At 63.7% G+C, this 56,845-nt stretch carries 53 protein-coding genes and 1 riboswitch (2 of these 54 cut by a window edge); of the genes, 32 read left to right on the forward strand and 21 right to left on the reverse strand.

Annotated elements, in window-relative coordinates; translation table 11 throughout:
• A protein-coding gene (locus FJ949_RS10155) for an isoprenylcysteine carboxylmethyltransferase family protein (protein ID WP_140495598.1) crosses the window boundary here: on the reverse strand, positions 1-131 show its 5' end (the start). It extends 346 nt beyond the left edge of the window; only the first 131 of its 477 coding nucleotides appear in the window; its start codon is at positions 129-131; its stop codon lies beyond the left edge, outside the window.
• Positions 128-1,132, reverse strand: coding sequence for a DUF1624 domain-containing protein (locus tag FJ949_RS10160; RefSeq protein ID WP_140495599.1), 1,005 nt, complete (start codon positions 1,130-1,132; stop codon positions 128-130). Before FJ949_RS10160 ends, FJ949_RS10155 begins: the two co-directional genes overlap by 4 nt.
• Before the next feature lie 231 nt (positions 1,133-1,363).
• Here FJ949_RS10160 and FJ949_RS10165 point away from each other — a divergent pair, with 231 nt between their 5' ends.
• On the forward strand, positions 1,364-2,563 hold the full coding sequence (locus FJ949_RS10165; protein ID WP_140495600.1) for an MFS transporter: 1,200 nt from the start codon (positions 1,364-1,366) through the stop codon (positions 2,561-2,563).
• 3 nt (positions 2,564-2,566) lie between these two features.
• On the opposite strand, the gene FJ949_RS10170 is transcribed toward FJ949_RS10165, so the two are convergent.
• The gene (locus FJ949_RS10170) at positions 2,567-3,736 is read right to left on the reverse strand and encodes an aromatic ring-hydroxylating dioxygenase subunit alpha (RefSeq protein WP_140495601.1); all 1,170 of its coding nucleotides are present in this window, start codon (positions 3,734-3,736) and stop codon (positions 2,567-2,569) included.
• A 134-nt stretch (positions 3,737-3,870) separates the two neighbouring features.
• A riboswitch (cobalamin riboswitch) is annotated at positions 3,871-4,067 on the forward strand.
• Positions 4,068-4,102: 35 nt separating this feature from the next.
• Between FJ949_RS10170 and FJ949_RS10175 the strand changes: the two genes are divergently transcribed.
• Genes FJ949_RS10175 through cobO form a run of 4 tightly spaced genes read left to right on the forward strand, consistent with a single transcriptional unit; the run spans position 4,103 to position 6,219 of the window.
• Positions 4,103-4,282, forward strand: coding sequence for a CbtB domain-containing protein (locus FJ949_RS10175; RefSeq protein ID WP_140495602.1), 180 nt, complete (start codon positions 4,103-4,105; stop codon positions 4,280-4,282).
• A 15-nt stretch (positions 4,283-4,297) separates the two neighbouring features.
• The gene (locus FJ949_RS10180) at positions 4,298-5,095 is read left to right on the forward strand and encodes a CbtA family protein (protein ID WP_140495603.1); all 798 of its coding nucleotides are present in this window, start codon (positions 4,298-4,300) and stop codon (positions 5,093-5,095) included.
• A complete protein-coding gene (gene cobU, locus FJ949_RS10185) occupies positions 5,088-5,603 on the forward strand; it encodes a bifunctional adenosylcobinamide kinase/adenosylcobinamide-phosphate guanylyltransferase (RefSeq protein ID WP_140495604.1) in 516 nt (171 codons plus the stop codon). The genes FJ949_RS10180 and cobU overlap by 8 nt, the downstream gene beginning before the upstream one ends.
• Before the next feature lies 1 nt (position 5,604).
• Positions 5,605-6,219 carry a cob(I)yrinic acid a,c-diamide adenosyltransferase gene (gene cobO / locus FJ949_RS10190; RefSeq protein ID WP_140495605.1) on the forward strand — a complete coding sequence of 205 codons (615 nt, stop codon included), beginning with the start codon at positions 5,605-5,607 and terminating at the stop codon, positions 6,217-6,219.
• A gap of 331 nt (positions 6,220-6,550) precedes the next feature.
• On the opposite strand, the gene cbiB is transcribed toward cobO, so the two are convergent.
• Complete coding sequence (cbiB, locus tag FJ949_RS10195; RefSeq protein ID WP_140495606.1) at positions 6,551-7,519, reverse strand: adenosylcobinamide-phosphate synthase CbiB; 969 nt, start codon at positions 7,517-7,519, stop codon at positions 6,551-6,553.
• On the opposite strand from cbiB, the gene cobD reads away from it, so the two are divergent.
• Together cobD and FJ949_RS10205 are read left to right on the forward strand one after the other, a co-directional pair.
• A complete protein-coding gene (gene cobD, locus FJ949_RS10200) occupies positions 7,518-8,564 on the forward strand; it encodes a threonine-phosphate decarboxylase CobD (protein ID WP_140495607.1) in 1,047 nt (348 codons plus the stop codon). The two genes, cbiB and cobD, sit on opposite strands and share 2 nt — an antisense overlap.
• Positions 8,561-9,070, forward strand: a complete 510-nt coding sequence (locus tag FJ949_RS10205; RefSeq protein ID WP_140495608.1) for a tyrosine phosphatase family protein — start codon at positions 8,561-8,563, stop codon at positions 9,068-9,070. The genes cobD and FJ949_RS10205 overlap by 4 nt, the downstream gene beginning before the upstream one ends.
• A gap of 3 nt (positions 9,071-9,073) precedes the next feature.
• On the opposite strand, the gene FJ949_RS10210 is transcribed toward FJ949_RS10205, so the two are convergent.
• A complete protein-coding gene (locus FJ949_RS10210) occupies positions 9,074-9,877 on the reverse strand; it encodes a creatininase family protein (protein WP_140495609.1) in 804 nt (267 codons plus the stop codon).
• Between the two features lie 54 nt (positions 9,878-9,931).
• Positions 9,932-10,315, reverse strand: a complete 384-nt coding sequence (locus FJ949_RS10215) for a RidA family protein (protein ID WP_140495610.1) — start codon at positions 10,313-10,315, stop codon at positions 9,932-9,934.
• A gap of 269 nt (positions 10,316-10,584) precedes the next feature.
• Between FJ949_RS10215 and FJ949_RS10220 the strand changes: the two genes are divergently transcribed.
• The 7 genes from FJ949_RS10220 to FJ949_RS10250 all read left to right on the forward strand — a co-directional run bounded on the left by FJ949_RS10220 (position 10,585) and on the right by FJ949_RS10250 (position 17,430).
• The gene (locus tag FJ949_RS10220; RefSeq protein WP_140495611.1) at positions 10,585-11,589 is read left to right on the forward strand and encodes an ABC transporter substrate-binding protein; all 1,005 of its coding nucleotides are present in this window, start codon (positions 10,585-10,587) and stop codon (positions 11,587-11,589) included.
• A gap of 11 nt (positions 11,590-11,600) precedes the next feature.
• Positions 11,601-12,431 (forward strand): ABC transporter ATP-binding protein, encoded by an 831-nt coding sequence (locus FJ949_RS10225; RefSeq protein WP_140495612.1) that lies wholly within the window; start codon positions 11,601-11,603, stop codon positions 12,429-12,431.
• Entirely contained in the window at positions 12,418-13,266 is an 849-nt protein-coding gene (locus tag FJ949_RS10230) for an ABC transporter permease (RefSeq protein ID WP_140495613.1), read from the forward strand. The genes FJ949_RS10225 and FJ949_RS10230 overlap by 14 nt, the downstream gene beginning before the upstream one ends.
• A 4-nt stretch (positions 13,267-13,270) precedes the next feature.
• Positions 13,271-14,572, forward strand: coding sequence for a cytosine deaminase (locus FJ949_RS10235; RefSeq protein WP_140495614.1), 1,302 nt, complete (start codon positions 13,271-13,273; stop codon positions 14,570-14,572).
• Positions 14,572-15,975: an FAD-binding oxidoreductase gene (locus FJ949_RS10240; protein ID WP_140495615.1), complete on the forward strand. Its 1,404-nt coding sequence runs from the start codon at positions 14,572-14,574 to the stop codon at positions 15,973-15,975. Before FJ949_RS10235 ends, FJ949_RS10240 begins: the two co-directional genes overlap by 1 nt.
• A gap of 286 nt (positions 15,976-16,261) precedes the next feature.
• Positions 16,262-16,843 (forward strand): NAD(P)H-dependent oxidoreductase, encoded by a 582-nt coding sequence (locus FJ949_RS10245; RefSeq protein WP_140495616.1) that lies wholly within the window; start codon positions 16,262-16,264, stop codon positions 16,841-16,843.
• Positions 16,843-17,430 carry an NAD(P)H-dependent oxidoreductase gene (locus FJ949_RS10250; protein WP_140495617.1) on the forward strand — a complete coding sequence of 196 codons (588 nt, stop codon included), beginning with the start codon at positions 16,843-16,845 and terminating at the stop codon, positions 17,428-17,430. The genes FJ949_RS10245 and FJ949_RS10250 overlap by 1 nt, the downstream gene beginning before the upstream one ends.
• 48 nt (positions 17,431-17,478) lie before the next feature.
• On the opposite strand, the gene FJ949_RS10255 is transcribed toward FJ949_RS10250, so the two are convergent.
• From FJ949_RS10255 to FJ949_RS10270, 4 genes are read right to left on the reverse strand one after another with little or no spacing between them, the layout of a single operon-like run.
• Positions 17,479-19,938, reverse strand: a complete 2,460-nt coding sequence (locus tag FJ949_RS10255) for an FAD-dependent oxidoreductase (protein WP_140495618.1) — start codon at positions 19,936-19,938, stop codon at positions 17,479-17,481.
• Positions 19,935-21,116, reverse strand: a complete 1,182-nt coding sequence (locus tag FJ949_RS10260) for a pyridoxal phosphate-dependent aminotransferase (protein ID WP_140495619.1) — start codon at positions 21,114-21,116, stop codon at positions 19,935-19,937. The genes FJ949_RS10255 and FJ949_RS10260 overlap by 4 nt, the downstream gene beginning before the upstream one ends.
• Positions 21,116-23,569, reverse strand: coding sequence for an FAD-dependent oxidoreductase (locus tag FJ949_RS10265; protein WP_140495620.1), 2,454 nt, complete (start codon positions 23,567-23,569; stop codon positions 21,116-21,118). Before FJ949_RS10265 ends, FJ949_RS10260 begins: the two co-directional genes overlap by 1 nt.
• A 30-nt stretch (positions 23,570-23,599) precedes the next feature.
• A complete protein-coding gene (locus tag FJ949_RS10270) occupies positions 23,600-24,142 on the reverse strand; it encodes an XRE family transcriptional regulator (protein WP_181168529.1) in 543 nt (180 codons plus the stop codon).
• A 223-nt stretch (positions 24,143-24,365) separates the two neighbouring features.
• Between FJ949_RS10270 and FJ949_RS10275 the strand changes: the two genes are divergently transcribed.
• Complete coding sequence (locus FJ949_RS10275) at positions 24,366-25,070, forward strand: nitroreductase (RefSeq protein WP_140495622.1); 705 nt, start codon at positions 24,366-24,368, stop codon at positions 25,068-25,070.
• 24 nt (positions 25,071-25,094) lie between these two features.
• Here FJ949_RS10275 and FJ949_RS10280 read toward each other — a convergent pair whose 3' ends face one another.
• The 5 genes from FJ949_RS10280 to FJ949_RS10300 form a co-directional block, all read right to left on the reverse strand.
• Positions 25,095-26,537, reverse strand: coding sequence for an MFS transporter (locus tag FJ949_RS10280; RefSeq protein ID WP_140495623.1), 1,443 nt, complete (start codon positions 26,535-26,537; stop codon positions 25,095-25,097).
• Positions 26,538-26,697: 160 nt separating this feature from the next.
• Positions 26,698-27,285 carry a sarcosine oxidase subunit gamma gene (locus FJ949_RS10285; RefSeq protein WP_140495624.1) on the reverse strand — a complete coding sequence of 196 codons (588 nt, stop codon included), beginning with the start codon at positions 27,283-27,285 and terminating at the stop codon, positions 26,698-26,700.
• A complete protein-coding gene (locus FJ949_RS10290) occupies positions 27,278-30,271 on the reverse strand; it encodes a sarcosine oxidase subunit alpha (RefSeq protein WP_140495625.1) in 2,994 nt (997 codons plus the stop codon). Before FJ949_RS10290 ends, FJ949_RS10285 begins: the two co-directional genes overlap by 8 nt.
• Complete coding sequence (locus tag FJ949_RS10295; protein ID WP_140495626.1) at positions 30,268-30,564, reverse strand: sarcosine oxidase subunit delta; 297 nt, start codon at positions 30,562-30,564, stop codon at positions 30,268-30,270. The genes FJ949_RS10290 and FJ949_RS10295 overlap by 4 nt, the downstream gene beginning before the upstream one ends.
• 54 nt (positions 30,565-30,618) lie before the next feature.
• Entirely contained in the window at positions 30,619-31,878 is a 1,260-nt protein-coding gene (locus tag FJ949_RS10300) for a sarcosine oxidase subunit beta (RefSeq protein ID WP_140495627.1), read from the reverse strand.
• 452 nt (positions 31,879-32,330) lie between these two features.
• Here FJ949_RS10300 and FJ949_RS10305 point away from each other — a divergent pair, with 452 nt between their 5' ends.
• The 15 genes from FJ949_RS10305 to FJ949_RS10375 all read left to right on the forward strand — a co-directional run bounded on the left by FJ949_RS10305 (position 32,331) and on the right by FJ949_RS10375 (position 50,259).
• Entirely contained in the window at positions 32,331-34,820 is a 2,490-nt protein-coding gene (locus tag FJ949_RS10305; protein WP_140495628.1) for a mechanosensitive ion channel family protein, read from the forward strand.
• Between the two features lie 152 nt (positions 34,821-34,972).
• Complete coding sequence (locus FJ949_RS10310; RefSeq protein ID WP_140495629.1) at positions 34,973-35,236, forward strand: hypothetical protein; 264 nt, start codon at positions 34,973-34,975, stop codon at positions 35,234-35,236.
• Positions 35,237-35,442: 206 nt separating this feature from the next.
• Complete coding sequence (locus FJ949_RS10315) at positions 35,443-36,876, forward strand: UbiA family prenyltransferase (RefSeq protein WP_140495630.1); 1,434 nt, start codon at positions 35,443-35,445, stop codon at positions 36,874-36,876.
• A 2-nt stretch (positions 36,877-36,878) separates the two neighbouring features.
• On the forward strand, positions 36,879-38,231 hold the full coding sequence (locus FJ949_RS10320; protein ID WP_140495631.1) for an FAD-binding oxidoreductase: 1,353 nt from the start codon (positions 36,879-36,881) through the stop codon (positions 38,229-38,231).
• A 123-nt stretch (positions 38,232-38,354) separates the two neighbouring features.
• The gene (locus FJ949_RS10325; protein ID WP_140495632.1) at positions 38,355-38,804 is read left to right on the forward strand and encodes an EamA family transporter; all 450 of its coding nucleotides are present in this window, start codon (positions 38,355-38,357) and stop codon (positions 38,802-38,804) included.
• On the forward strand, positions 38,801-39,808 hold the full coding sequence (locus FJ949_RS10330) for an NAD(P)-dependent oxidoreductase (RefSeq protein WP_140495633.1): 1,008 nt from the start codon (positions 38,801-38,803) through the stop codon (positions 39,806-39,808). The genes FJ949_RS10325 and FJ949_RS10330 overlap by 4 nt, the downstream gene beginning before the upstream one ends.
• A 104-nt stretch (positions 39,809-39,912) precedes the next feature.
• On the forward strand, positions 39,913-41,343 hold the full coding sequence (locus FJ949_RS10335) for an aspartate aminotransferase family protein (protein WP_181169601.1): 1,431 nt from the start codon (positions 39,913-39,915) through the stop codon (positions 41,341-41,343).
• A gap of 11 nt (positions 41,344-41,354) precedes the next feature.
• Complete coding sequence (locus tag FJ949_RS10340) at positions 41,355-42,587, forward strand: hypothetical protein (RefSeq protein WP_140495871.1); 1,233 nt, start codon at positions 41,355-41,357, stop codon at positions 42,585-42,587.
• The gene (locus FJ949_RS10345; protein ID WP_140495635.1) at positions 42,584-43,342 is read left to right on the forward strand and encodes an FkbM family methyltransferase; all 759 of its coding nucleotides are present in this window, start codon (positions 42,584-42,586) and stop codon (positions 43,340-43,342) included. Before FJ949_RS10340 ends, FJ949_RS10345 begins: the two co-directional genes overlap by 4 nt.
• 148 nt (positions 43,343-43,490) lie before the next feature.
• A complete protein-coding gene (locus FJ949_RS10350; protein WP_140495636.1) occupies positions 43,491-46,052 on the forward strand; it encodes an FAD-dependent oxidoreductase in 2,562 nt (853 codons plus the stop codon).
• 100 nt (positions 46,053-46,152) lie between these two features.
• On the forward strand, positions 46,153-46,998 hold the full coding sequence (locus FJ949_RS10355) for a DUF1194 domain-containing protein (protein WP_140495637.1): 846 nt from the start codon (positions 46,153-46,155) through the stop codon (positions 46,996-46,998).
• Positions 46,999-47,208: 210 nt separating this feature from the next.
• The gene (locus tag FJ949_RS10360) at positions 47,209-47,553 is read left to right on the forward strand and encodes a peptidase inhibitor family I36 protein (RefSeq protein WP_140495638.1); all 345 of its coding nucleotides are present in this window, start codon (positions 47,209-47,211) and stop codon (positions 47,551-47,553) included.
• Positions 47,554-47,693: 140 nt separating this feature from the next.
• Entirely contained in the window at positions 47,694-48,638 is a 945-nt protein-coding gene (locus FJ949_RS10365) for an ABC transporter substrate-binding protein (RefSeq protein WP_140495639.1), read from the forward strand.
• Between the two features lie 62 nt (positions 48,639-48,700).
• Positions 48,701-49,477 (forward strand): ABC transporter permease, encoded by a 777-nt coding sequence (locus FJ949_RS10370; RefSeq protein ID WP_140495640.1) that lies wholly within the window; start codon positions 48,701-48,703, stop codon positions 49,475-49,477.
• The gene (locus FJ949_RS10375; protein WP_140495641.1) at positions 49,474-50,259 is read left to right on the forward strand and encodes an ABC transporter ATP-binding protein; all 786 of its coding nucleotides are present in this window, start codon (positions 49,474-49,476) and stop codon (positions 50,257-50,259) included. The genes FJ949_RS10370 and FJ949_RS10375 overlap by 4 nt, the downstream gene beginning before the upstream one ends.
• A 9-nt stretch (positions 50,260-50,268) precedes the next feature.
• Here FJ949_RS10375 and FJ949_RS10380 read toward each other — a convergent pair whose 3' ends face one another.
• The 3 genes from FJ949_RS10380 to FJ949_RS10390 form a co-directional block, all read right to left on the reverse strand.
• A complete protein-coding gene (locus FJ949_RS10380; protein WP_140495642.1) occupies positions 50,269-51,270 on the reverse strand; it encodes a GlxA family transcriptional regulator in 1,002 nt (333 codons plus the stop codon).
• Between the two features lie 272 nt (positions 51,271-51,542).
• Entirely contained in the window at positions 51,543-51,677 is a 135-nt protein-coding gene (locus FJ949_RS30990; RefSeq protein WP_127853696.1) for a hypothetical protein, read from the reverse strand.
• 357 nt (positions 51,678-52,034) lie between these two features.
• On the reverse strand, positions 52,035-52,220 hold the full coding sequence (locus FJ949_RS10390; RefSeq protein ID WP_140495643.1) for a hypothetical protein: 186 nt from the start codon (positions 52,218-52,220) through the stop codon (positions 52,035-52,037).
• Positions 52,221-52,437: 217 nt separating this feature from the next.
• On the opposite strand from FJ949_RS10390, the gene FJ949_RS10395 reads away from it, so the two are divergent.
• Positions 52,438-53,337: a LysR substrate-binding domain-containing protein gene (locus tag FJ949_RS10395; RefSeq protein ID WP_140495644.1), complete on the forward strand. Its 900-nt coding sequence runs from the start codon at positions 52,438-52,440 to the stop codon at positions 53,335-53,337.
• On the opposite strand, the gene FJ949_RS10400 is transcribed toward FJ949_RS10395, so the two are convergent.
• Entirely contained in the window at positions 53,338-54,318 is a 981-nt protein-coding gene (locus FJ949_RS10400) for an alpha/beta hydrolase (RefSeq protein ID WP_140495645.1), read from the reverse strand. It abuts the gene before it with no gap.
• Between the two features lie 246 nt (positions 54,319-54,564).
• Positions 54,565-54,924 (reverse strand): hypothetical protein, encoded by a 360-nt coding sequence (locus FJ949_RS31060; RefSeq protein ID WP_318012636.1) that lies wholly within the window; start codon positions 54,922-54,924, stop codon positions 54,565-54,567.
• Between the two features lie 132 nt (positions 54,925-55,056).
• Between FJ949_RS31060 and FJ949_RS10410 the strand changes: the two genes are divergently transcribed.
• On the forward strand, positions 55,057-56,085 hold the full coding sequence (locus FJ949_RS10410; RefSeq protein WP_224647156.1) for an acyltransferase: 1,029 nt from the start codon (positions 55,057-55,059) through the stop codon (positions 56,083-56,085).
• Positions 56,086-56,126: 41 nt separating this feature from the next.
• On the opposite strand, the gene FJ949_RS10415 is transcribed toward FJ949_RS10410, so the two are convergent.
• Positions 56,127-56,845, reverse strand: the end of a protein-coding gene (locus FJ949_RS10415; protein ID WP_140495647.1) for an ASKHA domain-containing protein. It continues 1,411 nt past the right edge of the window; only the last 719 of its 2,130 coding nucleotides appear in the window; the start codon falls outside the window, past its right edge; it ends in the stop codon at positions 56,127-56,129.

The following is a 56,845-nucleotide window of genomic DNA, read 5'->3' on the forward strand; positions in this document are numbered from 1 at the left end:
AGGTCGCCCAGGAGGTCGCCGATCCAGGGCAGGGGAAAAAGCAAGCCGAGCGCGATGCTGATGGCGATGGCGGCGATATAGATCAGCGGCGGCCATGGTATTAGCCCAGGTTTGGGCAGGGTCTCGGTCATTCGACACCTTCCTCCGTCATCTTGCTGTCGGTCTGGGCCGTGCAGGTGCCGGCGAGATCCGCCAGATGCGCTCTCCATTCGGCGGTCTGGTCGTTCTTGTAGAGCCGATCAAGCGTTGCCTCGCCCTCCAGCGTGTCCAGCATGCACCCACAATAGCTCGAACAGAACTTGCTGTCGCGCTGCTGCTCGCACGAGATCTGGCAGGTCTTGAGAAAGTTCACCTGCGGGGTTTCGACCTTGGCCGGCATTACTTGCGAGAACAACCAGACACTGCCGATCAGCAGCGGCTGGTGAATCAGGTAGAAGGCCAGGCTGTGCCGGCCGATGAAGCCCAGCGGGTTGGACCAGCGCCCGGGTGCCACATCCGCCAGGCGCGCCAAGGCGCCGAAGCCGGAGGCAAGCTTGGTCGCTCCGAGGCCCACAAGCACCGCACCGAACCACGGGAACAGCGGGACATAGTCGTTGGAGTGTGGGTTGACCGCGGAAAGGCCGACCCACCACAGCCAGGGGTGATCGAACGATTCCAGCCGAAAATAGAAGGGAATGGCGATGACCGCCGCGGCGATCGGCAGTGTGAGCAGCGCCGGCAGGCGCAGGAATGCCAGCCCGAGCAGGCTCGCCAGCGCGATCTGGTGCAGGATGCCGAAGAAGATCCACCCGTCCGGCGTGGCGATACGGGTGGCGACCGAAATGGCGATCGCCGCTCCGACGACCATGGCGAAGCGTCTCCAGAAGCCGTTCCAGCGGATCTCTTTGCCATGGGCGAGATACAGGCTGACGCCGACCAGGAACAGGAAGGTCGAGGCGATGCAGCGAGCATAGAACTTCCACCAGCCGAAGGCGGTCAGGCCGGGATCGGTGTAGCCGAAGAATTCCAGGTCCCAAGTGAAATGGTAGCTCGCCATGGCGACCAGCGCGATGCCGCGCAGCATGTCGATGGCGACGATTCGCTTGGTCTTCGGCAACTCCGCTGTGGGCATGGTCGGCGTCTGGATGCTCATGGTCTCGCGATCTGATTCAGCCCCGCACGAGGACTATCACGGTTACGCCGGACAAAAGAAGGCCGTGAGCTTCGATACGGACGATCAGCCGGCGCTGCATCAGGCACCCCTTTAGGCCAGCACCGGAAAGCCTTTGACCGGCTTCGTTTTAACCGGGGCACGTCGGTTTCCTGTTACCGGTCGCGAAATGATGGCCGCAGATTTGGCTGGTGATTCTGCTTTGGGGAAGCAATGTCCACGCATGTGCGCCATCCGATCTGGCTACCGGCCCTCAAGGCCGCGGATGCCCGCACCTTCGCCTCGCTCTACGCGGTCGAATCCTTCGCTCGCGCCACGGTGTCGAGCGTCATCCCGATCCAGGCCTACGAGATCCTCCACAACGAGCAGATCGTCTCGATCCTCTACACCATAGTGGCGATGCTCGGCCTGTCGGTGACCCTGTTCATGCCGATGCTGATCCAGCGCTTCGCGCGGCGCTGGGTCTACACGGCGGGCGCCTGCCTGCTGGCGATCGGCTCGCTGTTCTTCGTCACGCATACGCTCGCAGGGCAATTGGCCGGCATGCTGTGCCGTGTCATGGGCGCCAGTGCGCTGTCGATCACGCTCAACCTCTACATCATGGACCACATCCGCAAGACCGATTTCATGCAGGCCGAATCGCTGCGCATGGCGTGGTCGATGTTTGCCTGGACGGGTGGGCCGACGCTCGGCATCTTTCTCTACACACGCTTCGGCATCTATGCCGCGCATGGCGCGGTCGCCGTATTCGCCTTGGCCCTGCTGGCGTTGTTCTGGACCTACCGGCTCGGCGACAATCCCTCGATCCGGCCGGGCAAGACGCGCCCGGTCAACCCGCTAGCCAATATCGGCCGCTTCGTCGCGCAGCCGAGGCTGAGGCTGGCCTGGCTGATCGCCTTCGGCCGCTCCTGCTTCTGGACGACATTTTTCGTCTATGGCCCGCTGTTCATGGTCATCACCGGTGAGGGCGAACTTGCCGGCGGCATTCTGGTTTCGGCAGGCAACGCGCTTTTGTTCATGGCGATTTTCTGGGGCAAGGCCGGCAAGCGCTTCGGCGGCCGCAGGACCATGACTTTTGCCTATTTCGCCATGTCGGTGGTGCTGCTGGCGGCGGGTGCCGTCGGCGAAAGCGCGCCGCTCGTCACCGGCGCCTTCCTGCTGTGCGGCGCCTTCTTCACCATCGCGCTCGACGCGCTGGGCTCGACCGCCTTCATGCGCTCGGTCCGCTCTTATGAGCGGGCGCAGATGGCTGCGGTCTACCGCACTTATCTCGACTTTTCCGAACTGACGCCGCCGCTGGTCTACTCGGTGGTGCTGGCCTTTTTCGGACTGGGCTCGGTTTTCGTCACGCTCGGCCTGCTTGCGGCGGTCTGCGGTTATGTCACCTGGCGGTATCTGCCGAAGTCGCTGTGAAGCTTACGGCACAAGCGCAGCATGTCGTTCGCGTACCCAATCGTGGAAGCGGTGGAGGTCGTACTCCTCCGGCATCAGCACGCCGGCCTTATGGCGCATGGAGCGCAGCCCTTTCTGGTTGACCTCGCAGATCGCGGCATCCTCCTCCAGCACCTGGGTGCCGAATCCGACGATGTTGTCGATGTCGGTGGCGGCGAGCGCGTCGGGCGCGAACAGCCATTCGGCGGTCAATTCGGTCTGCTCGGGGCCAAGCGGCACCAGCCGTACGGACCTGACATAGTCGACGTGGCCGACGATGAACATCGAGGGCAGGCTGGTGGCGTAGGTCTGGCCGGCGGCGTGCTCGGCCGGCGTCAGGCCCGAAAAGACCGGCCCATGCGCCTGGCCGTCACGTGACCATGTTTCGGCACCCGCCCGCAGCCCGCCGGAAAATTCCGGCGCGTCATTGTCGGCATGGCGGGTCCATTCGGGGTCGTCATGCCGGCCCATCAGGCCGCGGCCGTAGATCGGCACCAGCCGCGACAGGTCCTTGTGGACGCCGGGGCAATGCAGGCATTCGTTGAAGTTTTCCCAGAAGATCTTCCAGTTGCAGTTCATCACCTTGCGCAGCACATGGCCCGATACCAGCGATTCCAGCGGCCAGTTGCCGAGATCGCCGGAGGCCGGGTCGAAGGATGAGTGCGCCGAGCCGGCGGCATCTTCCGCGAGATTGACGAAGACGAAGCCGCGCCAGACCGACAGCGCGACGCGATAGAGCGGATGGTCCGCCTTGTCGAAACCTTCGGGCAGCGTTTTCGATGGCACGCGCACGAGATCGCCGCGCAGCGAATAGGACCATGCGTGGTAGGGGCAGGTGATCAGCCGCGCCTTCAGCCGCCCCTCGCGTTCCTGGCAAAGCTGCGAGCCGCGATGCCGGCAGGTGTTGTGGAAGGCGCGCAGTTCGCCGGTATCGTCACGCAGCACGACGATCTCCTGGGTGCCGACACGGAAGGTGCGGAAAGCCAGCGGTTGGGCGAGATCAGCTTCACGGCAGACGAGCAGCCAGTTCCTGTACCAGATGGCGTCGAGGTCGCGCTGGTAGGCCGCCGCATCCCAATAGGCCGAGGACGGCAATGTCGGCTCGGCCCGGGTGAGGCCGTTATAGGGGGCGTGCTGGCTCCGGACGGGCTGCATGGCTGGCCTCCTGTGAGGATGGCAGCCGACACCCGGCCACGGAAATTGTCAATTGCAGCGGAGCAAGCGGCCGGACGGCGCTAAAGCGCTTGTCGCCGTCGGAATTTGGTTTGCCGGATGCGGCGATTTTCCCTATAGTCACCTTCGTCGTCGGTTCCGATTGGAGCCAAGAGGGAATGCGGTGCGGGCAGATTTGTTGCCCAATGCCGTGGCTGCCCCCGCAACTGTGTGCGGTAGTCCTCTCCATATGCCACTGAAGATTTTCTTCGGGAAGGTGGGGAAGGGCGCTGATCCGCGAGCCAGGAGACCTGCCGGCGACAGGAAACTGACTTCGATGCCCTCGGGTGGAGGGTGAAAGGACAAGACATGAATACCGCTTCCGTCTCCCTCGGCGCCTCCATCTCCTCGCAGTCGCGCCTCCTGCAGCTCGCGCTCGCGGCGCTGCTCGGCGTTTTCGTCGTAGGCTTTGTCGGTTTCTCGCATATCGACGCGGTCCACAATGCCGCGCACGACTATCGCCACTCGATGGCGTTTCCCTGCCACTGATAGGGATTTGACATCATGAACCTGTTTCGCAACGTCGTGTTCATCGCGGCGATCGCAGGGCTCGTGGCCGGTGTCGTTCTCGCCTGCATGCAGGCCTATGCCACCGTGCCGTTGATCCTGAAGGCGGAAGTCTACGAACAGGCCGGCGGCGGCCACCACCACGACCATACCGCACCGGCCCCGACCGACAACAACGCCATGAACTCTGCCGCCCCGGCGGGCAATGCCATGAGTTCCGCCGCGCCGGCAGCCGCTGAAGCTGTTCCGGCTGAAGAGGAAGGCTGGGCGCCGGCCGACGGCTTCGAGCGTTTCGCTTTCAGCGTGCTTGCCAACATCGTCACCGGCATCGGCTTCGCGCTGGTCCTGGTCGCGGTTTCGGAATTCGCCGGCGGCATCGGCAACTGGCGCCAGGGCGTGTTCTGGGGACTGGCCGGCTTTGCCGTGTTCACGCTGGCGCCGGGCCTCGGCCTGCCGCCGGAACTGCCGGCCATGCCTGCCGCCGAGCTTCTGCCACGCCAGATCTGGTGGACGGCGACGGTGGCGGCGACGGCGATCGGCCTTGCCCTGATCGCCTTCCGCAAATCACTGCCGCTGGCGATTCTGGGTGTGGTGTTGATCGTCGCGCCGCATATCGTCGGCGCGCCGCAGCCCGACAGTTTCGAGACGCCGATCCCGGAAGGCCTGCACCATCAGTTCGTGGTGGCGGTGACAGTGACGAACCTGGTGTTCTGGCTCGTGCTGGGCGCTGTCGTCGGCGTGGTGCGTGGACGCTTCACCGGCAGCGCGACGGGCCTGCGCGACAGCTTTGCCTGATCGCGGAAGACTGACCTTCATCATCGGCGGTGCGCGCTCCGGCAAGAGCGCGCACGCCGAAACGCTGATGACCGCCTTGCCTTCGCCATGGGCCTACATCGCCACGGCGCAACCTTATGACGACGAGATGCGGCAGCGCATCGCGTTGCACCGGTCGCGGCGCGGCGAGGGCTGGACGACCATCGATGCACCGCTAGACCTTGTCGGTGCACTCGAGACCCTACCGGAGGACCAGCCGGTGCTTGTCGACTGCCTGACGCTGTGGCTGACCAACCACATGCTGGCCGAACATGATGTAGAGGGCGTATGCCGGCGGCTGGCTGACATGCTGTCGCGGCCGCGCGGACCCTGGTTTGTTGTATCCAACGAGGTCGGGCAAGGCATCGTGCCGGACAATGCGCTGGGGCGCCGGTTCCGCGACGCCGCCGGCCGGCTCAACCAGCAGGTCGCGGCGATTGCCGAGACCGTGCTTTTGATGGTGGCGGGGCTGCCGCTCAAGGTGAAGTGACATGACCGACATCGACGAAAAGGACGAAGAGCGCCACCGCGCCAAGATGGCCAAGCGCAAGGCGGTCCAAGACGCCGAGGTGGCGAGCAAGACGGTCGAAAAGGGGCTGCTGATCGTCAACACCGGCCCGGGCAAAGGCAAGACCACGGCTGCCTTTGGCCTGGCGCTGCGGATGCTCGGCTACGGCAAGCGCGTCGGCGTCGTCCAGTTCATCAAGGGCAAATGGCATACGGGTGAGAAGGAGGCCTTCGCCGCCTTCGGCGACCGCGTCGTCTGGCACGCGATGGGCGAGGGGTTCACCTGGGAGACACAGGATCTGAAGCGCGACATCGCGGCGGCCGAGGCCGCCTGGGCCAAGGCGCTGGAGCTGATGGCCGATCCGTCGATCAGTCTCGTCGTGCTCGACGAACTCAACATCGCGCTGCGTTACGAGTATCTCGATCTGGACAAGGTGGTTGCCGCGCTGAAAGCGCGCCGCGAGGGCCTGCATGTCGTCGTCACCGGTCGCAACGCCAAGCCGGCGCTGGTCGAGGCGGCCGACCTGGTGACCGAGATGGGGCTGACCAAACACCATTTCGCGGCGGGCGTGAAGGCGCAGCAGGGGGTGGAGTTTTGAGAGCTGTTGTCCCCTTTTGTGGATGAGCATTCAAGTCTGGTCGCCAAACGCTTCCAGCAGGGCTCACTTCCTTTCCCTCCGGAGGGGGGAAAGGTGGCGCTGCGAAGCAGCGACGGATTGGGGAAAGGCGGTGATCGAACGCGCGGTCCGCAGACAGGCAGGCGCAACCCGGCGGGTGCGAGAAACGCGACTGCCGAGCTCGTCGACCCCCACTCCGTCTCGGCTTCGCCGAGCCACCTCTCCCCCGATCGACGGGGGAGAGGAAAGGCGCGAACCTGTTGCAGCCCGGCTCCCTTCCTCCCCTTCGGGAGAGAACTCACGGGGGGTGAGATCATGCCAGAATGACGATCGCCGAAACCACGCCGAACAGGGCAATCAGCAAATAATCGGCGACGCGGTAGAGTTTCAGCGCCCGCCTTATGTCGATGCTGTCGGCTTCGCGCCGGCCGCCTTCGCCCATGAACGCGTCGTCGACCGTTACGCCGCCATAGCTGCGCGGCCCGGCGAGGGCCAGGCCGAGCCCGCCCGCCATCGCCGCCTCCGGCCAGCCGGCATTGGGCGAGCGGTGTTTTTTCGCGTCGCGCCGCACCGCCTGCCATGCGGCTTTCGCGTCGGCGCCTTTCACCAGGAAAGCCGCCAACGTGATGAGCAACGCCGTCAGCCTCGACGCCGGCAGGTTGATCCAATCGTCGAAGCGTGCGGCTGCCCTGCCGAAAGTTTCGTGGCGCGGCGTGCGATGGCCGATCATCGAATCGGCGGTGTTGGCGGCCTTGTAGGCGGCGCCGCCGGCGAGGCCGCCGACGCCCGTCCAGAAGGCGGGGGCAACGATGCCGTCGGAAAAATTCTCGGCCAGGCTCTCGATCGCCGCGCGGCAGACGCCGGCCCTGTCGAGGGTTTCGGGATCGCGGCCGACGATGCGCGAGACGGCGGCGCGGCCCATGTCGAGGCCGCCCGAGTCGAGCGCATCGGCGACGGCCTCGACATGCTCATAAAGGCTCCGCTGCGACAGGAACGATGTTGCCAGAAGGGCGGTGATGAACAGTCCCAGGGGAATGAACCAGAGCAGGATCTGCACGCACAGGCCAATTAGCGCCGGCACCAGCACGATGACCAGAAGCGCCTGGACACCACGTTGGCGACGCAGTGCGTCGGGATCAGTGGCGCGGTTGAGCCTGCGATCGAGAAAGGATATCAGCCTGCCAAACCACGTCACGGGATGGCCGATGGCGCGAAACAGCCAGTCGGGGTAGCCCAGCGCGGATTCGATGGCCAATGACAGGAAAGCGATCAGGACTGACATGAAGCTTCTTGAAGGAGCGGTGGACCATGGTGGAAGTCTCGGTCGGGCAAGGGCGCTTTTCCCCAACGCCCCCCAGCCTTTCGTCGACCTCTCGACCGGAATCAATCCGCACTCCTACCCGCTTTTCGAGCTGCCCGCCACCTCGCTGTCGCGATTGCCGGAAGCGGGGCGGGCGCGTGAGCTGACGGCGATCGCGGCCAGTAGCTATGGTGCGCCCTCGCCAGCCAATGTCGTCGCTGCGCCCGGTACGCAGATCCTGCTGCCGCGCGTGGCATCGCTGGTCGCGCCGGGCAAGGCGCTCGTACTGGGGCCGACCTATGCCGAACATGCCCGCGCGGCGGCGATCGCGGGGCACGAGGTGATCGAAGTCAGCGATTTCGCTGATCTGGCGGATGCCGACCTTGCCGTCGTGGTCAACCCGAACAACCCGGATGGGCGCATCGTCGAGCGCGACCGGCTGCTGGCGCTGGCCGCCGGTTTGCGCGCCAAGGGCGGGCTGCTGGTCGTCGACGAGGCGTTCATGGATGTCGGCCCGCGCGAACACAGCCTTGCCGGCGATGTCGGCCAGGGCGGCATCGTCGTGCTGCGTTCTTTCGGCAAGTTTTTTGGGCTGGCCGGCCTGCGGCTTGGATTCGCGCTTGCCGATGCGCCGACGGCCCAACGGCTGGAAACGCAATTCGGACCTTGGGCCGTCGCCGGCCCGGCGCTGGAATATGGCATTCGCGCACTTGCCGATATCGGCTGGCAGGACGCGATGCGCGCGTCGCTGGCGGAGGTATCGGCTCGGCTCGACGGGCTGTTCGGTCGTTTCGGCGTGCCTGCCGCGGGCGGCACCACATTGTTCCGCTATCTCAGGCTGTCGGATGCCGCCGGCTTGTTTTCTGTGCTTGGGGAACGCGGCATCCTGCTTCGCCATTTCACCGACCGCCCGCATGTCCTGCGGGCCGGCCTGCCGGGGAACGGGGAGGAGTGGCTGCGGCTTGAATCCGCCCTTGCCGAATGGGCGGCCCGGCGCGAGGATCGAGCGGAAGGTATCAAACCATGATCCATGTCTGCTCGCTGGCAAAGGTCGAGGAAACGGTGGCGAGGACCGGCGCCGAGCGGCTGCTGTCGCTGTTGGCCGCCGGCACCGATGTGCTCCGCCCGGCCTCGATCATGAGGGAAAACCATCTGCACCTGGTCATGCACGACATCGCGGCGGCGCAGGATGGCATGACCATGCCGGGCGAGGAGCATGTGCGCAATCTGCTCGATTTCGCGCGCCGCTGGGACCGCGCAAGGCCGATGGTCGTTCACTGTTATGCCGGCATCAGCCGCTCGACAGCCTCCGCCTATATCATCGCTGCCGCGCTGGCGCCGAAACGCGACGAGGCCGAGCTGGCCCGGACGTTGCGGAGGTTGTCGCCTTCGGCGACGCCCAATCCGCGGCTGATCGCGGTGGCCGACGCGCTGCTTGGTCGAGGCGGCCGCATGATCGCGGCAATCGAAGCGATCGGGCGCGGCGCCGATGCCTTTGAAGGCAACCCGTTCGAACTGAGGATCGACGGCTAGAGGCTACTTCAGCCAATCGGCGAGCTTCGCCTTGCGTACGTCCCTAAGCAGGCTGACGAAACCATCAGCCTGATGTTCCGCTGTCAGCCGACCTTTTTCAGCCGTGGCAATGCTGGCGTCGCCGACCACGCCGTTCGGGTTGAGATCGCTGGCGATCCAGGCGAAGGCGTGGGTGCCGGTGTGCCGCAGCAGCGCGAATTCCTTCTCGGCCTTGGCGACATTGGACACGAAATTGTCGGCCCTGGCCATGTCGACGAGATCCGGCCGGAAATGCAGCATCAGCGAGGTCTCGACGTCGCCGCCATGGATGCCGTGGCGGTCCTCGAGTTCGGTGTACATGCCGGCCGGGCGGCCGAAGCGTTGCCAACTGGTCTTCACCGCCAGCATCTTTTCGCGCACCCGCAATTCGCGCGTGACGATGCCCATGATCTCCTCGTTGCCGCCATGCGAGTTGACGACGACCAGCTTGCGCACGCCTGCCCGCGCAATCGACACGCCAAGCTCGGTCCAGGCGTCCGCCAGCGTCGTTGCCGGCAAAGTAAGCGTGCCCGGCGCGTGAAGATGCTCGTTCGATTTGCCCACCGCCTGGACCGGAAGGATGCGGATGTCGAGATCGTCGGGCAGGCGGGCGATCACCGTGTCGAGCATGCCGTTCATGATCGAGGTGTCGGTCGAGACAGGCAGATGCGGTCCATGCTGCTCGATCGCCGCCACCGGCAGTACGGCGATCGTCGCTTCGGGATCGATCGAGGCATATTCGGTGGTCCGATAGTCACCCCACCACACACGTCTTTTTGCTACGGTCATGTCATGCCTCTTCGATGAACGGTGAGACCTAGCGCGAGATACACGGCGTGTCGATCACCCGGCCGCGATGGCCTCGACCTCGACCTTGAATTCAGGCCGGGCAAATCCGCTGACGATCATCAGGGTCGAGGCCGGCGCGGGGTTCGAAAAAAGCCGGTCGCGAACATCCATATAGGGTCTCAGATGCGCGCGGTCGGTGACATAGGCGTTGATGCGAACGATATCGCCGAGCCCCAGCCCCGCCTCGCCGAGGATCGCGGCGATGTTCTTGAAGCAAAGCTCGGCCTGGGCGCCGGCGTCTTCGGGGATCTGGTCGTCCGCCGTGATCGCGACCTGGCCTGAACACAACACCAGCCGCTTGCCCGGGGGCACTTCGACGCCGTGACTGTAGCGGGCAAAAGGCGGCTTGATCGACTTCGGGGTGAGGAACTTGAACATGGCAATCTCCTGGATACCGCCAGCCTAAGACTGGATTCATCACAGCTTCAAGATGGCGGTGCATGTCGCCGGTGCGATTGTGGACAGGCGTTTAAAAAATAGGCACGATGCCTCCGGTGCAGCACGACCTTTCCGGCGTTCGCAGATGGCTGTGGTGCAGGCGGGCGGGTCCCGGCGCGAGACGCCGGTGGCATGTGTCTTGCTTCTTGAATCTCTGGTGTCGAGCCTGGCGCGTGGCGCGCCGGAGCAAACAAAGGGTGGTGGTGTCGATGTACGGAAAACTGAAGATGTCGGTAGCGGCGGTGGCCGTGCTTGCAGCGAGCACGCTTGGTGCCGCGGCAAATGAAAAAGTCACCTTCGGCACCAACTGGCTGGCCGAGCCGGAACATGGCGGCTACTACCAGGCCGTGGCCGACGGCACCTATGCCGCCTGCGGCCTCGACGTCACCATCATGCAGGGTGGCCCGCAGGTCAGCGGCCGGCCGATGCTCCTGGCCGGCAAGATCGATTTCTACATGGGCGGCAACCTGCTGTCGGCCTTCGACGCCGTCCAGCAAGGCATTCCGATGCGCGTGGTGGCGGCGGACTTCCAGAAGGATCCGCAGGTCATCATGTCCCATCCCGGCGAGGGGCTGGACAAATGGGAGGACCTGAAGAACGCCGAGCAGTACATTCTGGGTGACGAGGGCGCGCAGACCTTCTTCCAGTGGATGATCATCGAGCTCGGCTTCGACGCGGCCAAGCGCGTGCCCTACACCTACAACACTGCTCCCTTCCTCGCCAACAAGAAGTCGATCCAGCAAGGCTATGTCACGTCCGAGCCGTTCGCGGTCAAAAAGGAAGGCGGCTTCGTGCCCAACCAGTTCCTGCTCGCCGACTATGGCTGGGACACCTATTCGACGACGATCGAGGTGATGCAGGACACCATCGACAAGAAGCCGGAGGTGGTCCAGTGCTTCGTCGATGGCTCGGCCAAGGGCTGGTACAAATATCTCTACGGCGACAACAAGGCCGCCAACGACATGATCAAGAAAGACAATCCTGACATGACGGATGAGCAGATCGCTTTCTCGATCGAGCAGATGAAGAAGTTCGGCCTTGCCGATTCCGGCGACACCGAGAAGCTCGGCATCGGCGCCATGAACGAGGCGCGGATCAAGAGTTTTTACGACAAGATGGTCAAGGCCAAGGTCACGCCCGCCGGCATCGACATCACGAAAGCCTACACGCTGGCCTTCGTCAACAAGGGCGTCGGGCTCGAGCTGAAGAAATAGGCCGTCCCAGCATGATGCGGGAACAGGTAGCGCAGGCGCCGGCGAACGGGTCCGACACGGCTCCGGCATTGTTGGCGCTGCGGGGCGTCGGCAAGGTCTTTTCCAATGGCGTGACGGCGCTCGCCGACGTCGACCTGACGATCCGGGAAGGGGATTTCCTCAGCCTGCTCGGGCCGTCCGGCTGCGGCAAGTCGACGGCGCTGCGGCTGATCGCTGGCCTGTCAACGCCGACCTCCGGCATGCTCGACTGGCGTGCGGGCGGTTCGCTCGACCGCTCGAACATCGGCTTCGTGTTCCAGGAGCCGACATTGCTGCCCTGGGCCAGCGTCTTCGACAATGTCTGGCTGCCGCTCAGGCTGAAGGGCGTCAGCCGCGCCAAGGCGGCACCGGTGGTGACCGAGATGCTGGCAAGGGTTCATCTCACCGGCTTCGAGAACGCCGTGCCGCGCGAATTGTCGGGCGGCATGAAGATGCGCGTCTCGATCGCACGGGCCCTGGTGACCAAACCGCGCGTGCTTTTGATGGATGAGCCGTTCGCGGCCCTCGACGAAATCACTCGCTTCAAGCTCAACAACGATCTGCTGGAGTTGTGGCAGGACGAGCGCTTCACCGTCGTCTTCGTCACGCATAGCGTCTTTGAAAGCGTGTTTTTGTCCAACAGGGTTGTCGTCATGGCGGCGCGGCCAGGCAGGATCTTCGACGAGCTTGCCATCGATGCGGCCTATCCGCGCGACGAGGCCTTTCGCACCTCACCCGATTATGCGGCGCTGTGCCGGCAGACGTCCGACGTGCTGGTCAAGGCCATCAACTCAATTGCAGGCTCGCATCATGACGGCCATTGACGGTGCATTGAAACTCGACCCCGAGGAAGCACGCCGCGCGCGCCAGGAGCGGCTCGAGCGGATCGGCCGCTGGGTTCTGCCGCTGGCGATCATGATCCTGGCGATCTGGCTGTGGGACCGTATCTGCGTGTGGAATGAAATTCCGCAATACATCCTGCCGCGTCCCGGTGTGGTGCTGGCAACGCTCTACAACGACGCCGGCCTGCTGTTCTCCGCACTGCTGGTCACCTTGCGCATCACCTTCCTCAGTCTGCTCCTTGCCGTCATCGGCGGCGTCGGGCTGGCGGTGCTGTTCGCGCAGTCGAAATGGGTGGAGATGTCGTTCTTTCCCTTCGCCATAGTGCTGCAGGTGACGCCGATCGTGGCCATCTTCCCGCTGATCAACATCTATGTCGACAATCAGACGACCAAGCTTCTGCTCTGCGCCTGGATCGTCGCCTTCTTTCCGATCCTCTCCAACACCACCCTCGGCCTGAACTCGGTCGACCGCAATCTGCGCGACCTGTTCAAGCTCAACGGCGCAACGCGCTGGCAGCAATTGCGCTATCTCAGGCTGCCGGCGGCGATGCCGTATTTCCTCGGCGGGCTGAAGATCGCCGGCGGCCTGTCACTGATCGGCGCGGTGGTGGCCGAGTTCGTCGCCGGCGCCACCGGCCAGTCTTCAGGCCTCGCCTCGCGCATCATCGAGGCCGGCTACCGGCTGAACGCGCCCAGGCTCTTCGCGGCGCTGTTCCTGATCTCGCTGACCGGCATCCTGATCTTCCTCGTGCTGTCGCTGATTTCGCATCTCATCTTACGGCGCTGGCACGAGAGCGCGCTGAAGCAGGAGCGGTAGCGCCTTGATTCCGAACACAGGTTCATACCGGCTCGCCAACGCACGCGTTCATCGGTCCGTCACGCCTGGCCTTGCCGCGCCCTTCGACGGCGACGGTTTCGCACTTGCCGACATCGCGGTGGGCGACGGCAAGATTTCCAGCATTGCTGTTCCTGGCAGATCGAACGCACCTGCCGATGCGATCGACCTCGGCGGGCGGATTCTGCTGCCGTGCTTCATCGATTGCCACACCCATATCGACAAGGGCCATATTTGGCCGCGAAAACCCAATCCTGACGGCACTTTCATCGGCGCGCTGAATGCCACAGGTGCCGACCGCACTGACCGCTGGAGTGCCGAGGACGTGGCGCGGCGCATGGATTTCTCGCTGCGCTGCGCCTACGCGCATGGCACCAAAGCACTGCGCACGCATCTGGACAGTGTCCCGCCGCAGGAGGAAATCTCCTGGCCGGTGTTCGAGACGATGCGCGAGAGGTGGCGCGGCCGCATCGAGTTGCAGGGCGCCTGCCTGATTGGCGTCGAGGGCGTGCGCGACAAGAATTGGTTCGACAGGCTGGCCAAAAGGGTGGCCGCCGCCAAGGGCGTGCTTGGCGTCGTCACCTACATGGTGCCGGATCTGGAAGAACTGCTCGACCATGTCTTCTTCCAAGCCGTCAAGCATGGCCTCGATCTCGATTTCCATGCCGACGAGACCGACGACGTCGCGGCGATCTCGCTGAAGAAGATCGCCGAGGCGTCGCTATGGAGCGGCTTCGAGGGCAAGATCCTCGTCGGCCACTGCTGTTCGCTGGCGCGCCAGCCGGACCTCGACGTGCTGGACACTCTGGACAAGGTGGCGAAAGCCGGGCTGGCGATCGTCTCGCTGCCGATGTGCAATCTCTATCTGCAGGATCGGCGGCGCGATCAGACTACGCCGCGCTGGCGCGGGGTGACGCTGCTGCACGAGATGAAGGCGAGGGGCATTCCGGTCGCGGTCGCTTCCGACAACACGCGCGATCCCTTCTATGCCTATGGCGATCTCGACATGCTGGAGGTCTACCGCATGGCGACGCGCATCCTGCATTTCGATCATCCGGTCGCCGATTGGCCGCAGGCCGTCACGGCAACGCCGGCTCACGTGATGCGGCTCGATGGTTTCGGCACGCTTGCCGCCGGCGGCGATGCCGATTTCATTGTCTTCAAGGGCCGCAGCTGGACGGAATTGCTGTCGCGGCCCGAATCGGATCGCATCGTCGTGCGCGCCGGGCGCGCGATCGACCGCCAATTGCCCGACTATGCCGAACTCGACGATCTGATGGTGGACTGATGGATATCGCCGCGCTGAAACGCGATCTCGACGGGATAAAGCTCGACGACAATCCGGCCATCGTCCAGCAGAAGAGCCGCGATTTCTACTGGTACAGCCCGGTGCTGAAGCAGCAGCTCGATCACGTCACCGGCGACCTGGTCGTGACGCCCAAGAACGAGGCCGAGCTGATCCGCGTGCTCGCCGCCTGCCACCGGCATGGCGTGCCAGTGACGCCGCGCGGCAGCGGCACAGGCAATTACGGCCAGGCGATGCCGCTCTCGGGCGGCGTCGTGCTCAATCTCGCCGAGATGAACGAGATCAAGTCGATCGCGCCGGGGCGTGTGGTGACCGGGCCGGGCGCTGTGCTGGCCGACATCGACAAGGCAACGCGGGCGCATTCCGGCCAGGAACTGCGGCTCTCACCCTCCACCTACAACACCGCCTCGATCGGCGGCTTCATCGCCGGCGGTTCGGGCGGCGTCGGTTCGATCAATTTCGGCGGCTTGCGTGATTTCGGCAATGTGCTGCGCCTGCGTGTGGTAACCATGGAGGCCGAGCCGAGGGCGCTCGAACTCACCGGCGAGGATCTGCACAAGGTGACGCATGCATACGGCACCAACGGTATCATCACCGAAGTCGAGATGCCGCTGACCGCGGCCTATGAGTGGATCGACATCATTGTCGGCTTCGACGCCTTCATGAATGCGGCGCGCTACGGCAACGCGCTGGCCTGCCAGGACGGCATCCTGACCAAGCTGATCACGCCGATCGCGGCACCGGTGCCGCAGCTCTATTTCAAACGGCACCAGAAATTCCTGAAGGATGGGCAGAGCATCTGCGTCGTCATGGTGGCGCGGCATGGGCTGGACGCCTTTCTCGCTTTCACGCGGCGGGCTGGAGGCGAGGTGGTCTTCAATGCCGCGACGGCGACGCCGGAGGAGAAAAAGGGCCTGCCGCCGGCCTATGAGCTGGCCTGGAATCACACGACGCTCAGGGCGCTGCGAATCGACCCCGACATCACCTATCTGCAGTCGCTCTATCCCTTTCCCAACCAGCTGGCGCTGGTCGAGAAAATGGACGCGATGTTTCCAGGCGAAGTATTCTCGCATCTGGAGTTCGTGCGGCTGGATGGCAACATCACCTGCTTCGGCCTGCCGCTGGTCAAGTTCACCACCGAGGCGCGGCTCGACGAGATCATCCGCTTGCATGAGGAGAATGGCTGCCCGATCTTCAACCCGCATCGTTACACGCTGGAAGAGGGCGGCATGAAGCAGACCGATGCGGTGCAACTCGCCTTCAAGCGCGAGACCGATCCGCAAGGACTGCTCAATCCCGGCAAGATGATCGCCTGGGAAAATCCGGATTATGACTACCGTTCGGGACGAACTTTTCTGTTCAAGGGGCTGCAGAGGACGGGATGAGGAGAGGTTCGCGCTTGAACACCCCCCTCTGGCCTGCCGGCCCGGGCCCTTCGCTGTCGCTTCGGGCGTTCGTCGCTCGGAAAGCCAAGAAATTGGCTTCCCGTCCGCTGCGCGGACCACTCCTCACCCCCCGCATGGGGGGAGATCGGCAGCTTAAGCGCTGCCGCCAACCTGCCGCGCTGACAATTGGCGAAAGCAAGGAGATAGTCCGATCTCCCCCCATGCGGGGGAGATGCCCGGCAGGGCAGAGGGGAGTGCCTCGCGCTGACCCAGGCAATGCCTCACCATGAACATCCTCGTCCTCCACGCCCATCCGGTCGAAACCAGCTTCAATGCCGGCCTGCACCGGACGATCGTCGAGCGACTGACGGCTGCCGGTCATGCGATTGACGACTGCGACCTCTATGCCGAGGACTTCGACCCGCGGCTCTCTCGCCAGGAACGGCTGGACTATCACAATCCGCGCGGCTCCGCCGACCCTGCGGCGCCGTATGTCGAACGTCTGTTGCGCGCCGATGCGCTGGTGCTTTCCTATCCGGTCTGGAATTACGGCTTTCCGGCAATTCTGAAAGGGTTCTTCGACCGCGTCTTCCTGCCCGGCGTGTCGTTCAAGCTGGTCGACGGCAAGGCGCAGCCGTCGCTGCACAACATCAGGAAGATCGCGGCGGTCACCACCTATGGCGGCACCCGGTTCCGCGCCATGCTGATGGGGGACCCGCCGCGCAAACTGGTCAAGCGCGTACTGCGCGCCACGGTAAAGCCGGGCGCTTCGGTTTCCTATCTGGCGCATTATTCGATGAACATTTCGAGCGACGAGACGCGCAAGGCGTTCTTGGCCAAGGTCACGGCCAGCATGGACAGATTCTGATGCGCGCGCTGGTGGTTTATTGCCATCCGGTGCCGGAGAGTTTTTGCGCCGCTATCCGCGACACCGCCGTGGAGGTGCTGATGCGAAAGGGCTGGGAGGTGCGGCTGCTCGACCTCTACGCCGAGAAGTTCGATCCGGTGATGAGCTGCGAGGAACGGCGTTTCTACAACAACCAGGCGCCGCAGGACCTTGCGCTGAAGCCGCATTTCGAGCTGCTCAACTGGGCCGAGGCGATCCTCTTCGTCTATCCGACCTGGTGGTACGGGCTGCCGGCGATGCTGAAGGGTTGGCTCGACCGGGTGTGGGCGACGGACGTCGCCTTCAAGCTGCCGGCCGGCAAGGGGCGGATCAAGTCGCTGATGCGGCATGTGACCAAGGTCGGCGTCATCACCACCTGCGGCGCGCCGACATGGTGGAGCATCGTCGTCGGCCAGCCCGGGCGCAAGACCTTGCTGCGCGGCATGCGCGCGCTGTGCGCCACGCGCTGCCGGACTTTCTTCATGGCGCACTATCTGATGGACGCCTCGACGCCGAAGACGAGAGCCGCGTTTCTGGCGAAGGTGCGGGCGAAGCTGGAGCGGTTTTGAGGGGGCGAACTTCCCTTCTCCCACAACAAGGGGAGAAGGAAGACCGCGCTACATCTTCACCCGTTCCGCCTTTGGATCATACATCGGCTTCAGCGATGCCTCCGCCGCAAACCGCTCGCCGGCGATCTCGATCTCATAGGACGAGGCCAGCACATCCGCCTCGGTCTCGCCCTGGCAGGGCACATAGCCCAGCCCGATCGCGCCGCCGAGATGGTGGCCGTAATTGCCTGAGGTGATCGGACCGACGATCTTGCCGTCGCGCAGGATCGTCTCGTTGTGGAAGAGCAGCGGTTGCGGGTCCTTCAGCCGGAACTGGACCAGCCGGCGGCTCAATCCGGCTTCCTTCTTCTTCAACACCGCGTCGCGGCCGATGAAATCGCCCTTGGCCGTCTTCACCGCGAAGCCGAGGCCGGCTTCCAGCACATTGTCTTCGTCGGTGATGTCGTGACCGAAATGGCGGAAAGCCTTTTCGATGCGGCAGGAGTCGAGCGTATGCAGCCCGCACAGCTTGAGGCCGATATCGGCGCCGGCCGCTTCGATGGCTTCAAAGACGTGGGCCGCCTGGTCGGTCGAGACATAGAGCTCCCAGCCGAGTTCGCCGACATAGGTGACACGGTGGGCGCGGGCGAGGCCCATGCCGATCTCGATCTCCTGGAACGTGCCGAATGGGTTGTTCTCGTTGGAGAAGTCGTTGGGGCTGACCTTCTGGATCAGTTTTCGCGCATCCGGGCCCATCAGGCAGAGTACGCTTTCGGCAGCGGTTACATCGGTGATGACGACGAACTCATCTGTCAGGTGCTTGCGCAGCCAGGCGAGGTCGCGCTGCAGCGCGGCGCCGGGCACGACGAGGAAATAGGCGGTGTCCGACAGGCGCGACACCGTGAGATCGCTCTCGATGCCGCCGCGCCGGTTGAGCATCTGCGTGTAGACGATCTTGCCCGGCGCTACGTCCATGTCATTGGCGCAGAGTTTTTGCAGGAAGGCGCAGGCGTCGCGGCCTTCGACGCGGATCTTGCCGAACGAGGTCATGTCGAACAGGCCGACCTTGTTGCGGACGGCGAGGTGCTCCTCGCGCTGGTTGTCGAACCAGTTCTGCCGCTTCCAGGAATAGCGGTACTCGCGCTCCTGTCCCTCGCGCGCGAACCAGTTGGCGCGCTCCCAGCCGGCGACCTCGCCGAACACGGCGCCGCGCGCCTTCAGATGCTCGTGCAGGGGTGAACGGCGCACGCCGCGCGACGTCGCCATCTGGCGATAGGGGAAATGGTCGGCATAGAGCAGGCCGAGCGTTTCGGAGACGCGCTCCTTGAGGTAACGGCGGTTCTTCTGGAAAGGCTGGGCGCGGCGGATGTCGACTTCCCACAGGTCGAACGGTGCCTCGCCGTCGTTGATCCACTGTGCCAGCGCCATGCCGGCGCCGCCTGACGAGACGATGCCGATCGAATTGTAGCCAGTCGCCATCCAGTAGCCACGCAGTTCCGGCGCCTCGCCGAGATAGTAGCGGTCGTCGGGCGTAAAACTCTCGGGGCCGTTGAAGAACGTGTGGATGCCGGCGGTCGCCAGCATCGGCATGCGGTTTACGCCCATTTCCAGGATCGGCTCGAAATGGTCCATGTCCTCGGGCAGTTGATCGAAGCAGAAGTCCTCGCGGATGCCGTCCATGCCCCAGGGCTTGGCCACCGGCTCGAAGGCGCCGAGCATCATCTTGCCGGCGTCTTCCTTGTAATAGGCGCACTCGTCGGGCACGCGCAGCACCGGCAGGCGGCTCAGCCCCGGGATCGGCTCGGTGACGAGGTAAAAATGCTCGCAGGCGTGCAGCGGGATGGTGACGCCGTTCTGGGCGCCCAGTTCGCGCGCCCACATGCCGGCGCAGTTGACGACGATGTCGGCCTCGATCGTGCCTTGCTCCTCGCCCTGCGCCCAGGACACGCCGGTGACGCGGCCGTCCCTGGTGTGGACCTTGGTGACCTTCACATTCTCCACGATGGTGGCGCCGCGTTGGCGCGCGCCCTTCGCCAGCGCCATGGCGATGTTGGCGGGGTCGCACTGGCCATCAAGCGGCAGATGTACGGCGCCGACGACGTCGGACACGTTGAGATGCGGGTACATCTCCTTGACTTCCCTGGGCGAAATCTCGCGCACATCGACATCGAAGGCGCGGGCGAGTGACGCCTGACGGTAGATCTCGTGCTTGCGCTCCTCGGTCAGCGCGACGGTGATCGAGCCGACTTGGCGCATGCCGGTGCCGACCTCGGTCTCGGCTTCCAGCTTGACGTAGAGGTCGGCCGAATATTTCGCCAGCCGCGTCATGTTCTGCGAGCCGCGCAACTGGCCGATCAGGCCGGCGGCATGCCATGTGGTGCCCGAGGTCAGCTGCTTGCGCTCCAGAAGGACGATGTCGGTCCAGCCGAGCTTGGCCAGGTGATAGGCGACCGAGCAGCCGGAAACGCCGCCGCCGATGATGACGGCTCTTGCCTTGGCGGGAATGGTTCTGGGGGAGGGGATATTCATGCGGCCTCGCGGCGGTAGCTGGAGACAAAGCGGCGCAGCCGGAGCGCTGCTTCCCGCAAGACGGGTTCCGGCTGGCACAGGCTGACGCGGATATGGCCGGCCGCGGCCTCGCCGAAACTGGAGCCGGGCATGACGCCGACCTTCTCCTTGTCGAGGAAGGCGAAGGCGAATTTCTCGTCGTCGGATTCGACGGCCGATATGTCGAGCATGACATACATGCCGCCTTCGGAGCCGCGCACGCCGACATCGTTCATGCCGCGCACGGCGTCGAGCAGGACGGCGCGTCGCGCCGCATAGCGTTCGGCGATTTCCTTCACGCCATAACCCTTCTCCAGCGCCTCGGTGCAAGCGATCGAGATGAAGGCCGGGAGGCCGTAGGTCGTCACCAGATTGAGGTTGGTCAGCAGCGAGATCATCTCGCTGGGGCCGGTCAGCCAGCCCATGCGCCAACCGGTCATGCCATGGCTCTTGGACATGGAATTGATGACCAGCGTGCGCTCAGCCATGCCGGGCAGGGAACGCGGCGAGATGTGCTCGCCACCGCCGAGCGTCCAGTAGACTTCGTCGGACAGCAGCCACAAATCGTGCTCGCGGCAGACCTCGGCCAGCTGTTCCAACCGTTCGCGCGAATAGACGGCTCCGGTCGGGTTGTTCGGCGTGTTGATCAGGATGGCGCGCGTATTCGGCCGAAGTGCCGCCCGGATCATGTCGGCGCGGGGCTGGAAACCGTCCTCGGCCGGCGTCTCGACAACCGTGAAGGTCGCGCCCGCGGCGCTGAAGGTGTTGGGGTAGGTCGCGTAGTATGGCGCGACCACGATGGCGTGGTCGCCCGGATCGAGCACGGCCTGCACGGCGGCGTAGAGCGCCGCCTGGCCGCCCGGCGTGGCGATGACCTGGTCCGGCGTCGTCCCGACGCCCGTGCAGGCGACCGAGGCCGCCGCCATCGCCTTGCGCAGGCGCGGCAGGCCGGGCAAAGGGGTATAGTGGTGATTGCTGCCGCGAACCGCGGTCACGCAGGCCTCGATCGTTTCGGAAGGTGTGTCGAAATCGTGATCGCCGACCGACAGCATGATGATGTCCTCGCCGGCTTCCTTGCGGGCCCACGCGGCGAAATGGACTTCCCAGCCATCCTTGCCCGACGGCACGATGCCTGAAATGCGCGATGATGGTTTTGGCATCAGGCTCTCAACCTTTCGTTTTTCGGATCCCACAAAGGCTCATCGTTCTGCACGACCGCCTTGAAACGGTCGCCGAAGATCTCGATCTCCACGGCGGTGCCGGGCTCCGCCAGATCGGCACGCAGCATGCCGAGCGCGATCGACTTGCCGACGCGATGACCCCAGCCGCCCGACGTCGTCTCGCCGACGATCTGGCCTTCACGCCACAGCGTCGACATGTAGGGCGCGTCGCAATCGCCGGGGTTTTCCACCACCAGCGTGACGAAGCGCTTCCTGACGCCCTGCTGTTTCTCGTTCTGCAGCGCTGCCTTGCCGCGGAACTCGGGCTTGTCCCATTTGACGAACCGCTCGAGCCCGCCTTGCAGGATCGAATAGTCGGTCGAAAGGTCGCCCTTCCAGGTGCGGTAGCCCTTTTCGAGCCGCAGCGAATCCAGCGCGTACATGCCGAATGGTTTCAGGCCGTGCGGCTGTCCCGCCGCGCAGATGGTGTCGAAAACGGCGGCGGTGTCGTCGACCCTGGTGTGGATTTCCCAGCCGAGTTCGCCGGCGAAGGAGACGCGGACCAGCTTCGCCCAGCGCCCGGCGATCTTGGTTTCCTGATGCGTGAGCCACGGCAAGGTCAGGTCGGCCTCACAGACGGCGGCGAGGATTTCCCGCGACTTGGGTCCGGCCAGGATTTGGGTGGAGAATTCCTCGGTCCGGTCGATCAGCTTGAAAGTCGCATCCACGGGCATGTGCGATTTCAGCCATTCGAAATCATGCCATTGCGCCACCGCCGCGGTGATCAGCGTCATGGACTCCTCGCCGTGGCGCACCACCGACATTTCGGTGACGATGCGGCCCTTGTCGTCGGAGAAATAGACGAGACCGATGCGGCCGGGCTTCGGCACGAGGCCGGTCACTTGCCGGCTAAGCCATTCGGCGGCGCCCGGACCTTCGAGGTTGAAGCGCGAAAAACCCGGCAGGTCGAGGATGCCGGCGGCGTCGCGGACGGCCAGGCATTCCTCGCGCACGCGGTGCTGCCACGGCCCGTCGCGACGGAAGGTGAGCGTTGCTTCCTCCGAGACGTCGTCGCCATCCTGCGCATACCAGGTGGCGCGCTCCCAGCCATTATAGGCGTCGAAGCGCGCGCCGAACGCCTTCATGCGATCATGGATCGGCGACAATTTCCTGTCGCGTCCCGCCGGCCAGGCATGGCGCGGAAACTGGATGGCGTATTCGTTGCCGTAGATCTCCATGCCTTTGGCAACGCAGTAATCCGGAGCCGAAGCGAAGGACGTGAAGCGGCGCGGGTCGCAAGACCACATGTCCCATTCGGTCTGGCCTTGCGTGACCCATTCGGCCAACACCTTGCCTGCACCGCCGCCTTGCGCGATGCCGAAGGTGAAGACGCAGGCCTCGAACGCATTGGGGACGCCCGGCATCGGCCCGATCAGCGGATTGCCGTCCGGCGCATAGGGGATCGGGCCGTTGATGACCTTGGACAGGCCGGCGGTGCCCAGGATCGGCACGCGGGCGACGGCGTCGGCCAGATAATGTTCCAGCCGGTCGAGATCGTCGGGGAAAAGCTGGAAGGAAAAATCCTCCGGCATCGGATCGTTGTGACCCGCCCAATGCGCGCGGCAATTGCGCTCATAGGGGCCGAGATTCATGCCGTTCTTTTCCTGGCGCAGATAGTAGGAAGTGTCGACGTCACGCAGCAGCGGCAGCTTCCTGCCCTGTTCCTTCGACCATGCGGCGAGTTCGGGGATCTCCTCGAACAATATGTACTGATGGCTCATCACCATCATCGGCACCTCGCGGCCGAACATTTTTCCAACTTCGGCGGCACGGTAGCCGGCGGCGTTGACGACGATCTCGCAGCGGATCTCGCCTTGCGGCGTCACGACCACCCATTCGTCCCTTTCGCGGCGCACGCCTGTCACCGGGCAGAAGCGTATGATCCGGGCACCCATGTCGCGCGCGCCCTTGGCCAGCGCCTGGGTCAGCTGCGCCGGGTCTATGTCGCCGTCGCTCGGGTCGTAGAGGGCGCCTTCCAGCTCATGCGTCTCGATGAAGGGATAGCGGCGCTTGATCTCGTCCGTGCCGACGATATCGATGTCCATGCCCTGGTAGCGGCCCATGCCCTTGGCGCGCTGGAACTCCTGCATGCGCTCTTGCGTGTGGGCAAGCCGCAGGGAGCCGGTGACATGGTAGTTCATGGGATAGTCGACGGCCTCGGCCAGCCCGCGATAGAGCTCGGTCGAATAGCGCTGCATGTTCATCAGCGACCAGGACGAGGAGAAGGTCGGCACATTACCGGCGGCATGCCAGGTCGAGCCGGAGGTGAGTTCATTCTTTTCCAGGAGAACGCAGTCGGTCCAGCCCGCCTTGGCGAGATGGTACAGAGAGGAGGCGCCAACGACACCGCCTCCGATGATCACCACGCGTGCCGTGCTCGGCAAACCGGCCATGTTCTTCTCCAACCCTTGGTCCAATTTCATTCAATAAACTGGCGGCGAAACCACCCAGATGACGACCGCCGGCTCCAATCCCGGATTGCGCCAGCGGAAAGGCTTGCCCTCGAAGCGAAAGGAATCGCCTTCGCCGAGCCGGTGCCATGTCCCCGATATTTCGATGTCGAACGTCCCCGACACGACATATCCAGCCTCTTCGGTTGGCCGGCGCGCCTCGCTCTTGAGCTCAGCGCCCGGCGCGAAGACGGAACGCAGCATCTCGAAGCTACCGCCGAGATCAGGCGACAGAAGCTCCTCCATGAGGCCGGATTCGCTTGTGCCAAGGGTGCGGCGGCTGCCGGCCCGCACGACCGCGCCGCGCTCGCTTTCGACAGGCACGTCGTGGCCGAAGAACAGGCTGACCGGCACGCCGAACAGTTCGCCGAAAGCCCGGAGATCACTGAGCGACGGTGTCGACAGGCCGCGTTCGACCTGGCTGACCCAGCCGACCGACCGGCCGAGTTTCAGGGCGATCTCGGCGAGCGTCAACCCTCGCGCCTTGCGCAGCGCCCTGATGTCGCTGGCCAGCAATCGCTCGTAATTTCCCTGCAATGCTTTCGCTGTAGTTGGAGGCAAATCGCGCTCTCGTGAAAAAATCCCATCAAATTTCATGAGATGCCGGAGCGGTGAAAAAATCAAGCGGATTTTCACGGGTGCACAAGATTTGCTTGCGCGATTTTGGCGGTTCATGCAAAGGCTCGGCCGCGAGCGGCGAGTGGGGACGTCCGATCGGGACACAGGGTAAGGACGGCCCATGCTTGGAAAGAAGGCTCGAATCACGGTTGATGCCGAGATCGTCGACGACGCGATCGTATCGCGCCGGTCGGTGCGCGCTTTTCTGCCCGACATGGTCGACGACAACACGGTCCGCGACATACTGGCGGTCGCGGCACGCGCCCCTTCCGGCACCAATATGCAGCCATGGCGGGTCTATGTCACCAAGGGTGACACCAAGCAGCGGATATCGGATGCCATCCTGAATTCCGGCATCCGTGCTGAAAAGGCCGATTGGGACGAATATCGCTATTATCCCACGCAGTTCTTCGAACCCTACCTGACCCGCCGCCGCGCCAACGGTTTCGGCCTCTATGGCGCGCTCGGCATCGGTCGCCGCGAGGTCGACAAGATGCGTGCCCAGCACGACCGCAACTTCGTCTTCTTCGACGCGCCGGTCGGCATGATCTTCACCATCGACCGCCGCCTCAACCAGGGTTCCTGGATCGACTATGGCATGTTCCTGCAGAACATCATGGTTGCCGCGCGGGGCAGGGGCCTGCACACCTGTCCGCAGGCGGCGTTCGCGCCCTATCACCGGCAGATCAGGCCGGTGCTCGGCATTCCCGACGAGGAGATCGTCGTCTGCGGCATGGCGCTCGGTTATGAAGATACGTCGAAGCCCGAAAACGCCTTCCGAACCGACCGCGTGCCGCTGGAGGAATGGGTGACGTTCAGCGAGTAGGCCGCTGCTGCGCTGCGACATCCGCTATTCCGTGTTCATCTGGGCGCCATGGCCGCTGACATGGGCGCCATCCTTCGGCGTCAGCTTGAGATAGGCTGATAGCGCGCACAGCGTGATGACACCCTCGATCACGAACAGTATCCGGAAGTCATTGGCGACGGCCGGGCCGCCGCCGGCCAGAAACGATAGTGCCGCGGCGGCCAGGCCGACGCTGATCGCCACCGCCAGTTGCCACAATATGTAATAGAGCGCGCTGAAGCGGGCGAGCTGATCGGGCGCGATGTCGGAATAGGCAAGGTTGCCGGTCGACGCCCATTGCGCGGAACGGAAGACGCCGAAGATGAAGATGTAGGCAAGCACGATCCACACCGGTGTGGTCGCCTGCATCAGGGCAAAGCCCGCAACCATGGCCGCGACGACGGGCGTGTTGAAAACCAGCACGCGGCGGAAACCGAAGCGGTTGAGCAGGCGAGGCATGAAGACACGCATGACCACCGACCCGACCGCGGCGACGAAGGTCAGCGATCCCGCCTGTACCGCGCTCATGCCGAAGCCGAGCTGGAACATCAGCGGCAGCAGGAAGACGACGGAGCTGAGGCCGATCGTGTCCAGACCGCCGCCGGTGAGGAAGGAGATGCGGAAGGTGCGGATGCGCAGGAGCTTGAGGTCGAGCAGGGGATTGCGCACGCGCAGGCAATAGAACGAGGCGACCGTCAGGATGACCAGCGCCAGGACAAGCTCGGCCGCGATCACGCCGGCGGCCGCATCTTTCGCCGCCAGCGAATCCATGCCGAAGACAAGCAGGACCATGCCGCTGCCGACCAGCAGGAAGCCCGGGAAATCGAACGGCGTGCGCACGGGTTTGGTCACCGTCGGAAACAGCGAGGCGGCAAGGACAGCCGCGGCCAGCGCGAAGGGCACGTTGATGAAGAAGATCCAGCGCCAGGAAATGTAAGTGGTCAGCGCGCCGCCGACGAGCGGACCGACCAGCGGCCCGGACTGGCCGGCCAGCGAGATATACATGTTGATCTTCAGCGTCCGGCTTCGAGGGAAGGTCGACAGGATGACGACCTGGCCGAGCGTGCCCATCAGTGCGCCGCCGAAGCCCTGCAGCGCGCGGGCGCCGACCAGCGTCCAGATATTGTTCGATAGGCCGCACAGCGCCGACGAGGCGGCGAATACCAGCAGCGCAAAGCAATAGACGTTGCGCAGGCCGAAGCGGTCGGCGGCCCAGCCGCCGAGCGGCATCGAGATGATCAGGCTGGCGACGTAGACCGTGATCAGCAGGCCAAGCTGGCTCGGTGGACGGCCAAGGCTTTCGCTGATGCCGGGCAGCGCCGTCACCACGACATTCTGGTCGAGACTGGTCATGAACACGCCGCAGGCGACCGTCAGCGGCAGCAGGAGCAGGGCTCTGGCTGGCACATCGGCGCGATCGGTGGCGCCGGCGGATATTTCTGCGGTCATGGAGATATTCGAACCAAACGGATGCGCGGATTCTGGAGACGGGTTTTGTTACCCTTCGGACCGGCTTGACGGCCATGTCATGCCAGTATGACGGCCGCCGGCGCATTGCTGTAGCGTCAGAGCCGGCCGGCCTTGATGCCAGAATTCGTCGACCCCGAGCCTACTGTACCTCGTAGCCGACTTCCTCGCTGGCGTGACACAGCGCCTTCCAGAAGGAGCGCGCGAAAGAACGGAAGACGTAGATGTCGAACTGGTCGCCGCCGGTGCGCTGGACCTGGGCGAAGACATCGTGATGGGTGGTCGAGCGGCCGGCGCCGAGCGGGAAGGCCGGCAGCGCGAAATCGATGGCGAAGAACTTCGCCAGCACCCATTCGGCCTTCGGTCCGGCGATGCGGATCACGCTGCGGCCATGCGAAAGATCGGTCACCGTGCCGATGGCGGGGGTCACCACGCCCGCGAAAGCCGCGGCCAGCCCCTCGGCTTCGTCGGCTACGGTGAACTTTCCCGGTGCGAAACCGAATGCCGATTTGGCGCCATTGGTGGCGCCACCGCCGGCACCGTCGGGCAACGTAAGCCCGGCGACGGCGCGGATGCCTGATATCAGTTTCTTCTCTTCGCCCGGCCAGGCGGCGAGCTGCACGATCGAGCCCGGTCTCGTCTCGGTCAGGATGACCTCGACACCATGTTCGAAATTGCCGTGCGAGCCGACATGGAATTCCGGTTCCAGCGGTGAAAGGCGCTCAACCATGCATGCGGCTCCCGTCCGGATCGTAGAAGTGGTTGGAAACGATCTCGACCGGTCCGAACCGGTTGCGCAGCGGATCGGAGACATGGGCGCGCGAGCCGTGCCTGGCCTTGCCGCCTTTGATCAGCGCCAGCGCGATGTGCTTGCCGAGCGCCGGCGAATAGCAGCAGGCCGTGATGTGGCCGATGGAGCCGTGCGGGTTGGACTCGTCAAGCTCCTCGACGATATGCGCGCCGCCGTTGAGCGGCCTGTTGTCGAGCGAGACCAGGCCGACAAGTTCCAGCCGGTCGGGCGAGATGAGGCCCTCGCGGTCCATCATCGCCGAGCCGATAAACGGCTTCTTCTTCGACAGCATCCAGTCGAGATGCAGGTCGCGCGCCGTGGTGCGGCCGTCGATCTCGGCGCCCGTCACATGGCCTTTCTCGATGCGCATGGTGCCCAGTGCTTCCAGTCCGTAGGTTACCAGTCCGAACGGCTTGCCGGCCTCGATAAGCGCTTCCCAGACATGCGTGCCATGGTCGGCGCCGCAATAGACCTCGAACGCCATTTCGCCGGAAAAGGACAGCCGGCAGATCATCACCGGCACACCAGCGATCTGGCCATGCACGATGCCCATGAACGGCAGCGCCGCATTGTCGACAGCGGTGCCGACGACGCAGCCGGCCAGGATCTGCCTGGCTTTCGGCCCGCCGATCGCGGCACCCGCCCACTGGTCGGTCACGGAGGTGACATGAACCTTGAGCTCCGGCCAGACCACATCGAGGAAATATTCCAGATGCTGCATAACCTTGCCGGCATTGGCCGTGGTGGTGGTCATCAGGAAATCCTGTTCGCCGAGCCGCCATGTGGTACCGTCGTCGAAGGCCAGCCCGTCCTCGCGCAGCATCAGCCCGTAGCGCGCCTTGCCGACGGCCAGCGTGGAAAACATGTTGGTGTAGACACGGTCGAGGAATTCGGCCGCGTCCGGACCTTGCACCGCGATCTTGCCCAGCGTCGAGACATCGACGATGCCGGCGCTTTCGCGCGTCGCCCTGGCCTCGCGCACATAGGCCTGCTCGACCGTTTCGCCGGCAAGGCCGTAGATCATCGGCCGGTACCACAGGCCGGCGGAATACATGGTTGCGCCATTGGCGACATGCCAGTCATGCATCGGCGTCAGCCGTTCGGGCTTGAGGTCGCCGAAGCGCTCCGCCGCCAGTGATCCGATCGAAACCGGTGCAAAAGGCGCCCGGAAGCGTGTCGTGCCGACTTCCGGGATCGGCTTGCCCAGCGCCTCGGCCATGATGGCCAGGCCGGGGACGTTGGAATTCTTGCCCTGGTCGGTCGCCATGCCGAGCGTGGTGTAGCGTTTCAGATGCTCGACCGACACGAAGCCTTCGCGGTGCGCCAGCCGCACGTCCTCCGACGTCACGTCGTGCTGGAAGTCGACGAAGCTCTTGCCGCTGGCCCTGATCTCGAACACCGGCGCCGGATCGGGATCGCAAGCTACGGCTTCGACCGGGGGCAGTGCGGCCGGCGTGGCTTGCGCGCCTGCCGCGGCAAGGCCCGCGGCGCGGCCCTCGATCATTGCTTCGGCCGTGGAAAAGCTGCCGGTGAAGGCGCCGGCGCCAATCCAGTTCTGCGTCGGCTTCGGCGGCAGGAAGGCTTGTCGGGCGGCATTCCACTCCGCCTTGGCGCCGGCCTGGCTGGCCAGATGGATGGTTGGCGACCAGCCGCCCGACATCAAGAGGCAGTCGGCATGGATGCTGCGAGAATCGCCGGTGAGCGTGCCGTTGGTCATGTCGAAGCGCTGCAGCTTGACGCCGGAGAGCGCCTTGCCGCCCTCAGTGGCGATCACGGCATGGCCGGGAAAGATCTCGGCTTCGGTCTCCTCGGCCAGCTTGCGCATTTGGCCAGAAAGCTCGGGGCGGACATCGACAATCGCGGCAATCCTTGCGCCGGCCTTCTTCAGCGCCAGGGCGCAGCGATAGACGCTGTCATTGTTGGTGAACAGCGCGACCGTCTGCCCCGCCAGCACGCCGAATTCGTTGGCGTAGCGCTCCGCGGCATGCGCCAGCATGACGCCCGGGCGGTCATTGCCCGGGAATACAAGCGGCCGTTCGAAAGCGCCGGTGGCCAGCACAACCGACCGTGCGCGGATCGCCCAATAGCGATGGCGTGGTTCGCCCTTGCCGTGTGTCTCCTTGTGATCGGTGACGCGCTCAAGGGCGGCAAGCGTATTGCTGTCGTAGTAGCCCCAGACCGTGGTGCGCGGCAGAAGCCGGACATTGTCGTAACCCTCGAGCTGGGCCACGGTTCGCCTGGCCCAGTCGGCCGCCGGCAGGTCATCGATCGTCTCGTTCGACCAGTTGGCCGAGCCGCCGAAACGCGGATCGAGTTCGCTAAGTATGACGCGCGCGCCCTGGTCAGCAGCAGCCTTGGCGGCCGTCAGCCCGGCAGGGCCGGAGCCGACCACCAGCACGTCGCAAAAGGCGTTCATGCGCTCATAGCGCGCCGGGTCGGCCGCGGAACCGGCACGGCCGAGGCCGGCGGCGCGGCGGATGAAATGCTCGCAGAACATCCAGAAGCGCGTGCCCTTCAGCGGCCCGATCACCGGACCCATGAAGGTCTTGTAGTAGAAGCCGGCCGACAGGAGCTTGCCGCCGAGCTGGTTGACGGCGCTGACGTCCCAGGCCAGCGACGGAAAACGGTTCTGGCTGACGGCGACCAGCCCGTCATGAATCTCGACCATGGTCGCCGCGATGTTGGGCTCGCGGACCTCGCCCTTCAGCACCGTCACCAGCGCGTTCGGCTCTTCCACGCCTGCTGTCAGGAGGCCGCGCGGGCGGTGGTATTTGAACGAGCGCCCGTAAAGCGTGACGCCGTTGGCCAGCAGTGCCGAAGCCAGCGTATCGCCGGCATGGCCGGTGTAGGACGCGCCATCAAAGGTGAAGCGGATGGTCTTCAGCCGGTCGATGCGGCCGCCGGTTTCGGTGCGGCGCGGGCTCACGATCTGCCCTCCGCCTTGCGACGCGCGACCGGGCCGTGATCGACGCGTGCGAAGGCGACGCTGGAAATCTCATGCGTCAGCGTGTTGCGCACGACCCTGAGATGCGCGCGGCAGGCGCCGGAATGCTGCCAGATCTCGTTGTGGTCTCCGGCCGGGTTCAGCCGGTCATAGACATAGGCGTTCCAGGCTTCGAAGTTCTGCGAGGCGGGGTCGGGACGCTCGCGGTTGCCGTCACCCTGGTAGGTGAACTCGATGACGTCGCGCGGGCCGCAATAGGGACAAGTGATCAACATCGGATATTCCTGGTGCAGCCTTGCTCGGTGAAGCCTTGCTTGGAGAGATATTGTTCAGTGCAGTCTGGGATTGGCGCCCTGGCCTTTGTCGTCGATCACCAGGCCGCGATGGAAGCGGTCGAGCGTGAAGGGGGCGTTGAGGTCATGCGGCTCGTCCTTGGCGATGGTCCAGGCAAAGCACCAGCCGGAGGCGGGCGTCGCCTTGAAGCCGCCATAGCACCAGCCGCAGTTGAGATACATGCCGGGCAGGGGCCCGGTGGTGATGATGGGCGAGCCGTCCATCGACATGTCGCAGACGCCACCCCAGGAGCGCAGCATGCGCACGCGGGCAAGCCCCGGGAACAGCGCCAGCATCTCGCTCATCACCTCGTCGACGATGGGCAGGTTGCCGCGCTGGGCGTAGCTGTTGTAGCCGTCGATGTCGCCGCCATAGACGAGGCCGCCCTTGTCCGATTGCGACATGTAGAAATGGCCCATGCCGAACGTGACGACCGTATCGATGAAGGGCTTCAGCGATTCGGTGACGAAGGCCTGCAGCACATGGCTCTCGATCGGCATCGTCTCGATGCCGGCAAGCTGCATCACCCGGCCGGTGCTGCCGGCCACCGCGACCGCCACCTTCTTGGCGCGGATGTCGCCGCGTGATGTGGTGACGCCGGTGATGCGGTCGCCGTCGCGCAGGAAGCCGGTGACCTCGCAATTCTCGATGATGTCGACGCCGCGCCGGTCGGCGCCGCGCGCATAGCCCCAGGCCACGGCGTCGTGGCGGGCGGTGCCGGCGCGCCGCTGCATCAGGCCGCCGACCACGGGGAAGCGTGCATCACTGGAAATATCGAGCGCGGGGATCAGGCGCTTGATTTGCGCCGGCGTCATCAGTTCGGCGTCGACACCGAGATGGCGCATGGCGTTGCCGCGCCGTGCATAGTCGTCGAACTGGGCCGGCGTGTGCGCCAGGTTCAGGCAGCCGCGCTGCGAGAACATGACGTTGTAGTTGAGATCGTGCGACAGGTTCTCCCACAGCTTCATCGAATGCTCGTAGAAGCGGGTGTTGGCGGGCAGCAGATAGTTGGAGCGCACGGCGGTGGTGTTGCGGCCGACATTGCCGGAGCCGAGCCAGCCTTTTTCCAGCACCGCGACATTGGTGATGCCGTGTTCCTTGGCGAGATAATAGGCGGTCGACAACCCGTGCCCGCCGCCACCGATGATGATGACGTCGTAGGATGCCTTCGGGTCCGGCTTGCGCCAGGCCGGCTTCCAGTCCTTGTTTCCCTTGAGCGCGTTCGCGAGCAGCGAAAGGGCCGAGTACTCTGCCATGGATATGATGTCCGTTTCGGGCGATGCGGCAGACTATAGAGCAGGCCGCACGCGCAAAGCCAATATTGCGCCATCGCCTTTCGACTGGCCGACGCTCCGGCCACCGTCAGATCAGCGCAGGTGCGGTCGGATCAGGGGACGAGTCCGGGTGACGGGGTCCTTCGCCGGCGCGCTGTTGATGGAGCATTGAACGAAAAAACCCGCCTGTGCGGCGGGTCGTTGGCGCAACTCAGCACCATGACTGAATATCTACCATAGCTGCCTTCACCCAGTCAAGAAAAAATTCCTATCATAAAGCTGCCGGCACAACGGGACTGGCGGTCGTCAGGTCTTTGTTGCCCCGAGTTCGGAGCCCTGGCGGTCGGATGCGACGGCTTGCCCCATGATATGGCCGTCTTTATCAAGGACAGGCAAATTCAATTGCCATTGCCGCCTTGAGTCGCCAACAAATCATGTTTTTCAAATTGCTTCGTCTCGTCTTGATGTTCGCGCTTGTCGTTTCGGCGCCGCTTTCGTTCGATGCGTCGGCGCAAGGGCTTGGCCAGGCGCCTGCCGGACTGGTCGCCGACCAGCAGAAAATCCTTCAGGACCTGACGACCAAGACCGATAATTTCGACAAGAAGATCCAGCAGGACGGCGACGACGACGCCACTCTCGTCGATATCCGCCTGCAACTCGAGGAACTGTCGCGGCAATCGCTGAACAGCGCGCTGGCCTTCCGCACCCGCCTTAGCGAGATCAACAGCCGGCTCGAGCAGCTTGGCCCGGCACCCGCCGCAGGCCAGCCGCCGGAACCCGACATCGTCAGCACCGAGCGCCAGGCGCTGGTCTCCGAAAAGGCCGAGATCAACGCGGTCATCGCGCAGGCGCAGACGCTGTCGATCCGCATCAGCGGGATGATCGACAAGATCGGCAACATGCGCAGCGCGCTTTTCCGCAATCTCCTGACCAAGCGCTATGTGCTGTCGGATGCGCTGAGCCCACAGGTCTTTTCCGACGCCCGCGACGAGTTCGGCAATTTCTACAAGGCGGTCTCGTCCTGGCTGAGCTTCGCCTTCAGGTTCAAGTTCCAGGCCATTCTGGCGGCAACCTTCGTGGCGCTCGGGCTGGCCTTGGTGCTTCTGGTCGGCGGCAGGCGGTTGTTTGGACGGGTGTTCGAAGCCGATCCGTCCAATGAGGACCCGTCCTATCTCAGCCGCCTGTCGGTGGCCTTCTGGTCGACATTGCTGCCGACGCTGGCGGTCGGCGCCTTTCTTGGGTCGACGATTTTCTTTTTCAACTATTACAACGTTTTGCGCGGCGACATTGGCCTTTTCCTCAACGCGCTGGCGACCGTCATCGGGGTGGTGTTCTGCGTCAATCGGCTGGCCAATGCGGCGCTCGAGCCACGGCTGCCGAACTGGCGCCTGATCCCGGTCGAATCCGGCCCGGCGCGCTGGCTGGTGCGCCTGACCACCGCCATGGCCGTGGTCATCAGCGTCAACACCTTCCTGTCCGTCATCAACGACAAGATGGGATCGCCGCTGTCGCTGACGATCGCGCGCAGTTTCGTGGCCACCATCGTCGTCGGCATCATCCTGATCCTGATGGCGATGCTGCGGCCGTTCAAGGCCCGTGACGGCAGCTGGCGGCCTTGGCCGGCATGGCTGCGCTACCTGGCGCTGGCTCTGGGGCTCTTCACCATCATAGCCGCCTTGCTTGGCTATATCGGCCTTGCGCTGTTCGTCTCGCTGCAGGTGGTGGTCACCGGCACGGCGCTCGTCACCGCTTATATCGGCTTCCTGTCGGCACAGGCGATCGGCGACGAGGGCGCCTTCGCCAACACGTCGGTCGGGCGCTGGCTGTCGGCCAATTCCAGCTACGAGGACACCGCGCTCGACCAGCTCGGCCTTGTCGTCAGCGTCGCCATCAATGTGATGATCGTGCTGGTCTTCCTGCCGCTGATCCTGTTGATGTGGGGCTTCCAACCGGGCGACATCCAGGCCTGGGCTTACAAACTGGCGACTGGGATTAATATCGGTTCGGTGACGATTTCGGTCACCGGCATCCTTTCGGGCATCGTCGTCTTCATCATCGGCTATTTCCTGACGCGCTGGTTCCAGGGCTGGCTCGACGGTTCGGTGATGGCGCGCGGCAAGGTCGACACGGGCGTGCGCAACTCGATCCGGCTGGCCGTCGGCTATGCCGGCGTGGCACTCGCGGCACTGATCGGCATCTCGGCGGCGGGCATCGATCTGTCCAGCCTGGCGCTGGTCGCCGGCGCGCTTTCCCTCGGCATCGGCTTTGGCCTGCAGAACGTGGTGTCGAACTTCGTCTCGGGCCTGATCCTGCTGGCCGAGCGGCCGTTCAAGGTCGGCGACTGGATCGTCGCCGGCGACATCAGCGGCACCGTCAAGAAGATCAGCGTGCGCGCCACCGAGATCGAGACCTTCCAGCGGCAGTCGGTGATCCTGCCCAATTCGAACCTGATCAACAACGCCGTCGGCAACTGGACGCACCGCAACAAGCTCGGCCGCATCGACATCAAGGTCGGCGTCGCCTATGGCAGCGACGTCAAGCAGGTGCACGCCGTCCTGCTCGAGATCGCCCGCGGTCATCCGCTGGTGCTGAAGAACCCCGAACCCTTCGTCCTGTTTTCCAATTTCGGGCCTGCCGCGCTGGAATTCGAGATCCGCCTGTTCCTGGCGGATGTGATGAACGGCAACATCGTGCAGAACGACATCCGCTTCACCGTGCTGGAAACATTCAGCGACCAGCATATCGAGATACCCTCGACGCCACGCGCGGTCGTCGAGCCCAAGCATGCGAAGGCCTGGCCGACCGACGACGACAAGATCGAGGCCGACTTCGCCGAGCAGGAACGAGCAAAGGCGGAGGCCGCGGCCGAGGCCAAACGTCTCTCCAAATCAGGACGCAAGGCGAAGAAGCCTGATCCGGATTAGATCGGCGGTCGTAAGGTTCAGGCCATCAAACCAATTGCGGCATGAATGCGGCATTCAGTTGCGGTTCAGCTTCCATCTCATATAAGCTCCCATGCAAAGGCGAGAATGCCTTGCGAAATGCAACAGAGGCGGTGGGAACACCGATATTGCACATGTGGAAGTCTCTCGTCGCTGCCGTCGCCTTGCTCGCCGTGAGCGGGTCGGCCCATTCCGCCAGCGCGGTCAACAAGGACGCCGAGACCCGCACGCTGATCGTGACGGAAGGCGGCAGCAAGACCGACCTGGCGCTGGCCGCCGGCGAAACCGTGGAATTCTGCCCGAATGGCTGTTTCGTCACCTTGCCCAATGGCGATCTCGAAGCCCTGACCGGCTCGGAAACGGTCGAGATCTCGGGCGGCATCGCCCGCATCAAGTAATTTTTGTCCACATCTCTTGAGAGGCCGGACATTTGCCCGGCCTTTTATTGTTTCCGGTAGCGGTTGTTTAACAATGACACGGGAAATACCGCAGTGACAGCCGCCCACAACCCGGCGTTTTAACGTTCGTTACGCCGTCTCCCCGCTATACGTCTTGTGAAGACGCCGACAAACGGCGCGACGGGTTCGAGGCAGGGCAGGACGACATGGACGCGCGGTCCGACGGAAACGCAATACCGCTTGCGGTCGATCTCGACGGCACGCTGATCGCGACCGACCTGCTATGGGAAGGACTGTTCATCCTTCTCAAGAAGAACCCGCTCTACATTTTCCTCGTGCCTTTCTGGGCCGCCGCCGGGCCGGCCCGGCTGAAGCAGGCCATCGCCCAGCGCGTCGATATCGATCCCGCGTCGCTGCCTTACCGCGCGCCATTGCTCGACCGCATCCGGGCCGAGCATGCCGAAGGCCGCAAGATCGTGCTGGCGACAGGCACGCCGCGCAAATTCGCCGACGCCATCGCTCGCCACCTCGGTGTCTTCGACCGGGTGCTGGCGACGGACGGGGTCGACAATCTGACTTCCGGCAAGAAGCGTGCCTCGCTTATTGCGGCCTATGGCGATGGCGGCTTCGATTATGCCGGCAACAGCCGCCATGATCTCAAGGTTTTCGATGCGGCACGCAGCGCGATCGTGGTGGCGCCGGACCGCCACGCCGCGCGCTGGCAGGCGGCGCATGGCGCCGAAACCATGTCGGCGCCGAAACCGACATTGCGGACCATCGTCAAAATGCTGCGCGTGCATCAGTGGCTGAAGAATTCGCTGATCGCGGTGCCGATGGTGCTGTCGCACGAATATTTCAACACCGGCATGATCTGGGAGTGCGTGCTGGCGTTCATCTCGTTCAGCGCGGTGGCGTCGGCCATCTATATCCTCAACGATTTCTTCGACCTGGCGCTTGACCGCAAGCATGCCACCAAGCGTCACAGGCCATTCGCCAGCGGCGCGCTCTCCATCCCGTTCGGGATCGGCGCGATCGCGGTGCTGCTGGCGATCGGCATCGGCACAGGACTGTTTCTGGCGCCCGAATTCCTCGCCGTGCTCGGCGGCTACATGGCTGTCACCACGGCTTATTCGCTGTCATTCAAGCGCATGCTGCTGGTCGACGTGCTGACGCTGGCCGGCCTCTACACGATCCGCGTTCTGGCGGGCGCGGCCGCGACCGGCGTCGAGGTCTCGTTCTGGCTGCTCGCCTTCTCGATCTTCTTCTTCCTGTCGCTGGCGCTGGTGAAGCGCTTCGTCGAATTGCGCACCACGGCCATTCCACCCGGCGAGCGCATTGCCGGGCGCGGATATCGCACCGAGGACCAGGAGATCGTCGCCCAGGCCGGCATGGCTTCGGCCTTCTCCTCGGCACTGGTGCTGGCGCTCTACATGGACAGTGTCGCGGTGCGTGAGCTCTACCCGCATCCCTGGCTGATCTGGCCGCTGCCGCCGATCGTGCTTTATCTCACCATGCGGGTCTGGATCCTGGCGCGTCGCGATGAGATGCATGACGATCCGGTCGTGTTCATCATCCGCGACTGGCGCAGCCAGATCGTGGTGCTGATCGGCGCCGTGCTGCTGGTGATTGGGGGCTGGTAGACATGGCCGGCGAGCGCTTCGACAGCTTCGGGCGCGCGACGTTGCCCGCGCCCCGCGTCATCGGCATCGATGACGCGATCGTGTTGCTGAAGGGCGGCCAGGCCAGGCAAGCCTCGCTGCTTGCTTATGGCAATGGCAGATCCTACGGCGATTCCTGCCAGAACGAGGCCGGCGCGGTCGTCGACATGCGGCCGCTGAACCGCATCCGCGCCTTCAATGCCGAGACCGGCCTTCTCGAAGCGGATGCGGGCGTGCTTTTGTCCGACATCATTGCCCACGCCGCGCCCTACGGCTTCTTCCCGGCAGTCGTTCCGGGCACGCAGTTCGTCACGCTCGGCGGCGCCATAGCCAACGACGTCCACGGCAAGAACCATCACCGGCGCGGCACGTTCGGCTGCCATGTCGAAAGCCTCACGCTGCTGCGGTCCGATGGACAGACCTACCGCTGCTCCGCCACGGACAATCCGCGGTTGTTCCGGGCGACGATCGGCGGCATGGGGCTGACAGGCCTGATCCTGTCGGCCTCGATCCGGTTGATGCGGGTGCATTCCCTCGACATCATCGAGAAGGTGACGCCGTTTCGCGACCTGGGCGAGTTCTTCGACCTGGCCGAGGCGGCGGACCAGGCCAATGAATATGCCGTCGCCTGGATCGATCAGCTCGCCGGCGGCAGGCGCAGCGGGCGCGGCCTGCTGTTCACAGGCAACCACGCCGAGCATGGCTCGCACACCGCCGCGCGTGCCGGCGGCAATTTCGCGGTGCCGTTCCAGCCGCCTTTCAATGTGCTCAGCCGGCCGTTCCTGAGCGCCTTCAATGCGGCCTACCGATGGCGGAAGGGCCGCTCTGCCGCGCCGCGCCAGGTCGGCTACCAGGACTTCTTCTTCCCGCTGGACGGTGTGCGCGATTGGAACAGGCTTTACGGTCCGAACGGGCTGTTCCAGCACCAGAGCGTTGTGCCGGAAGAAGCCGCGCGTGAAGCGGTGCCGATGCTGCTCGCGGCTGCCAGGCGGGCGGGGCAGGGCTCGTTCCTCACTGTTCTGAAACGCTTCGGCGGCGTCCGATCCCCGGCGCTGCTCTCCTTCCCGCGGCCTGGCTACACGCTGACGCTGGATTTCCCCAACAGGGGAGCCGCGACCCTGGCATTGCTGGATGAACTCGACCGCATCGCCATCGGAGCCGGCGGAGCGGTCAACCCCTACAAGGATGCGCGCATGAGTGCCGCGACCTTCGCCGCGTCCTTTCCGGAGTGGTCGCGGCTGGAGGCGCAGCGCGATCCGGCCTTCATGTCCGGCTTCTGGGCGCGCACCGCGAAAAACATCGACCTGGGAAGGCGGGGCGCCGAGGCCGCCGAATAGATAAAATTGAAATGGATCTTGGTTAGCGACTGGTTAACGAGGAGATTTACTCAAAATATCCTTGTGAGTTCACGAAATCTTTTCGGGTTTGTAATAGAAGGCGTCACGGGTGGGTGAGCAGCTATGAAATATATCGTCTTCATTCTCTTTACGGTCATGACCAATGCGGCCGCGCAGCTGATGCTGAAGCAAGGCATGATGTCGCTTGGGCCGATCTCGTTCGAAGGCGCCAACCCGCTTATCAGGCTGTTGCAGATCGTCTTCAGCCCCTGGGTGTTCCTCGGCCTGTGCACCTTCGTCATTTCCATGGCCTCGCATCTCTACGTGCTGTCCAAGGTCGAGCTTTCCTTTGCCTATCCCTTCCTTAGCCTCGCCTATGTCGCCGTCGCGGTCTTCGCCTATTTCGTCTTCCGCGAGGACCTCAATGGCTGGCGCATCGCGGGTATCGCCTGCATTTGCGTGGGCACGGTGCTGATCGCCCAAAGCGGCCGAGACTTGGGTGTCCGCGGGCATGACGAGCAGACCGTTTCCATCACTCCCGGCAAGATCGGCACCAGCGAGATAGTTCGATGAGACATGTGATTTTCGGCGGCGACGGCTTTGTCGGTCGCCACCTTGCCCCGAAGCTCGTGGCGGATGGCGAGGAGGTTGTCGTCGCCGACATCGTCAAGAGCGATCTTGCGCATTACCGCAACGTCGGCTTCATCCATTGCGACGTGACCGATCCCGCATCGGTGGCGGCGGTTGGGCTGAAGGCCGACGACATGGTCTACAATCTGTCGGCAAAGATGCTGTCGCCGATCCAGGTGCGCGCCAAGCGGCACGATTTCTTCTTTCCGGTCAATTTCCATGGCACCGAGCATATCATGCAGGCGATGGACAAGGCTGGCGCACCCAGGCTTGTCCACTACACGACCGACATGATCTACGGCCATACGGTTACCTTCCCGATGACCGAGGAGCATCCGGTCGCGCCGCTCGGCGAATATGGCTGGTCGAAGCAGAAGACGGAGGAACTGGCCGCCGAATGGCGCAAGCGCGGCATGTTGATCTCGCTGTTTCGTCCGCGCCTGATCATCGGTCCCGGCCGCCTCGGCATCCTTGAAAAACTGTTCAAGCTGATCGACTGGAACCTTCCGGTGCCGATGATCGGCTCGGGCCGGAATCCATACCAGTTCATTTCTGTTTTCGATTGTGCGGAAGCTGCCCGCGCGGCCTGGAAAGCCGGCGTACCAAACGAGGCCTATAATCTGGGTTCGCTCAACCCGCCGCCGGTCAGGAAATTGCTCGGCGACCTGATCAGGCATGCCGGTTCGAAATCGATCCTGATCCCGACACCGGGCTGGGCGGTGAAGCGCACGCTGGACCTGCTCGACCTGATGAACCTGCCGATCATGGATCCGGAGCAATATCTGATCGCCGACGAGGAGTGCGTGCTCGACGTTTCCAAAGCGGGACGCCAGCTTGGCTGGGTGCCGCAACATCGCGACGAGGACATGCTGATCGCCGCCTACAGTGAATACCGCGCCAGGAAGGCCGGCCACGCCGTCGCCACCAAACATGTGCCCGCCGAATAGCAGCCCGCCAACAGTTTCATTTGCGCACGATCCCCGATCCTGCGCGCGGACAGGAGATTGAAATGACCGTCATGGCCAAGCCCGATCAGGCGAGCGCGCGCACCATGATCAGCGCGCCGGCGCTGTCGCCAGCCACCATCGCCAAGCCTGACCTGATCAGCGTCGAGCAGGCCAAGGCGATGGACGTCGCTGCGATGACCGACCTGTTCAAGGCGCATCTCAACCCGGGCCAGCTGCATTTCATGAAGCTGCTCGGCTTCCACAAGATCAAGATCGAGCGCGCCGAGGGCATGTTCTACATCGACCAGAACGGCCGCAAGATCCTGGATTTCTTCGGCGGCTTCGGTTCGCTGGCCTTCGGCCACAACCATCCGCGCATCCTCGAAGCGCGCAAGAAATTCCAGGAGGAGAAGCGCCAGGAGATCGCCATCGCCTTCATGTCGCAATATGCGGCCGCGTTGGCGCACAACATCGCCAAATGTTCGCCCGGCGATCTCGACATGGTGTTTCTGGGCTCGTCCGGCTCGGAAGCGATGGAAGCGGCGGTAAAACTCGCCGAGCGTGCCGCCGGCCCGAAGCGGCCGAAAATCGTCTATGCCGAGAATTCCTTCCACGGCAAGACCAAGGGTGTGCTGGCGATCACCGACGGCCAGCTCTACCGCGCCGATTTCAAGGTGGCGGACAATGCGGTCCGGATTCCGTTCGCGGACATCGAAGCGGTCGAGCGCGCATTCCGCGCCGATCCCGAGATCGGCGTCATCGTGCTGGAAACCATCCAGGGCGGCGGCGGCATCATCCAGGCGCCCGCGGAATATTGGCGGAAGCTGCGCGCATTGTGCGATCAATACGGTGTGCTGTGGGTGGCCGATGAAGTGCAGTGCGGCTATGGCCGCTCCGGCCGCTTCTATGCTTTCGAACATTATGGCGTCGTTCCCGACGTGACGGCGCTCGCCAAGTCGCTCGGTGGCGGCAAGGCGGCGGTCGGCGCGATGGTCGCCAGGCGCGAGATCTATATGAAGGCCTACGGCACGCCGAAGACGGCGATGATCCATGCCATGGCGACTTTCGGCGGCATGGGCGAGGCCTGCGTCACCTCGATCGAAGCGCTCAACGTTCTCTATGACGAGGGCCTGATCGACAATGCCGCCGCTACCGGCGAGTACCTTTTGCAGCGCCTCCAGGCACTGAAGGACAAATACCCCAAGATCATCAAGGACGTCCGCGGTAAGGGGCTCATGATCGGGCTCGAGTTCCATGATTTCTCGCAGACATTGCCGACCGTGTTGCGGCCGGTGGTCAGCGTGCTTGACGACAAGCTGAAGGGTTCGCTGTCGGGCTTTATCGGCGCGCTGCTGCTGCGTGACTATGACGTGTTGGTCGCCTTCACCGAGTACAACCGCAACGTCATCCGGCTCGAGCCGCCGCTGATCTGCCAGCGCGAGCATGTCGACCGGTTTGTCGACGCTTTCGACAGCCTTTTGTCGCGCGGCATTGTGGGAATCGTGAAGGATTTCGTCAAAAGCCAGGTTCGTTGAGCACCACGACGATGCTGACCAAGTCGCCCACTCCGCAAAACCCGCTCGACCGGCTCACAGCGGCCGGCCTGGCGTGGGGCGAGGGGACCTATGCGCGGCTGGCGGCACCCATCGGCGCGGCGGCTTTCGCGTTCTACATCCTTTTGACGGCGCTGACGGCCTGGGTGATGCCCGATGCCAATTGGGACATGCTGCCCTATCTCGCCGTATCAGAGGAAGGCACATACCCCGATGCGCAGGCGCTGCATGACTATGCCTACAACACCGTCAAGGCCGGGGTCTCGGCAGGTGACTACAAGACGCTGACCGACGATGGCGGCGGCTTCCGCAGCCACATGGCGGAGAATGCCGCCGACTTCCATTCGCTGCTCGGCATGTACCGGATCAAGTTCCTCTACGCCGAGATCCTGTCGACGCTGAGCGCGGCGATGTCGCCGGTCGAGGCGATGCGGCTGGTGCAGGTAGCCTCGGTGCTGCTGTTCGGCGCGATCACGCTGCTCTGGCTGCGCTCGGAAAAAGCATTGGCTTTGGCGCCGGTGATCGGCGCGGTGCTGATCATGGCCGATTTCGGCGATGCGGCGTGCGCCTCGACGCCGGATCTGCTGACTTCGGCACTGCTGCTCGGCGGGCTTTACGCCTATGTCAGGGGCCGCGAGGCGGCGACGGCGATCCTGCTCTTCCTCGCCTTCATGGTGCGGCCGGACAATATTGTCTTTCTTGCCGTTTTCGCCGTTCTGCTCATCGCCTTCCGGCAGCAGGCATGGGGTGCGCTGGTCGGTTTTGCGGCGTCCTTCGTCGCCTATTTCGCCATCTCGCACTGGTCGCATCATCCTGGCTGGTGGCCGCATCTGTGGTTCTCCAGCGTCGAGCAGCACTACAACATGGACGGGTTCGAGCCGCCGTTCTCCGTCGTTGCCTATCTCAAGGCATTTGCCGCATCGCTGCTGCGCGCCGTCAACCTGAACAGCTGGGTCGGCGTCTCGGTGCTGGCGCTGGCCGGCTGGTACGCGGTCGGCCGTGCCGGCTTCCGGCTCGACCGACGCGCCGGCATTCTGTTCGCGGCGCTCGTGCTCGGCGCGCTGGCTAAATTCACCGTCTTCCCGATCCACGACACGCGCATCTATTTCCCGCATCTGGTTCCGCCATTCCTGCTGCTGGCCACCCCTTTCATGGCGCTGTGGGCGACAGTCGGCCGTGACCAGCACCGCGCCGTCTTGCATGTCATTCCCGGAGACACGCCATGAGTTCGCTGTCCAGCCTGACGCGCATCGCGCTGTCGCTTGGCCTTCCGGCCGGTTTGCTCGACCGGGGGCCGTCGCTGCGCGGCACGAAATTCCTGGCCGGGGCGGCATTGAAAGCGCGCCTCGGCGGGACAAGGCGGCCCTTCCAGATGGTCAATGTCGGCGCCTGCGACGGCGCGCTGTTCGACGACGTCACGCCCTGGCTGCATCGCATTCCAGGCGCCCGTGCCCTGCTGGTCGAGCCGATCCCCTATAACCAGAAGCGCCTGCGCGCCAACTATCCCGATACCAACCGGTTCATCATCGAGCCGGTTGCCGTCACGAAAACAAGGGGGACGATCACCGTCCACACCTTCGATGCCGCCGCGCTCGAGGCCGGCACGCTGCCGATCGAGTTCATCGGCTGCTCCTCGGTTACCGACACCAACCTGATGTCGGGCAAGAATGCCTGGGGCGAGGATGACGTGAATTTCAACAAATTCGCGCCCTATCTCAGGGACATCGAAGTGCCGTCCGAGACCTTGCAGACATTGCTCGACCGCAACGGCATCAGCCATATCGACGCCTTCCTCGTCGATTGCGAGGGCGCAGACTGGATGGTCTTCGAGCAACTCGATCTCCAACGCTACCGTCCGGGCATGATCAAGGTCGAGGTCGGCGCACTGCCCGCTCCGGAGATCGGCCAGGTCGTGGTCAAGCTCAAGACCGCCGGCTACCAGGTCGGTTTCCAGGCCGAGGACATCTGGGCCTTCGCCTGACGGCAGCGATTTTCCTGATCCAAATCGGGTCGCGACGCATTCGCGGCGTGTCGCAAACAGGCGGTAGCGCGCTCATCGTCGTCTGCATATTGTGCGCCGATCAGACGGGCGCCGACGCCGCCCGCAACAGCACCTGGAGTCGCGGGCAATGGCAGAGTTTCCGAACAAGGCGAAGGTCGTCATCATCGGCCTGGGTGGCATTGTCGGCGCGTCAATCGCCCATCACCTGATCGAACGCGGCTGGGACGACATTGTCGGTATCGACAAATCAGGCATCCCGACCGACATCGGCTCGACGGCGCACGCTTCCGACTTCTGCTACACCACCAGCCACGATTTCCTGTCCTGCTGGACGACGCTCTACTCCATCGATTTCTACGAGAAGATGGGCCATTATGCGCGCATCGGCGGCCTCGAAGTCGCGCGCGTCGGCGATGACAGCCGCATGGACGAAATCAAGCGCAAGATCGCTTCGGCCAAGGCTTTTGGCACGCGCGCCCGGCTGATCGAACCCGCCGAGATCAAGGAGAAATTTCCGCTCATCGAAGAGGCAATGGTGCAGGGCGGCCTGTGGGATCCCGACGCCGGCCTGGTCATCCCGCGCTCGCAGACGGTCGCCGGCAAGCTCGTCGACCAGGCGGAAGCCTCGGGCAAGCTCAAATCCTTCGCCAACACGCCGGCCCGGTCGCTCGTCGTCAAGGACGGCCGCATCAGCGCCGTGGTGACCGACCGCGGCACCATCGAGGCCGACTACGTCATCGTCTGCGCCGGCATCTGGGGCCGGCTGATCGCCGAGATGGTGGGCGAGGACCTGCCCGTCATGCCGATCGACCATCCGCTCACCTTCTTCGGGCCCTACAACGAGTTCGCCGGCACGAGCAAGGAGATCGGCTGGCCGCTGCTGCGCGACCAGGGCAATTCGGCCTATATGCGCGACACCGGCGACCCCAAGACCGCCGAGGGCGGGCAGATCGAATGGGGTTATTACGAAGAGACCAATCCGCGCCTTTGCCATCCGCGCGACCTGCTCGAGAAGGACCAGGCCCGGCTTTCGCCTTCGCAGCGCGATCTCGACATGGAGCAGATCCTGGCGCCGCTGGAGCGCGCCATGGAACTGACGCCGATCCTGGGCGAACTCGGCTACAACGAAAGCCATTCCTTCAACGGCCTGCTGCAGGTGACGGCGGATGGCGGCCCGTCGATGGGCGAGAGCCAGAAGGTGAGGGGGCTGTGGTATGCCGTTGCCATCTGGGTCAAGGACGGCCCGGGCATGGGCAAGCTCATCGCCGACTGGATGACGGACGGCCGCACCTCGATCGACCATCACGCCATCGACTATGCGCGCTTCTATCCGCACCAGACCAAGGAGCAGTTCATTTGGGATCGCTGCACCGAGACGGCGATGAAGGTCTACAATCCCGCCGTGCACCCGCGCGAGCCCTTCTCCAAGGGCCGCAACATAAGGCGCTCGCCCTTCTGGGAGCGCGAGAAGGAACTCGGTGGCTATTTCATGGAGCTGGGCGGCTGGGAGCGCGCGCACGGCTATGCCGCCAACGAGCATCTTCTGGAGAAATACGCCAACCGGGTGCCGGTGCGCGAGAACGAATGGGACAATCGCCATTTCTGGCGCGTGTCCAATGCCGAGCATCTGGCGATGAGCGAAGACTGCGGCATCGTCAACCTGTCGCACTTTTCGATGTATGACATCGAGGGACCTGACCACGTCGCGCTGCTGGAGTGGCTGTGCGCGGCCAAGATCGGCGGCGACAACAATATCGGCAAGGGCATCTACACCCACTTCCTAGACGAGGAAGGCATGGTGCGCGCCGACTTCACGGTCATCCGCATGGCCGACCGCTGCCGTTTGATCGATGGCGCGGACGCCGGCCCGCGCGACTTCCAGTACATGCGCCGCACCGCGCAGGATAAAGGTTTCGATGTCACCATCACCGATGTGACGGAAAAATACGTCACCATCGGCATCTGGGGCCCGAACGCGCGAGCAACCCTGCAAAAGGTGGTCGAGAATCCCGAGGGCCTTGCGCTGGAGAATTTCCCGTTCGCCGCGATCAAGCCGATCCGGATCGCCGGCAAGGACGTCACCGCCTTCCGCATCTCCTATGTCGGCGAACAGGGATGGGAACTGCACATGCGCTACGAGGACGGCCTGGCCGTCTGGGATGCGCTGCGCTCGACCGGCGTCATGCCGTTCGGCGTCGAGACCTATGCCAATACGCGGCGCATGGAAAAGAGCCTGCGTTTGCAGAATGCCGATCTGCTCACCGAGTACAACCTGCTCGAGGCCGATCTTGCCCGCCCGAAAGTCAAGGAGAACGACTTCTGCGGCAAGGCCAAGCACCTGGAATACCGCGCCCGCGAGCACCAGCCGGCGATGCTGTGCACGCTGGTGATGACCGAAAACACCGATTCCAAGGGTGTGGCGCGTTATCCGGTGGGCACGATGCCGGTGCTGGAACCCGAGACCGGCGAGACGCTGGTCGACGAACTCGGCCGCCGTTCCTTCACCACGTCGGTCGCTTACGGCCCGACCATCGGCAAGAACATCGCGCTCGCCTATCTGCCATGGGCCTATGCCCAAGAGGGCCGCAACCTGAAGGTGGAGTATTTCGGCGAGACCTATCCGGTCGAGGTCGCCGGGGTCGGCTACAAGCCGCTCTACGATCCGGAGAATTTGAAGCCGAGAAGCTAGGCAACCTCCCAGCAGGGCTCGTGAGCAAATTTTGATAAGCCCGGCGGCTATGGTCGGGCTTTTCTCTTTTTCGGCTGGCGATTCTGGCTTACCCTGCGGCATGTCTGCTTTTGCTCGCGCAAGACATCTGCTTTCAGGCGCCGCCGCCCTGGCGCTGATGCTGTGGCTGGCCCCGGTGTCGCTCGCGGACGAACCCGTCGACGTCGAACTGGTGCTGGCGGTCGACGTCTCGCTGTCCATGTCGGCGGACGAGCTCGAGATCCAGCGTCGCGGCTACGCTGCTGCATTGACGCACGATCATGTGCTGCAAGCCATCGCCGCCGGCGCTTATGGCAGGATCGCCGTTACTTATGTCGAATGGGCTGGCACCAACTCGCAGCACGTCATCGTGCCGTGGACGGTGATCTCCACTCGCGCCGACGCCGAGCAGGTGGTGGCGCGGCTGTCCGCCCAGCCTCCCAACAGCGCGCGGCGCACGTCTATCTCCGGCGCGCTGGAATTCGGCGCGGACCTTTTCGCCGAAAGTGGCTTTCAAGGGACGAAGCGGGTCATCGATATTTCCGGCGACGGCCCCAACAACCAGGGCGCGCCGGTCGATATCATCCGCGACGAGGTGGTCAAGCAAGGCATCGTCATAAACGGCTTGCCGCTGATGACCCGCGGCGGCTTCACCAGCGCCTACGATGTCAACGATCTCGACCGCTATTACAGCGACTGCGTCATTGGCGGTCCCGGAGCCTTCATGGTTCCGGTCAACGACTGGACGCAGTTTCCCGAAGCTATCCGCCGCAAGCTTGTGCTTGAACTCGCCGGCCCGGCCTCGCCGCGGCCGGTTGACCAGGCCGATCGTCCGCCGGTGGTGCTGGCGCAGGCCGAACAGGCCAGCGATTGCCTGGTCGGCGAAAAGATGTGGCGCAACCGCAATTGGATGCTCGATAGCCGCTGAGAAATTCCAGAAAAAGCGCATAGCGCCTTCCCGGTACGCGCGTAACGCTTTCCCTTTGGAATTGATTGAAAAAAATAGTCAAAGCGGTTCGGCGTTTCCGTGAAATGCCGAACTGTTCCAGGCTTGCCAGTCCGGCAGAAGCAGTGGCAAACTGGCCTTGCCGCGCCATCCGGCGGGCGGGGTGACGCGGTCAAACCGAGGAAACACCAGATGAGACGTCTAGCTATCCTGACTGCGGTCGCGTCCATGCTTTACGCCGACGGCGCCAGCGCCCAATACGACGATCAGGCCGCCTGCATCATGTTCGAAAATGGCAATTTTCGCGGACGGTCGATCGCGCTCGGGGCCGACGATTCGGTCAATTTTCGCGGCCGCGAGTTCTGGAACGACCGCGTGTCGTCGGTGATCGTTCGCCGAGGCTGCACTCTCGTTGCCTATGAGGATTCGCGCAGGGGAGGCCGATCGATCGAGATCAGGCGCAGGGTCCGCGATTTCGGCGGTAGCGACTGGAACGACCGAATCTCGTCCGCGGAGTGCTACTGCGACCAGTATTGACGACAAGGTCCTCGGCCTTGCCGTTTTGTGGCGGCAAGGCGAACCTTCGTCGCCGACGATGTGGGCAAACACGGCCCTGTTCATTGACAGCCGGGCGGCGTCCGTGAACATTCCCCCAGAGAAAACAAAGGGGAACTGACATGAACAGGACCATTATCCTTACGCTGGCGCTTGCCGCCGGCTTGTCCGCGCCGGCGACGGCCGCCACATCGGTCACTATCGGGATCAGCGGCTGGACCGGCTTCGCGCCGCTGACGCTCGCTAAACAGGCGGGACTCTTCGAGAAGCACGGCCTCGACGTGACCTTGAAGAAAGTGCCGCAGGCCAGCCGCCCGCTCGCCATCGCCAGCGGCGACCTGCAATGCGCCGCCACCACGGTCGAGACGTGGCAGGTGTGGAACGCCAGCGGCGTGACCACCAAGCAGATCTTCCAGCTCGACAAATCCTACGGCGCCGACGGCATCGTGGTGCGCAACGACATCAAGACCGTCGCCGACCTCAAGGGCAAGACTGTCGCGTCCTCGGCGCCGGGCACCTCGCCCTATTTCCTGCTGGCCTGGGTGCTGAACAAGAACGGCATGTCGACAAAGGATGTCACGGTCGTCAATCTCGAGCCGGACGCGGCGGCGCAGGCCTTCCTTGCCGGCCAGAACGACGCGGCCGTCACCTATGAGCCGTTCATCTCGGCGGTGCGCGACAAGGCCGACCAGGGCCACATATTGGCGACCACGCTCGACTACCCGATGGTGCTCGACACGGTCGGCTGCACGCCCGAATTCCTCAAAGCCAATCCGGACGCCGCCAAGGCGCTTGCCGACAGCTATTTCGACGCGCTCGACCTGATCAAGAAGGACCCGCAGAAATCCTACGGCATCATGGGCGCGGACGTGAAACAGTCGGCCAAGGAGTTCGAGGATTCGGCGAAGTACCTGAAATGGGCCGACCGGGCGGAGAACAAGCAGTTCTTCACCAAGGAGTTCCAGGATTTCTCCAAGACCGCCGGCGAGCTTCTGCTGCAGATGGGGCTGATCAAGGAAGCGCCTGACGTCTCCACGCTGTCCGATACCAGCGCCGTGGCGAACTGAGCGGCCGCTGTCTTGCGGCGGCGCCCCGCGCCGCCGTTTCGCTTCCACAAGGACCGTTGTAAATGCCGCGCCCCCTGCATCCGATCTCGCCGGGCACGCGAACCGTGCTCGGCATTTCCTTCTTCGTGCTGTTCGTCGTTTTCTGGGCGTGGATCACGCTTGGCGGCCACGTCAACCGCATCTTTCTCGCCGATCCGCTGTCGATGCTGCGGGATGGCTGGCGGCTGCTGGTCGAGGACCGGTTCTGGCTCGACATACTGATCACCATCTGGCGCGTCTTCGGCGGCTTCGTGCTGGCATCGGCCGTCGCCGTGCCGCTGGGCATAGCGATGGGCGCGTGGAAACCTGTCGAGGCGTTCCTGGAGCCGTTCGTCTCCTTCGCCCGCTACCTGCCGGCCTCGGCCTTCATTCCGCTGCTTATCCTTTGGGCCGGCATAGGCGAACTGGAGAAGCTGCTGGTCATCTTCGTCGGCTCCGTGTTCCAGATCATCCTGATCATCGCGGTAAAGGTCGGCTCCACGCGCCGCGATCTCGTCGAGGCGGCCTACACGCTCGGCTCCACCGACAACGGCATCGTCAAGCGTGTGATCATGCCCGCCAATGCGCCCGAGATCGCCGAGACGCTGCGGCTGGTGCTCGGCTGGGCTTGGACCTATGTCATCGTCGCTGAACTGATCGGCTCGTCGTCGGGCATCGGCTACATGATCATCAACAGCCAGTCGCGACTGGCAACCGGCCAGATCATCTTCGGCATCATCGTCATCGGGCTGATCGGGCTGTTGTCCGATCTTGCCTTCAAGGCGCTTAATCGCTGGCTCTTCCCATGGAGCCTGGCATGAGCAAGCTTCTCATCGAGGGCGTCTCGCGCACGTTCGCCGGCGTGCGCGGCGGCTCACCGGTCCAGGCGCTGATGCCTGTCGACCTGGCGGTCGCGGCCAATGATTTCATCACCATCCTGGGACCTTCGGGATGCGGGAAGTCGACGCTCTTGCGCATCGTCGCCGGGCTGGAGGCGCCGAGCGAAGGGCGCGTGCTGCTCGACGGCAAAGCGGTGACCCGGCCGGGGCCGGATCGCGGCATGGTCTTCCAGTCCTACACGCTGTTCCCATGGCTGACGGTCGCCGAAAACATCGCCTTCGGCCTGCGCGAACGCGGCATGGCCGAGCGGGAGAGGGGCGAAATCGTCGCCTCCTATATCGACCTCGTCGGGCTGGAGGGCTTCGAGAACCACTGGCCGAAGCAACTTTCCGGCGGCATGCAGCAGCGCACGGCGATCGCCAGGGCGTTGGCCAACGACCCCGCGATTCTTTTGCTGGACGAGCCGTTCGGCGCGCTCGACAACCAGACGCGCGGGCTGATGCAGGAACTGCTGCTCGGCATCTGGGAACGGCGCAAGAAAACGGTTCTGTTCGTCACCCACGACATCGAGGAGGCGATCTTCATGGCGTCGCGCGTGGTGGTGATGACGGCCAGGCCCGGCCGGATCAAGTCGGACGTCGCCATCGACCTGCCGCACCCGCGCCACTACACGCTGAAGACCAGTCCGGAATTCTCCGTGTTGAAGGCGCGGCTGACCGAGGACATCCGCGTCGAGGCGATGCGGTCGGCAGAGGTGCTCTGAGGCGCGCCTCTATGCCGCCAGCAGCTGCTTGCGGTCGACGCGCTCCTGCTGCGGCGAGCGGGCGTAGAGCTCGCGGTAGCATTTCGAGAAATGCGAGGCCGAGACGAAGCCGCAGGCGACCGCCACCTCGACCACCGGCATCGAGGACTGGATCAAGAGATGCCTTGCACGGTCGAGGCGGATTTCGAGGTAGTAACGGGCCGGCGAGCGTCCCATCTCGGTGCGGAACAGCCGCTCGATCTGCCGGCGCGACAGGTCGACATGGTCGGCGATCTCGATCAGCGACAGCGGCTCCGACAGATTGCCTTCCATCAGTTCGATGATGGTCAGCACTTTCGAGTTCTGTACGCCGAGCCGGGCACGCAGCGGCAGGCGCTGGCGGTCGGTCGGGCTGCGCACACGGTCGGTCAGCACCTGTTCGCAGACGCGGTTGACGAGATTCTCGTCGAAATCGTCGCCGATCAGCTTCAGCATCATGTCGAGCGCGGCGGTGCCGCCGGCGCAGGTGTAGATGTTCTGGTCGATCTCGAACAGGTCGGCAAAGACATTGGCTTTCGGGAATGCCTCGGAGAAGCCCGGCAGGTTCTCCCAATGGATGGCGCAGCGCTTGTTGGACAACAGGCCGGCAGCGGCCAGAACATGCGCGCCGGTGCACAGGCCGCCAACGGAGACGCCGCGATTGTATTCCTCGCGCAGCCAGGCAAAGGCGGACTTGTTCTGGTAGCGCTCGACATTGGTGCCGCTGCAGACGATGGCCATGTTGGGGCGATCCGGCCCTCCCATCTTCCTGCGCTCCTCCTCCAGCGAGGTGTTGACCGCGCATTCGACACCGTTCGAAGCGCGCACCGGCTTACCGTCGATGCTGGCGAGGCGCCATCGATAGGCCTCGTAGCCGAGCATGCGATTGGCCGAGCGCAGCGGGTCGAGCGCCGTCGCAAAGGCGATCATGGTGAAGTCGGGAATGAGAAAAAATACAAACGATCGCTTGATCGGATGCTTAACGGCGTTCACGGGAACCTCACGCAGCCATGGCGCGAACAGAATGTCGCGAATAGCATAGCGACAACAGGAAAAACCATCCTTGTCAATCGGCTAAGGAGCTTTAGCAAGATTTAATTTGCGACATGGGTCGCAAATGAGCAATCGTGTTGCGATGCCGCGCAGCCGCGGCGCCGTCCATGATGGAAGCGCCGTCAGGGGTGTGCAAACAAACGCCGCCTCGGCGGAACCGGGCGGCGTCATCTATTCAGGCAGCGCGAGGGAGCGCTGCCTGCGGGATCGGTTCAGGCGACAAAACCGAGGCGTGCGGCAGCCATGGCGCCGGTCTGGCCGGGCATGGTGTTGGCAAGGCGCTGGCGCTCGAGGGCCGTGGTCAGGTTCATTTCGCGGCGAGGGAAAAGGCGGGCAAAAAGCTTCATGTTCATCTCCAATCGGTTGCTCAGACGGGTCGCCTTCGCTTGATGGAGTGGGGCAGCTCGTTTGCTGGCGTGGATATAGGCTTGTGTAAGTAAAAACTAAATCGCAAAAGCGAAGCACTTGATATGAAAAGCGACACGCAAGGCGGGAGGCTTTGTAGGCATTCCCGGATTTTTCGATAATTTACAAACGGTTAGCTTAAACCAAGCCGCTATGCGGCTTGTTCATATGCGCCATGCAGCGGCAGCATGGCTCCGAAATTCATGTGAACGCAAATAAAACGGCAAAACAGGTCGGTAAAACAAGAAGACCTGCCGGGCGGTTTGCGCGGCAGGCCTTCAATGCATGGTACACACGGTTTACTTTGCTCCAGCCCAGGATCCGACGCCGGCGCGTATGCCGGCCTTCGTGTCGGCCGCTTCAGGCCAGCCAATATCCTTCTGCAGCTCGATTGGCAGGGAGCGGATGGCGCGTTCGGTCTGGTAGCGGGCGCGGGCCGCGCTGAATTCGGTCGCAAGCCGACCGATGGATGACAGGATAGACATTTCGATCTCCTCATGTCGGGGCGGAAGTGCCCGGCAATGCCTTACGTCAGGTCTGTATCAGCTTCATTGCATGTCGAAGGCAGGTCTGTGTCGTGATCGTTTCGTGGCTGCCTTGGCAGCATCCTGCTTCGATGGAGTTGACTATGCGCTCGAACTGATGTTCAATCAAACGAAATGGAATGATAGTTTGCATCAGAAAAATTGAAGGTCGATCGTCATGAACGCCCCACTCAATCATCCGCTGCCGCTGCTGGACCTCGACGTGCTGCGCACTTTCGTGGCGATCGCCGAAACCGGCAGCTTCACCACCGCGGCCAATGCGGTCTTCCGTACGCCCTCGGCGGTCTCCATGCAGATCAAGAAGCTGGAAGATATTCTGGGCCGCTCGGTGTTCGCGCGCGATGCGCGCTCGGTGACGCTGACCACCGACGGGGAAATGCTGCTGGGCTATGCCCGTCGTCTGCTGTCGATCAATCGCGAGGCGGTGTCCAAGTTCATCATTCCCGATATTGTCGGCGTGGTGCGGCTGGGTTCGCCGGACGATTATGGCGAGCGCGTGCTGCCGCATGTGCTGAAGCGTTTTGCGCAGTCGCATCCATCGATCGCCGTCGACGTCACCATCGACCAGAGCAGCAATCTGCGCCGGCGCATGGATGACCGGGCGCTCGACATCACGCTGCTCACCAATTCCTACAAGACCAGCGCGCTCGGCGCCGAGGTGCTGTTGACGGAGCCGATCGTCTGGGCCGGCGCCAAGGGCGGCTGCGCGCATCTGCGCGAACCCTTGCCGGTGTCGCTGTGGGAAGAGGGCTGCGCCTGGCGGGCAGGGGCGCTCGAAGCGCTGAGCCGCGAGGGCCGCAACTACCGCATCGCGTATATGAGCGCGCATACGGCCGGCCAGCGCGCCGCCATCATGTCAGATCTCGCCGTGGCGCCGCTGCCGAAGTCTTTCCTCGGCAACGACATGGTCGAGCTCTGCCCCAAGGACGGCATGCCCGATATCGGCACCTATAACCTCGCCATGGTGGTAGCGCCGGACGCCAGCGCGCCGGTCAAGGCGGTGGCCGACCACATCCGTGCGACGTTCGAAGTCTTCCGGGAAACCGGCAAGTTCTGATCAACCGGGGTGCTCTGACTGGAGGCTCTGCCCCGAAGCCTCGGTGGACGGCGCTTCGAAGCTTGCGCCGGCGCCTTCAACAAGGGGCGAGGGGTTCTCGGTCAGAAACGCCACGATCCGTTCGCGCGCGCGGCGCGATTCCGGCATGTCGATCAGCGGCCAGACGTGGAACATGCCTTCCTCGTGCACGAGCTCTACCTCGACGCCAGCGGCCCGTGCTTTTTGTGCGAAGATCAGATTGTCGGGCGTGAGAAGATCGCGAGAGCCCGCCAGGAGCAATGTCCTGGGCAGCACCGAGAGGTCGCCATAGACAGGGCTGATATGCCAGTCCGTCGGGTCTATTCCGGCACTGTAGAGCCGGATAGCCTCCCGTCCGCCCGCGATGCCCAGCCAGGGATCGTTCCGCTCCGCCTCGAACACCTCGGGGTTTGCAAGCGAGACGTCGAGCCCGGGTGAGATCAGCACATGGCGCGACGGCAAGGGCAGGCCTTCTTCGGCAGCCATCATGGTGAGCACCACGGCCATGTTGCCGCCGGCGGAGTCGCCCATGAAGATGATGTCTTCCGCCTCCGTCTCGCCGAGCATCCGGCGATAGACGTCGCCGACCATGCCGAACATGGCGTGGAAGTCATGCTCGGGCGCGATGGGATAGATGGGCACCGTAAAGGCATAGCCCAGCCGGTCGGCCATGTCGGCGATCAGGTGCCAATGATAGGGCGTGATTTCAAAGACATAGGCGCCGCCGTGCAGATAGAGAACCCGCTTGCGCTCGCCGGCCCTGGGGGCGATCTCGTAGACGGGAAAGCCGTCGACGGTGCGCGTCTCGATGTTGAAGCGCTGCTGCACTGACACCGGAGGGTGATGGTCCTCTGTCCGGCGCGCCGCAGCGATCCAGCGCTGCAGGTTTTCCGGGCTGGAAAACGCCTTCTTGCGACTGTGCCTGAGCACGAAGGACACGACGTGGCTTTTCAAACTTGGCATGCGGATACACGAACTTCGGCGGCAGCCGACTAAGAGAAGTCCCCTTCATATTTGAAGATCGTGCCCTGGTCGAAGATGTCAAGATTTACGCTGTGTGCACACGTCGCTGTGATCGGCGCCGCATTTCTCGCGGGAGGGATCAGCGCTGCGGCAGAAGGGCTGCGCGCAGGCGGTTGCTGGTGACGGCCGGAGCCCCTCGCGGGCTCCGGCGCGTGCCGAGCAGTTTGCACTTTTCGGCAAAGGTCATCAGCGCGTAAAGCCCAAAAGCAAGGCGGAAAGCGCCGCCTGCGGGTCGCTGGGCGGCGAGGCCGGCCAGCCGATGTCCTTCTGGACATGCGCCGGCAGGCTGTTCAGGGCGCGGACGGCCTTGTTCCTGGCACGGGCCTGCCTGATGGTCGCACCGTAGCGGCCGAGATTTTCGAAGATCGACATTTTCATCTCCCTTGAAGAACGGCGGCGGCCGAGGATTATCTTCGACCGCCGTTCGATGCCGGGTAAATGCGCCTGCCATGTATCGGTCGGATTTCGCGAAAACGGTGATTTGGTTTCCGGATCAGTCATTCCGGAAACATTTGCATACAAATGAAATTGCAGGGCGATTGACACCCCCGAGCGATCGCTTCTTGGCCGCGTCCAAGAGGGCGTGCCGCGATCCTACCTAGCTTGCCCGTTGACAGCAGATGGCGGATGTCTGCTATTGTGCATTGCAGCATCGGGGGTGCGGGTAAGGAGTATGGCGTGAATGACATTCACAGTATCCAATACCTTCGAGGACTCGCCGCTTCCGCGGTAGTTTGCTTTCACATCAACGAACAGTTCGGCGGTCCGTTCGCGGTCGGTGCTGCTGGCGTCGACCTGTTTTTTGTCATCAGCGGTTTCATCATGTGGGTGACCACGGCCGATCGCCCTGCCAATCCACGGCGTTTCATATGGCGTCGGATTGTTCGCATCGTGCCGCTCTATTGGATCGTCACGGTGCTGACCGCGCTGGCAATTTTCCTCAAGCCGCAATTTCTCTACGGACATGTGCTGAGCCCGGAAAATTTTTTCGGCTCGCTGGTGTTTCTTCCGATCGTGCAGGATGGGGTACTTCATCCCGTGGTGATCCAGGGCTGGACGCTGTGCTATGAAATGATGTTTTACGTCATTTTCGCCTTGGCGCTCTTTTTAGGCGAGAAGCAGCGTTTTGCCGCGCTGATCGGCGTGCTGACGGTGATGGTCGCATCGAACTTGCTGCTCAAAGGCTACCGCTTTACCTCTCCCCTCATGCTCGAGTTCGCGGCCGGCATTGTTATCGGGCGGCTGTGGATGGAGGATATTCGGCTCCGGCTTGTGCCGGCGCTGGCGCTGGTTGTTGGCGGATTTCTCCTGTTGATGACGATCCAGATGCTTGACCCCGAGCTGCCTCGTGTTCTGCGTTGGGGTATTCCGGCGACCCTGATCGTTGCCGGAGCGGTTTTTGCCGAGCGTGCCAGACCGTTCAACCCCGTGGCCCTGCTTACATTTTTTGGTAGTGCCTCGTATTCGATCTACTTGCGGCATGTGCTGGTGGTTGTCGTGGTAACTGGCATCATGCTGCGGCTTGGGGTTCCGCCAAATTGGCAGCCGGCGCCGATTGCCTTGATCAGCATCGCGCTTTCCGCGATGCTTTACCTGTCGATTGAAAAGCCGCTGACGGGCTTTCTCAACCGGTCGCGCGTCAAAAGCATGCCGTTGCTGGCTCAGCGGCCCAGCTTGCGCTTGCCATCGAATGAGGCAAACGACTGACAAGCGGCCAAGGCGCCTCGGCGTTGCATTGTGCCCTAATTTTATTCCCGGCCACGTCGCGCGGCGTGGCCTTCGCGCGAGCGCCGGCGCGGGGTGGCGTCGCCGGCGATGCCGTCTTCGCTCACCGTCTTGCGCGGCGGCAGCTTCACCGCCGCCGACAGTTTCGGGAACGGATCGACCTTGTTCGGCAACGCCATCGCATAGACGAAGTGCTCCTGGAATTTGGGCTCCAGTGCGGTCTCGATCTTCTCGATCTGGCTCACCGTCTCCTCGATCTCGCGACGATAGCCGCGATTGAGCAGCGCCATGCGCGCGCCCGCGCCGGCGGCGTTGCCGACGGCCGAGACCTTGTCGAGGTCGCAATCGGGGATCAGGCCCAGCACCATGGCGTATTTCGGATCGATGAAGGAGCCGAAGGCGCCGGCGAAGTGGATGCGGTCGACATGCTCGGTGTTCTGCTTTTCCATCAACAGCTTGGTGCCGGCATAAAGTGCTGCCTTGGCGAGTTGGATGGCGCGCACGTCGGTCTGGGTGATGGTGATCTTCGGCTCGCCTTCCTTCAGCACGTAGGAGAAGGTGCGGCCGTTGGCGACGATACGCGGCGAGCGCATGCTGAGCGATCCGTCGACGACGCCGTCTTCGGAAATGATGCCGGCCAGATACATCTCCGCGACGATCTCGATGATGCCGGAGCCGCAAATGCCGGTGACGCCGGTCGCCTGCACGCTGTCGAGGAAGCCCGGCTCGTCGGACCACAGTT

Origin of the sequence: Mesorhizobium sp. B2-4-1, from assembly GCF_006442185.1 — a bacterium.
Classification (GTDB): Bacteria; Pseudomonadota; Alphaproteobacteria; order Rhizobiales; family Rhizobiaceae; genus Mesorhizobium.

Coding starts and splice junctions, on each gene's coding strand:
- cobD (WP_140495607.1), top strand. CDS start 7,518: ATGAAGCTTCTTGAAGGAGCGGTGGACCATGGTGGAAGTCTCGGTCGG.
- FJ949_RS10350 (WP_140495636.1), top strand. CDS start 43,491: ATGGCAGAGTTTCCGAACAAGGCGAAGGTCGTCATCATCGGCCTGGGT.
- FJ949_RS10370 (WP_140495640.1), top strand. CDS start 48,701: ATGCCGCGCCCCCTGCATCCGATCTCGCCGGGCACGCGAACCGTGCTC.
- FJ949_RS10245 (WP_140495616.1), top strand. CDS start 16,262: ATGAACATCCTCGTCCTCCACGCCCATCCGGTCGAAACCAGCTTCAAT.
- FJ949_RS10295 (WP_140495626.1), bottom strand. CDS start 30,564: ATGTTGATCACTTGTCCCTATTGCGGCCCGCGCGACGTCATCGAGTTC.
- FJ949_RS10305 (WP_140495628.1), top strand. CDS start 32,331: ATGTTTTTCAAATTGCTTCGTCTCGTCTTGATGTTCGCGCTTGTCGTT.
- FJ949_RS10330 (WP_140495633.1), top strand. CDS start 38,801: ATGAGACATGTGATTTTCGGCGGCGACGGCTTTGTCGGTCGCCACCTT.
- FJ949_RS10400 (WP_140495645.1), bottom strand. CDS start 54,318: ATGCCAAGTTTGAAAAGCCACGTCGTGTCCTTCGTGCTCAGGCACAGT.
- FJ949_RS10335 (WP_181169601.1), top strand. CDS start 39,913: ATGATCAGCGCGCCGGCGCTGTCGCCAGCCACCATCGCCAAGCCTGAC.
- FJ949_RS10360 (WP_140495638.1), top strand. CDS start 47,209: ATGAGACGTCTAGCTATCCTGACTGCGGTCGCGTCCATGCTTTACGCC.
- FJ949_RS10310 (WP_140495629.1), top strand. CDS start 34,973: ATGTGGAAGTCTCTCGTCGCTGCCGTCGCCTTGCTCGCCGTGAGCGGG.
- FJ949_RS10340 (WP_140495871.1), top strand. CDS start 41,355: ATGCTGACCAAGTCGCCCACTCCGCAAAACCCGCTCGACCGGCTCACA.
- FJ949_RS10230 (WP_140495613.1), top strand. CDS start 12,418: ATGACGGCCATTGACGGTGCATTGAAACTCGACCCCGAGGAAGCACGC.
- FJ949_RS10395 (WP_140495644.1), top strand. CDS start 52,438: ATGAACGCCCCACTCAATCATCCGCTGCCGCTGCTGGACCTCGACGTG.
- FJ949_RS10180 (WP_140495603.1), top strand. CDS start 4,298: ATGAACCTGTTTCGCAACGTCGTGTTCATCGCGGCGATCGCAGGGCTC.
- FJ949_RS10275 (WP_140495622.1), top strand. CDS start 24,366: ATGCTTGGAAAGAAGGCTCGAATCACGGTTGATGCCGAGATCGTCGAC.
- FJ949_RS10170 (WP_140495601.1), bottom strand. CDS start 3,736: ATGCAGCCCGTCCGGAGCCAGCACGCCCCCTATAACGGCCTCACCCGG.
- FJ949_RS10240 (WP_140495615.1), top strand. CDS start 14,572: ATGGATATCGCCGCGCTGAAACGCGATCTCGACGGGATAAAGCTCGAC.
- FJ949_RS10300 (WP_140495627.1), bottom strand. CDS start 31,878: ATGGCAGAGTACTCGGCCCTTTCGCTGCTCGCGAACGCGCTCAAGGGA.
- FJ949_RS10265 (WP_140495620.1), bottom strand. CDS start 23,569: ATGGCCGGTTTGCCGAGCACGGCACGCGTGGTGATCATCGGAGGCGGT.
- FJ949_RS10260 (WP_140495619.1), bottom strand. CDS start 21,116: ATGCCAAAACCATCATCGCGCATTTCAGGCATCGTGCCGTCGGGCAAG.
- FJ949_RS10225 (WP_140495612.1), top strand. CDS start 11,601: ATGATGCGGGAACAGGTAGCGCAGGCGCCGGCGAACGGGTCCGACACG.
- FJ949_RS10215 (WP_140495610.1), bottom strand. CDS start 10,315: ATGTTCAAGTTCCTCACCCCGAAGTCGATCAAGCCGCCTTTTGCCCGC.
- FJ949_RS10220 (WP_140495611.1), top strand. CDS start 10,585: ATGTACGGAAAACTGAAGATGTCGGTAGCGGCGGTGGCCGTGCTTGCA.
- cbiB (WP_140495606.1), bottom strand. CDS start 7,519: ATGTCAGTCCTGATCGCTTTCCTGTCATTGGCCATCGAATCCGCGCTG.
- FJ949_RS10175 (WP_140495602.1), top strand. CDS start 4,103: ATGAATACCGCTTCCGTCTCCCTCGGCGCCTCCATCTCCTCGCAGTCG.
- cobO (WP_140495605.1), top strand. CDS start 5,605: ATGACCGACATCGACGAAAAGGACGAAGAGCGCCACCGCGCCAAGATG.
- FJ949_RS10205 (WP_140495608.1), top strand. CDS start 8,561: ATGATCCATGTCTGCTCGCTGGCAAAGGTCGAGGAAACGGTGGCGAGG.
- FJ949_RS10320 (WP_140495631.1), top strand. CDS start 36,879: ATGGCCGGCGAGCGCTTCGACAGCTTCGGGCGCGCGACGTTGCCCGCG.
- FJ949_RS10165 (WP_140495600.1), top strand. CDS start 1,364: ATGTCCACGCATGTGCGCCATCCGATCTGGCTACCGGCCCTCAAGGCC.
- FJ949_RS10255 (WP_140495618.1), bottom strand. CDS start 19,938: ATGAATATCCCCTCCCCCAGAACCATTCCCGCCAAGGCAAGAGCCGTC.
- FJ949_RS10280 (WP_140495623.1), bottom strand. CDS start 26,537: ATGACCGCAGAAATATCCGCCGGCGCCACCGATCGCGCCGATGTGCCA.
- FJ949_RS10160 (WP_140495599.1), bottom strand. CDS start 1,132: ATGAGCATCCAGACGCCGACCATGCCCACAGCGGAGTTGCCGAAGACC.
- FJ949_RS10355 (WP_140495637.1), top strand. CDS start 46,153: ATGTCTGCTTTTGCTCGCGCAAGACATCTGCTTTCAGGCGCCGCCGCC.
- FJ949_RS10390 (WP_140495643.1), bottom strand. CDS start 52,220: ATGTCTATCCTGTCATCCATCGGTCGGCTTGCGACCGAATTCAGCGCG.
- FJ949_RS10315 (WP_140495630.1), top strand. CDS start 35,443: ATGGACGCGCGGTCCGACGGAAACGCAATACCGCTTGCGGTCGATCTC.
- FJ949_RS10325 (WP_140495632.1), top strand. CDS start 38,355: ATGAAATATATCGTCTTCATTCTCTTTACGGTCATGACCAATGCGGCC.
- FJ949_RS10250 (WP_140495617.1), top strand. CDS start 16,843: ATGCGCGCGCTGGTGGTTTATTGCCATCCGGTGCCGGAGAGTTTTTGC.
- FJ949_RS10365 (WP_140495639.1), top strand. CDS start 47,694: ATGAACAGGACCATTATCCTTACGCTGGCGCTTGCCGCCGGCTTGTCC.
- FJ949_RS10375 (WP_140495641.1), top strand. CDS start 49,474: ATGAGCAAGCTTCTCATCGAGGGCGTCTCGCGCACGTTCGCCGGCGTG.
- FJ949_RS10210 (WP_140495609.1), bottom strand. CDS start 9,877: ATGACCGTAGCAAAAAGACGTGTGTGGTGGGGTGACTATCGGACCACC.
- FJ949_RS10285 (WP_140495624.1), bottom strand. CDS start 27,285: ATGGTTGAGCGCCTTTCACCGCTGGAACCGGAATTCCATGTCGGCTCG.
- FJ949_RS30990 (WP_127853696.1), bottom strand. CDS start 51,677: ATGAAGCTTTTTGCCCGCCTTTTCCCTCGCCGCGAAATGAACCTGACC.
- FJ949_RS10345 (WP_140495635.1), top strand. CDS start 42,584: ATGAGTTCGCTGTCCAGCCTGACGCGCATCGCGCTGTCGCTTGGCCTT.